Origin of the sequence: Xanthomonas sp. LF07-6 (genome assembly GCF_034105445.1) — a bacterium.
In the GTDB taxonomy this organism is placed as follows: Bacteria; Pseudomonadota; Gammaproteobacteria; order Xanthomonadales; family Xanthomonadaceae; genus Xanthomonas_A; species Xanthomonas_A sontii.
The window spans coordinates 573,383-630,660 of sequence record NZ_JAXGGI010000001.1 but is presented as its reverse complement, the minus strand read 5'-3'; the positions used below and the strand labels follow the sequence as shown (position 1 = coordinate 630,660).

The 57,278-nt window shown below is 69.9% G+C and carries 47 protein-coding genes and 1 tRNA gene (2 of these 48 running past the window's edge); 34 read left to right on the top strand and 14 right to left on the bottom strand.

Features of this window, described 5'->3' with window-relative positions:
* The 3 genes from ileS to ispH all read left to right on the top strand — a co-directional run.
* On the top strand, positions 1 to 2,511 hold the 3' portion of the coding sequence (gene ileS, locus SLW56_RS02550; RefSeq protein ID WP_320694311.1) for an isoleucine--tRNA ligase. Its footprint begins 321 nt before the window's first position; 2,511 of the gene's 2,832 nt are visible here — the last part of the coding sequence; the start codon falls outside the window, past its left edge; its stop codon occupies positions 2,509 to 2,511.
* A gap of 109 nt (positions 2,512 to 2,620) precedes the next feature.
* Positions 2,621 to 3,124 carry a signal peptidase II gene (gene lspA / locus SLW56_RS02545; RefSeq protein ID WP_320694310.1) on the top strand — a complete coding sequence of 168 codons (504 nt, stop codon included), beginning with the start codon at positions 2,621 to 2,623 and terminating at the stop codon, positions 3,122 to 3,124.
* Between the two features lie 57 nt (positions 3,125 to 3,181).
* The gene (ispH, locus tag SLW56_RS02540; protein ID WP_152236221.1) at positions 3,182 to 4,132 is read left to right on the top strand and encodes a 4-hydroxy-3-methylbut-2-enyl diphosphate reductase; all 951 of its coding nucleotides are present in this window, start codon (positions 3,182 to 3,184) and stop codon (positions 4,130 to 4,132) included.
* Positions 4,133 to 4,317: 185 nt separating this feature from the next.
* Here the strand turns inward: ispH and SLW56_RS02535 are convergent, their stop codons facing one another.
* Entirely contained in the window at positions 4,318 to 5,019 is a 702-nt protein-coding gene (locus tag SLW56_RS02535) for a hypothetical protein (protein WP_320694309.1), read from the bottom strand.
* Complete coding sequence (locus SLW56_RS02530; RefSeq protein WP_320694308.1) at positions 5,016 to 5,972, bottom strand: hypothetical protein; 957 nt, start codon at positions 5,970 to 5,972, stop codon at positions 5,016 to 5,018. The genes SLW56_RS02535 and SLW56_RS02530 overlap by 4 nt, the downstream gene beginning before the upstream one ends.
* Positions 5,973 to 6,092: 120 nt before the next feature.
* On the opposite strand from SLW56_RS02530, the gene SLW56_RS02525 reads away from it, so the two are divergent.
* The 5 genes from SLW56_RS02525 to cyoD all read left to right on the top strand — a co-directional run bounded on the left by SLW56_RS02525 (position 6,093) and on the right by cyoD (position 10,395).
* Positions 6,093 to 6,168, top strand: a tRNA-Thr gene (locus SLW56_RS02525).
* 317 nt (positions 6,169 to 6,485) lie between these two features.
* Positions 6,486 to 7,427: a ubiquinol oxidase subunit II gene (gene cyoA, locus SLW56_RS02520; RefSeq protein ID WP_267084582.1), complete on the top strand. Its 942-nt coding sequence runs from the start codon at positions 6,486 to 6,488 to the stop codon at positions 7,425 to 7,427.
* Positions 7,427 to 9,427, top strand: a complete 2,001-nt coding sequence (gene cyoB, locus SLW56_RS02515; RefSeq protein WP_267087425.1) for a cytochrome o ubiquinol oxidase subunit I — start codon at positions 7,427 to 7,429, stop codon at positions 9,425 to 9,427. The genes cyoA and cyoB overlap by 1 nt, the downstream gene beginning before the upstream one ends.
* Positions 9,428 to 9,430: 3 nt before the next feature.
* Entirely contained in the window at positions 9,431 to 10,057 is a 627-nt protein-coding gene (cyoC, locus tag SLW56_RS02510) for a cytochrome o ubiquinol oxidase subunit III (RefSeq protein WP_017907389.1), read from the top strand.
* Complete coding sequence (gene cyoD, locus SLW56_RS02505) at positions 10,057 to 10,395, top strand: cytochrome o ubiquinol oxidase subunit IV (RefSeq protein WP_010341155.1); 339 nt, start codon at positions 10,057 to 10,059, stop codon at positions 10,393 to 10,395. The genes cyoC and cyoD overlap by 1 nt, the downstream gene beginning before the upstream one ends.
* Before the next feature lie 105 nt (positions 10,396 to 10,500).
* Here cyoD and SLW56_RS02500 read toward each other — a convergent pair whose 3' ends face one another.
* Positions 10,501 to 11,307, bottom strand: a complete 807-nt coding sequence (locus SLW56_RS02500; RefSeq protein WP_267093687.1) for a sigma-70 family RNA polymerase sigma factor — start codon at positions 11,305 to 11,307, stop codon at positions 10,501 to 10,503.
* A 55-nt stretch (positions 11,308 to 11,362) separates the two neighbouring features.
* Between SLW56_RS02500 and SLW56_RS02495 the strand changes: the two genes are divergently transcribed.
* The 4 genes from SLW56_RS02495 to radA all read left to right on the top strand — a co-directional run bounded on the left by SLW56_RS02495 (position 11,363) and on the right by radA (position 16,449).
* Positions 11,363 to 11,965 (top strand): ATP-dependent Clp protease proteolytic subunit, encoded by a 603-nt coding sequence (locus SLW56_RS02495; protein ID WP_267093688.1) that lies wholly within the window; start codon positions 11,363 to 11,365, stop codon positions 11,963 to 11,965.
* Between the two features lie 154 nt (positions 11,966 to 12,119).
* On the top strand, positions 12,120 to 13,988 hold the full coding sequence (locus tag SLW56_RS02490) for a tetratricopeptide repeat protein (protein WP_295909046.1): 1,869 nt from the start codon (positions 12,120 to 12,122) through the stop codon (positions 13,986 to 13,988).
* A gap of 233 nt (positions 13,989 to 14,221) precedes the next feature.
* A complete protein-coding gene (locus SLW56_RS02485; protein ID WP_320694307.1) occupies positions 14,222 to 14,758 on the top strand; it encodes an adenylate kinase in 537 nt (178 codons plus the stop codon).
* 305 nt (positions 14,759 to 15,063) lie between these two features.
* Positions 15,064 to 16,449, top strand: a complete 1,386-nt coding sequence (gene radA / locus SLW56_RS02480) for a DNA repair protein RadA (protein WP_320694306.1) — start codon at positions 15,064 to 15,066, stop codon at positions 16,447 to 16,449.
* 297 nt (positions 16,450 to 16,746) lie between these two features.
* Here radA and SLW56_RS02475 read toward each other — a convergent pair whose 3' ends face one another.
* From SLW56_RS02475 to SLW56_RS02450, 6 genes are all read right to left on the bottom strand, one after another.
* Entirely contained in the window at positions 16,747 to 18,051 is a 1,305-nt protein-coding gene (locus SLW56_RS02475; protein WP_320694305.1) for a jacalin-like lectin, read from the bottom strand.
* Between the two features lie 109 nt (positions 18,052 to 18,160).
* Complete coding sequence (locus SLW56_RS02470; RefSeq protein WP_295842960.1) at positions 18,161 to 19,462, bottom strand: histidine-type phosphatase; 1,302 nt, start codon at positions 19,460 to 19,462, stop codon at positions 18,161 to 18,163.
* 129 nt (positions 19,463 to 19,591) lie between these two features.
* Entirely contained in the window at positions 19,592 to 22,489 is a 2,898-nt protein-coding gene (locus tag SLW56_RS02465; protein WP_320694304.1) for a TonB-dependent receptor, read from the bottom strand.
* A gap of 268 nt (positions 22,490 to 22,757) precedes the next feature.
* Positions 22,758 to 23,756, bottom strand: a complete 999-nt coding sequence (locus SLW56_RS02460; RefSeq protein WP_320694395.1) for a FecR domain-containing protein — start codon at positions 23,754 to 23,756, stop codon at positions 22,758 to 22,760.
* A 65-nt stretch (positions 23,757 to 23,821) separates the two neighbouring features.
* Positions 23,822 to 24,346, bottom strand: coding sequence for a sigma-70 family RNA polymerase sigma factor (locus tag SLW56_RS02455; protein WP_026143437.1), 525 nt, complete (start codon positions 24,344 to 24,346; stop codon positions 23,822 to 23,824).
* Positions 24,347 to 24,668: 322 nt separating this feature from the next.
* On the bottom strand, positions 24,669 to 26,393 hold the full coding sequence (locus tag SLW56_RS02450) for an IlvD/Edd family dehydratase (protein ID WP_320694303.1): 1,725 nt from the start codon (positions 26,391 to 26,393) through the stop codon (positions 24,669 to 24,671).
* A 174-nt stretch (positions 26,394 to 26,567) separates the two neighbouring features.
* Here SLW56_RS02450 and SLW56_RS02445 point away from each other — a divergent pair, with 174 nt between their 5' ends.
* Positions 26,568 to 27,365, top strand: a complete 798-nt coding sequence (locus tag SLW56_RS02445; protein WP_152236233.1) for an SDR family oxidoreductase — start codon at positions 26,568 to 26,570, stop codon at positions 27,363 to 27,365.
* 160 nt (positions 27,366 to 27,525) lie between these two features.
* Here the strand turns inward: SLW56_RS02445 and SLW56_RS02440 are convergent, their stop codons facing one another.
* Positions 27,526 to 28,509: a LysR substrate-binding domain-containing protein gene (locus tag SLW56_RS02440; RefSeq protein ID WP_017915375.1), complete on the bottom strand. Its 984-nt coding sequence runs from the start codon at positions 28,507 to 28,509 to the stop codon at positions 27,526 to 27,528.
* Positions 28,510 to 28,661: 152 nt separating this feature from the next.
* Between SLW56_RS02440 and araD1 the strand changes: the two genes are divergently transcribed.
* The 8 genes from araD1 (at position 28,662) to SLW56_RS02400 (ending at position 37,292) form a co-directional block, all read left to right on the top strand.
* Positions 28,662 to 29,669, top strand: coding sequence for an AraD1 family protein (gene araD1 / locus SLW56_RS02435; RefSeq protein WP_320694302.1), 1,008 nt, complete (start codon positions 28,662 to 28,664; stop codon positions 29,667 to 29,669).
* A gap of 18 nt (positions 29,670 to 29,687) precedes the next feature.
* Positions 29,688 to 31,127: an aldehyde dehydrogenase family protein gene (locus SLW56_RS02430; RefSeq protein ID WP_320694301.1), complete on the top strand. Its 1,440-nt coding sequence runs from the start codon at positions 29,688 to 29,690 to the stop codon at positions 31,125 to 31,127.
* Between the two features lie 97 nt (positions 31,128 to 31,224).
* Complete coding sequence (locus SLW56_RS02425) at positions 31,225 to 32,217, top strand: ABC transporter substrate-binding protein (protein WP_320694300.1); 993 nt, start codon at positions 31,225 to 31,227, stop codon at positions 32,215 to 32,217.
* Positions 32,218 to 32,227: 10 nt separating this feature from the next.
* Complete coding sequence (locus SLW56_RS02420) at positions 32,228 to 33,739, top strand: sugar ABC transporter ATP-binding protein (RefSeq protein ID WP_295908370.1); 1,512 nt, start codon at positions 32,228 to 32,230, stop codon at positions 33,737 to 33,739.
* Entirely contained in the window at positions 33,736 to 34,791 is a 1,056-nt protein-coding gene (locus SLW56_RS02415) for an ABC transporter permease (protein ID WP_295908372.1), read from the top strand. Before SLW56_RS02420 ends, SLW56_RS02415 begins: the two co-directional genes overlap by 4 nt.
* Positions 34,788 to 35,813 (top strand): galactofuranose ABC transporter, permease protein YjfF, encoded by a 1,026-nt coding sequence (yjfF, locus tag SLW56_RS02410; protein WP_295908374.1) that lies wholly within the window; start codon positions 34,788 to 34,790, stop codon positions 35,811 to 35,813. Before SLW56_RS02415 ends, yjfF begins: the two co-directional genes overlap by 4 nt.
* Positions 35,814 to 35,859: 46 nt before the next feature.
* Positions 35,860 to 36,480, top strand: a complete 621-nt coding sequence (locus SLW56_RS02405) for a glutathione S-transferase (RefSeq protein WP_295908380.1) — start codon at positions 35,860 to 35,862, stop codon at positions 36,478 to 36,480.
* A 92-nt stretch (positions 36,481 to 36,572) separates the two neighbouring features.
* Complete coding sequence (locus SLW56_RS02400; protein WP_320694299.1) at positions 36,573 to 37,292, top strand: hypothetical protein; 720 nt, start codon at positions 36,573 to 36,575, stop codon at positions 37,290 to 37,292.
* A gap of 63 nt (positions 37,293 to 37,355) precedes the next feature.
* Here the strand turns inward: SLW56_RS02400 and SLW56_RS02395 are convergent, their stop codons facing one another.
* Positions 37,356 to 38,621 (bottom strand): cation:proton antiporter, encoded by a 1,266-nt coding sequence (locus tag SLW56_RS02395; protein WP_320694298.1) that lies wholly within the window; start codon positions 38,619 to 38,621, stop codon positions 37,356 to 37,358.
* A gap of 176 nt (positions 38,622 to 38,797) precedes the next feature.
* On the opposite strand from SLW56_RS02395, the gene SLW56_RS02390 reads away from it, so the two are divergent.
* The 4 genes from SLW56_RS02390 to SLW56_RS02375 all read left to right on the top strand — a co-directional run bounded on the left by SLW56_RS02390 (position 38,798) and on the right by SLW56_RS02375 (position 44,561).
* On the top strand, positions 38,798 to 39,928 hold the full coding sequence (locus SLW56_RS02390) for a membrane dipeptidase (protein ID WP_320694297.1): 1,131 nt from the start codon (positions 38,798 to 38,800) through the stop codon (positions 39,926 to 39,928).
* 148 nt (positions 39,929 to 40,076) lie between these two features.
* Positions 40,077 to 41,339, top strand: a complete 1,263-nt coding sequence (locus tag SLW56_RS02385) for a glycosyl hydrolase family 28-related protein (protein WP_267084566.1) — start codon at positions 40,077 to 40,079, stop codon at positions 41,337 to 41,339.
* Between the two features lie 558 nt (positions 41,340 to 41,897).
* Positions 41,898 to 43,961 (top strand): elongation factor G, encoded by a 2,064-nt coding sequence (gene fusA / locus SLW56_RS02380; RefSeq protein WP_320694296.1) that lies wholly within the window; start codon positions 41,898 to 41,900, stop codon positions 43,959 to 43,961.
* Positions 43,962 to 44,090: 129 nt separating this feature from the next.
* Positions 44,091 to 44,561, top strand: coding sequence for a hypothetical protein (locus tag SLW56_RS02375; RefSeq protein ID WP_152236242.1), 471 nt, complete (start codon positions 44,091 to 44,093; stop codon positions 44,559 to 44,561).
* A 139-nt stretch (positions 44,562 to 44,700) separates the two neighbouring features.
* Here the strand turns inward: SLW56_RS02375 and SLW56_RS02370 are convergent, their stop codons facing one another.
* On the bottom strand, positions 44,701 to 46,290 hold the full coding sequence (locus SLW56_RS02370) for an alpha-L-arabinofuranosidase C-terminal domain-containing protein (protein ID WP_320694295.1): 1,590 nt from the start codon (positions 46,288 to 46,290) through the stop codon (positions 44,701 to 44,703).
* A 378-nt stretch (positions 46,291 to 46,668) separates the two neighbouring features.
* On the opposite strand from SLW56_RS02370, the gene SLW56_RS02365 reads away from it, so the two are divergent.
* Positions 46,669 to 47,733 carry an aldose epimerase family protein gene (locus tag SLW56_RS02365; RefSeq protein WP_320694294.1) on the top strand — a complete coding sequence of 355 codons (1,065 nt, stop codon included), beginning with the start codon at positions 46,669 to 46,671 and terminating at the stop codon, positions 47,731 to 47,733.
* 96 nt (positions 47,734 to 47,829) lie between these two features.
* Here SLW56_RS02365 and ccsA read toward each other — a convergent pair whose 3' ends face one another.
* The gene (gene ccsA, locus SLW56_RS02360; RefSeq protein WP_017913516.1) at positions 47,830 to 48,624 is read right to left on the bottom strand and encodes a cytochrome c biogenesis protein CcsA; all 795 of its coding nucleotides are present in this window, start codon (positions 48,622 to 48,624) and stop codon (positions 47,830 to 47,832) included.
* Between the two features lie 105 nt (positions 48,625 to 48,729).
* On the opposite strand from ccsA, the gene ffh reads away from it, so the two are divergent.
* From ffh to rplS, 8 genes are all read left to right on the top strand, one after another.
* Entirely contained in the window at positions 48,730 to 50,109 is a 1,380-nt protein-coding gene (gene ffh / locus SLW56_RS02355) for a signal recognition particle protein (RefSeq protein ID WP_017913515.1), read from the top strand.
* Positions 50,110 to 50,131: 22 nt separating this feature from the next.
* Positions 50,132 to 51,406 carry a hypothetical protein gene (locus tag SLW56_RS02350; protein ID WP_320694293.1) on the top strand — a complete coding sequence of 425 codons (1,275 nt, stop codon included), beginning with the start codon at positions 50,132 to 50,134 and terminating at the stop codon, positions 51,404 to 51,406.
* A gap of 79 nt (positions 51,407 to 51,485) precedes the next feature.
* On the top strand, positions 51,486 to 52,550 hold the full coding sequence (locus SLW56_RS02345) for a nitronate monooxygenase (protein ID WP_320694394.1): 1,065 nt from the start codon (positions 51,486 to 51,488) through the stop codon (positions 52,548 to 52,550).
* Positions 52,547 to 53,347: an aminotransferase class IV family protein gene (locus tag SLW56_RS02340; protein ID WP_320694292.1), complete on the top strand. Its 801-nt coding sequence runs from the start codon at positions 52,547 to 52,549 to the stop codon at positions 53,345 to 53,347. Before SLW56_RS02345 ends, SLW56_RS02340 begins: the two co-directional genes overlap by 4 nt.
* A gap of 174 nt (positions 53,348 to 53,521) precedes the next feature.
* Entirely contained in the window at positions 53,522 to 53,782 is a 261-nt protein-coding gene (gene rpsP / locus SLW56_RS02335; protein ID WP_010342240.1) for a 30S ribosomal protein S16, read from the top strand.
* Between the two features lie 43 nt (positions 53,783 to 53,825).
* Positions 53,826 to 54,338 (top strand): ribosome maturation factor RimM, encoded by a 513-nt coding sequence (rimM, locus tag SLW56_RS02330; RefSeq protein ID WP_267084558.1) that lies wholly within the window; start codon positions 53,826 to 53,828, stop codon positions 54,336 to 54,338.
* A 73-nt stretch (positions 54,339 to 54,411) separates the two neighbouring features.
* The gene (trmD, locus tag SLW56_RS02325; RefSeq protein WP_152180425.1) at positions 54,412 to 55,194 is read left to right on the top strand and encodes a tRNA (guanosine(37)-N1)-methyltransferase TrmD; all 783 of its coding nucleotides are present in this window, start codon (positions 54,412 to 54,414) and stop codon (positions 55,192 to 55,194) included.
* A gap of 131 nt (positions 55,195 to 55,325) precedes the next feature.
* The gene (gene rplS, locus SLW56_RS02320; protein WP_010342237.1) at positions 55,326 to 55,742 is read left to right on the top strand and encodes a 50S ribosomal protein L19; all 417 of its coding nucleotides are present in this window, start codon (positions 55,326 to 55,328) and stop codon (positions 55,740 to 55,742) included.
* Between the two features lie 301 nt (positions 55,743 to 56,043).
* On the opposite strand, the gene SLW56_RS02315 is transcribed toward rplS, so the two are convergent.
* Positions 56,044 to 57,278 carry the 3' portion of an MATE family efflux transporter gene (locus tag SLW56_RS02315; protein ID WP_295908418.1) on the bottom strand. The gene runs 226 nt beyond the window's last position, so 1,235 of the gene's 1,461 nt are visible here — the last part of the coding sequence; the start codon falls outside the window, past its right edge; it ends in the stop codon at positions 56,044 to 56,046.

The following is a 57,278-nucleotide window of genomic DNA, read 5'->3' as shown; positions in this document are numbered from 1 at the left end:
GAGAAGAAGTTCGGCAAGGTCGGAGTGAAGCTGGATGCGGTGGAGTTCCGGCAGAAGTGCCGCGAATACGCCAACGCGCAGATCGACATCCAGCGCCGTGACTTCAAGCGCCTGGGCGTGATCGGCGACTGGGAAAACCCGTACCGCACGCTGGACTTCCATTTCGAGGCCAACGAGATCCGCGCGCTGGCGCGGATCGTCGAGAACGGCCACCTGACCCGCGGCGTGAAGCCGGTGCACTGGTGCTTCGACTGCGGTTCGGCGCTGGCCGAGGCCGAGATCGAGTACGCCGACAAGCAGTCGCCGACGGTGGATGTGGCCTACACGGCCCGCGACGGCGCGGCGCTGGCCGCCGCGTTCGGTGCGACCCTGCCGGACGGTGCCGAAGTGGCCGTGCCGATCTGGACCACCACGCCGTGGACGCTGCCGGCCTCGCTGGCGGTGTCGCTGGGGCCGGAACTGGTCTATGCGCTGGTCGAAGGTCCGGCCCGCGACGGTCGCCGTCGCTGGCTGGTGCTGGCCGACGCGCTGGCCGAGCGCGCGCTGCAGCGCTACGGGGTGGATGAGGTGGTGGTGCACGGCCGCGTCGCCGGCGCGGCGCTGGAGCACCAGGTGCTGGCGCATCCCTTCTACGACGAGCGCGACGTGCCGGTGATCCTCGGCACCCACGTGTCCGACACCGACGGTACCGGCGCGGTGCACACCGCCCCCGGCCACGGCCAGGAGGACTACGTGGCGGTCAAGCCGTACGGGCTGCTGGAGCGCTACAGCGCGGCGCAGATCAACCCGGTCGATGCGCGCGGCGTGTACCTGCCGTCGACCCCGGCGGTCGATGGCACGGAACTGGCCGGGCTGCACATCTGGAAGGCCAACGACGTCATCGCCGACCTGCTGGCCGCGCGCGGGCTGCTGCTGGCGCGCGCCAGCATGGTCCACAGCTACCCGCATTGCTGGCGCCACAAGACCCCGATCGCGTTCCGCGCCACGCCGCAGTGGTTCATCTCGATGGAGCAGGCCAACCTGCGCGCCGAGGCGCTGCAGGCCATCGAGGGCGTGCACTGGTACCCGGCCTGGGGCCAGGCGCGCATCGCCGGCATGGTCGCCGGGCGCCCGGACTGGACGATCTCGCGCCAGCGCACCTGGGGCGTGCCGATCGCGCTGTTCGTGCACCGCGAGACGGGCGAGCCGCACCCGCGCAGCACCGAACTGATGCGCCAGGTCGCCGACCGCGTCGAGGAGGGCGGGGTGGACGTGTGGTACGCGCTCGACGCCGCCGAGCTGCTCGGCGACGAGGCGGCCGACTACGAGAAGATCACCGACATCCTCGACGTCTGGTTCGATTCCGGCGTCACCCACGAGGCGGTGCTGACCGAACGCGGCCTGCCCAAGCCGGCCGACCTGTACCTGGAAGGCTCCGACCAGCACCGCGGCTGGTTCCAGTCCTCGCTGCTGACCGGTGTGGCGCTGGACCACGCCGCGCCGTACCGGCAGTGCCTGACCCACGGCTTCACCGTGGACGAGCACGGCCGCAAGATGTCCAAGTCGCTGGGCAACGGCATCGAGCCGCAGGACATCATGAAGACGCTGGGCGCGGACATCCTGCGCCTGTGGATCGCCTCGGCCGACTACAGCAACGAGATGTCGCTGTCGCAGGAGATCCTCAAGCGCAACGCCGACGCCTATCGGCGCCTGCGCAACACCGCGCGCTTCCTGCTCGGCAACCTGCACGGCTTCAACCCGGCCGTGCACCTGCGGCCGCTGCCGGAACTGGTGGCGCTGGACCGCTGGATCGTGCACCGCGCCTACGAGGTGCAGGAGCAGATCAAGGCCGCCTACGCGCGCTACGACTTCGCCGCCATCGTGCAGGCGCTGCTGAACTTCTGCAGCGTGGACCTGGGGTCGTTGTACCTGGACGTGACCAAGGACCGGCTGTACACGATGGCCGAGGACTCGCTCGGCCGGCGCTCGGCGCAGACCGCGATGTTCCATGTGGCCGAGGCCTTCGTGCGCTGGATCGCGCCGATCCTGAGCTTCACCGCCGACGAACTGTGGGGCTACCTGCCGGGCGCGCACCTGGGCAACGTGCTGTTCGCCACCTGGTACGAAGGCCTGGCGCCGTTGCCGGACGACGCGGCGCTGAGCGCGTCCGACTTCGAGCAGTTGCTGGCGCTGCGCGAGCAGGTGGCCAAGGTGCTGGAGCCGATGCGCGGCAACGGCGTGATCGGCGCGGCGCTGGAGGCGGAGATCACCGTCGCCGCCGACGCCGCCACCGCGGCGAAGCTGCAGCCGCTGCAGGAAGAGCTGCGCTTCCTGTTCATCAGCGGCGACGTGGTGGTGCGCGAGGCCAGCACCGACGAGATCTTCGTCAGCGCCCAGGCCACCGAGAAGCCCAAGTGCGTGCGTTGCTGGCACTACCGCGCCGACGTCGGCGCCGACCCGGCGCACCCGGAACTGTGCGGCCGCTGCGTCAGCAACATCGAAGGACCGGGCGAGGAGCGCCGCTGGTTCTGAGTGCCGTCCCCGGCCACGCGGCTTGCGCGTCGCCGGGGCCGACGGCGGCGCCGTGGCTGCGGCGCCGGCCATCCTTCCTTTCCTTCTTCGCCCAAGGCGGACTTCCCGCATGACCGCACGACCCAACCCCTCCGCCCTGATCTGGCTGCTGCTGTCGGCCACGGTGATCGGCCTGGACCAGTGGAGCAAGGCCTGGGTGCTGTCCAGCCTGCCCGAGTTCACCGCGGTGCCGGTGATCCCCGGCTTCTGGAACTGGTACCGGACCTACAACACCGGCGCGGCATTCAGTTTCCTGAGCCAGGCCGGCGGCTGGCAGCTGTGGTTCTTCACCGCGCTGGCGGTGGGCATCAGCGCCCTGCTGGCCTGGTGGCTGGCGCGCACCCCGCGCGGCGAGTGGCGCAGCGCGCTGCCGTACGCGCTGGTGATCGGCGGGGCGATCGGCAACGTGATCGACCGGCTGATGCACGGCCACGTGGTCGATTTCATCCAGTGGTACGTGGGCGAGCACTACTGGCCCTCGTTCAACATCGCCGACTCGGCGATCGTCGCCGGCGCCATCGGCATCGCCCTGTTCGGCGTGTTCGACGGCAAGGCGAAGCGAAAAGCGGGATAATCGGTGCCACTCTCCCTGTCGAAGCGCCTGGCCCCCTGCGGCCGGCGGATCTAGCTAATGGATGTCCTGCTCGCCAACCCCCGCGGCTTCTGCGCCGGCGTCGATCGCGCGATCGAGATCGTCAAGCGCGCCATCGAAACCCTGGGCGCGCCGATCTACGTGCGCCACGAGGTGGTGCACAACCGCTTCGTGGTCGACGACCTCAAGCAGCGCGGCGCGATCTTCGTCGAGGAACTGGACGAGGTGCCCGACGGCAACACGGTGATCTTCAGCGCCCACGGCGTGGCCCAGGCGGTGCGCCAGGAGGCCGAGCGGCGCGGGCTGAAGGTGTTCGATGCGACCTGCCCGCTGGTGACCAAGGTGCATTTCGAGGTGGCCCGGCACTGCCGCGCCGGCCGCGACGTGGTGCTGATCGGCCACGCCGGCCACCCGGAGGTGGAAGGCACAATGGGGCAGTGGGACCGCGAGTGCGGCGCCGGCCGCATCTACCTGGTCGAGGACATCGAGCAGGTCGCCACGCTGGACGTGCAGCAGCCGGAGAACCTGGCCTACACCACCCAGACCACGCTGTCGGTGGACGACACCCGCGGCATCATCGAGGCGCTGCGCGCGCGCTACCCGGCGATGCAGGGGCCGAAGAACGACGATATCTGCTACGCCACCCAGAACCGCCAGGACGCGGTGCGCGACCTGGCCAGGGAGTGCGACCTGGTGCTGGTGGTCGGTTCGCCGAACAGTTCCAATTCCAACCGGCTCAGCGAGCTGGCGCGGCGCGACGGGGTGGAGTCCTACCTGATCGACGGCGCCGACGAGATCGACCCGGCCTGGATCGCCGGCAAGCGCCGCATCGGTCTGACCGCCGGCGCCTCGGCGCCGCAGGTGCTGGTGGACGGGGTCATCGCGCGGCTGCGCGAACTCGGCGCCGATGGCGTGTCGGAACTGGCGGGCGAACCGGAGTCGATGGTGTTCGCCCTGCCGAAGGAATTGCGGCTGCGTCTGGTCGACTGACGGTCGCGTTCGGTCGCGTGTTCGTACGCTGGATGGGCGTATTTGTCGTGGCGCGCGTAGGAGCGGCTTTCAGCCGCGACGGGCGATCCCGGTAAAGCCTGTCGCGGCTGATCCTCGAAAAGGGGACAAGAGTCGCTCCTGCGAGATGACGTGATGTGGTGCTGTCGCGTGGCAAGCGCCACGGCTTACTGGCGCTGCATGCCGCGTGGCCGTCCCTGCGCATCGAATTCGATGCCCACGCTGACGCGATCGCCTTCCACGCCATCGGGCATCCAGCGCAGGCGGCCGCGCCGGCCCACCAGCACGTACACGTGATCCACCTTCTTCGGCTCGGCCTGTAGCGCCTCGCCCTGTTCCTGCAAGGCCGTGGCCACCCGGTAGGCGCCCTCGAAATCGATGTCCTGCAGCGCGGCGGTGTCGGTGGCTGGCTTGAGGAACGGCCCGAACATGCGCGGATTCACTGGCGCATCCTTGTGCCATGCCTCGTCGTGGAAGCTGTATTCGTCCACGTGGTCCGGCTGTGCGGGGTCCAGCAGTTCGAGTCCGATCCGGTCATCGTAGAAATGCACGGCATGGAACACGCGCAGGTCGTGGCCCTGCAGGGCGGGCAGGTCCGCCAGCGCCTGCCGCGCCGCGCGCAGCCGCTGCGGGTCGAACAGCAGGTTGCCGCGTGGTGCCGGCGTCGGCGCCGGCGCGGTGTCGGCAGCACGGGCAGTCGGGGTCGGCACCGCCAGCGATTGCGGCTTGGAGGGGGCCTGCAGGGCAGCCCCTGGGCCGGCCGCCTGCAGGGTGGCGCGGACGGTGTCCCAGGCGCCGCCGGCGAAGGCGAGGCCGCCGAGCAGCAGCACCACGCCGGCGAAGACCACGGGGGTGGGTGGCGTCTTCATGGCAGCTCCAGGTCGGCGCGGGCGGGGTGTTGCGGGTCGTACAGCACCGACACGGTGTCGCGCGGCAACTGCCCGACGTCGAGCAGCGACACGAACCGCCGCATCGTCGCCTCGTGCGGGTTGCCCGACGCGTCCGCGAACGCCACGCGGAACTCCACCTGCGGCTGCTCGTTGAGGGTGGTGCCGGTTTGGCGCACGTCCAGCACCCGCGCACGCGCGCGCAGGCCGCGGTACTTCAGGGTCTCGTCGGTGGCGTTGCTGCGGATCACGCGCAGGATCACGCGCAGCGCCAGCACATAGCCGTTGAGCACCAGCGCACTCATCAGCAGCGGGTGGTTGAAGGACAGGAAGGTCCAGCCCATGCCGCGGTTCTGCAGGCGCCAGGCCGCCACGTAGGCCGCGCCGACCAGGACCGCCAGCAGCACGGCGCCGGCCGCACGTCGCCACAGGCTGGCGCGGTCCAGCGCCGGCTCGGCGTCCTCCAGCACCAGGTTCGGGGTGGCGCCCGGCGCGGTGCTCAGCCGCAGCGGCACGGTGCGTCCGCTCTCGAAGCGGCGTTGCGCCGGCTTGCGGTCCACGATCAAGACGGTGTCGCGGATGGATGTGCCGGACAGGTTGTCGAAGGCCAGGGTCAGCGACAGCTGCGGCCAGCCCTTGACCTCGACCCCGGTCGGGGCGGCGCGTTCGATCAGTGCCTCGCGGCGCACGCCGTGGGTGAGCAGGTGGCGCACGCGGTGCAGGGCGCGCCCGGGCATGAGCAGCAGCGTGTCCAGGTAGGCGTAGAGCAGGTGCAGCCACAGGCCCAGCGACAGCGCCAGCAGGGTCAGCGCCCATGCGGGCGTGCTGGGCTGGGCCAGCACGCGTGGCCAGTCGCTGGCGAAATACAGGATGCAGGGGAAGGGGATGGCGAAGAACAGCAGAAACGCGAGCCAGAACCAGGCGAACAACTTCACGATGAGCAGGGTGAGGGGGACGACGGGGGCGGCAGGGTAACCCATCGATTGCGGCGCGCGCGCGAAGGCCCGGGCAGCGATTGACCCCGGCCCGGGCCGACGCCTAGAATTGCCAGTTCCGCCGGAATAGCTCAGTCGGTAGAGCGGCGCATTCGTAATGCGTAGGTCGCAGGTTCGACTCCTGTTTCCGGCACCAGACGTACCCAGAAGGCAGCCGCGAGGCTGCCTTCCTGGTGTCTGCGCTCCCGTTTTTCTGCGACGCAGGTCCGTGCGCGCGGCGGCCTGCGACGCCGTGTCGCAGGCGGGTGCGGCAATGTGTCGCACATAAAAACGCGGCCTGGCGCCCGCCCGGGCTTGTCAATGACTTCCGGAGTTGCCGCACGGCAGCATAAAATGCGTCGTTGATCGCGCATGCCGGCCCGGATGCCGCGGCGGACGCGGGACAGCCCTCTCTACGGCGCTCCGCCTCCCGCTCCCGCGCGGTTCGCATCCCCTACGCAATTGGATCGTTCGATGATTCCGTTGAAACAACTCCGGCGCTCGCTGCGCTCCGGTCTGTTGCTGCTGGCCGCGCTGCTGCTGGCCGGCTGCAACTCGGCCATCCTCAACCCCAAGGGTCAGATCGGCCACGACGAGAAGACGCTGCTGATCACCTCGGTGGTGCTGATGCTGCTGGTGGTGATCCCGGTCATCGTGATGACCCTGGCCTTCGCCTGGCGCTACCGCGCGTCCAACACCAAGGCGCGCTACGAGCCGAACTGGTCGCACTCCACCGCGATCGAGGTGGTGGTGTGGTCGATCCCGTGCATGATCATCCTGGTCCTGGCGGTGCTGACCTGGCGCTCCTCGCATGCGCTGGATCCGTACAAGCCGCTGGATTCCAAGGTCAAGCCGATCACCATCGAGGCGGTGGCGCTGGACTGGAAGTGGATGTTCATCTACCCGGAGCAGGGCATCGCCACGGTCAACGAGATCGCGTTCCCGGTCGACACGCCGCTGAACTTCAAGATCACCTCCGACACGGTGATGAACTCGTTCTTCATCCCGCACCTGGGCACGCAGATCTACGCGATGGCCGGCATGGAGACCAAGCTGCACCTGATCGCCAACGAGCCGGGCGAGATGTTCGGCCTGTCGGCCAACTACAGCGGCCACGGCTTCTCGAAGATGGGCTTCGCCGCGCATGCCACCGACCGCGCCGGTTTCGACGCGTGGGTGGCCAAGGTCAAGGCCTCGCAGAAGACCCTGAACCAGGCCGAGTTCCAGGTGCTGGCGGCCAACCGCAACGACAAGGCCGCCTACCCGGTGACGTACTACGCCTCGGTGCAGGACGGCCTGTTCAAGTCGTTGATCGACAAATACATGATGGGCAAGGGCCACAAGATGGAAGGCCACGACGCTCATCCGGCATCGGCTGCTGAGCCGGTCGCCATGTGCACTTCTGGAGACAAGTGATGCTAGGCAAACTCACGCTCGAGGCGGTTCCGTACCACGAGCCGATCATCATGGCGGCCCTTGGCGGCGCCGGCCTGCTCGGCCTGCTGGTGGTGGCCGCGGTCACCAAGTACAAGCTGTGGGGCTACCTCTGGAAGGAGTGGTTCACCTCGGTCGACCACAAGCGCATCGGCGTCATGTACATCGTGGTGGCGCTGATCATGCTGCTGCGCGGCTTCGCCGACGCGGCGATGATGCGCACCCAGCAGGCGATCGCGCACGGCGGCAACGAAGGCATCTTCCCGCCGCACCACTACGATCAGATCTTCACCGCGCACGGCGTGATCATGATCTTCTTCATGGCCATGCCGTTCATGACCGGCCTGCTGAACCTGATCGTGCCGCTGCAGATCGGCGCGCGCGACGTGGCGTTCCCGTTCCTGAACTCGCTGAGCTTCTGGCTGTTCGTGGCCGGCGCGGCGCTGGTCAACATCTCCCTGGGCGTGGGCGAGTTCGCGCAGACCGGCTGGCTGGCCTACCCGCCGCTGTCCGGGCTGGAATACAGTCCAGGCGTCGGTGTCGACTACTACATCTGGGCGTTGCAGATCTCGGGCCTGGGCACATTGCTCACCGGCATCAACTTCTTCGTGACGATCATGCGCATGCGCGCGCCGGGCATGACCCTGATGCGCATGCCGATCTTCACCTGGACCGCGCTGATCACCAACATCCTGATCATCGCCGCGTTCCCGATCCTGACCGTGGCGCTGGCGCTGCTGGGTGCGGACCGCTACCTGGGCACGCACTTCTTCACCAACGACGGTGGCGGCAACGCCATGATGTACGTCAACCTGATCTGGATCTGGGGCCACCCGGAGGTCTACATCCTGATCCTGCCGGCGTTCGGCATCTTCTCCGAGCTGATCGCCACCTTCAGCCGCAAGCGCCTGTTCGGCTACACCTCGATGGTGTACGCGACCTCGTGCATCGGCGTGCTGTCGTTCATCGTGTGGCTGCACCACTTCTTCACCATGGGCTCGGGCGCCAACGTCAATGCCTTCTTCGGCATCACGACGATGATCATCTCGATCCCGACCGGCGTGAAGATCTTCAACTGGCTGTTCACCATGTTCCGCGGCCGCGTGCACATGACCGCACCGGTGCTGTGGACCATCGGCTTCATCATCACCTTCGTCATCGGCGGCATGACCGGCGTGATGCTGGCGATCCCGGCGGTGGACTTCGTGCTGCACAACAGCCTGTTCCTGATCGCGCACTTCCATAACGTGATCATCGGCGGCGTGGTGTTCGGCTACCTGGCGGGCCTGACCTACTGGTTCCCGAAGGCGTTCGGCTTCAAGCTCAACGAGAAGCTGGGCAAGGCCTCGTTCTGGTGCTGGATCATCGGCTTCTTCGTCGCCTTCATGCCGCTGTACGTGCTCGGCTTCATGGGCATGACCCGGCGCATGAACAGCTACAACCACCCGGAGTGGGCGCCGTGGCTGATGGTGGCAGCGGTGGGTGCGGCGATCATCGGTACCGGCATCTTCCTGAACCTGGTGCAGATCGGCTACAGCATCTGGAAGCGCAAGGAGAACATGGACCTGACCGGCGACCCGTGGGATGGCCGCACCCTGGAGTGGGCGACCTCCTCGCCGCCGCCGTTCTACAACTTCGCCGTGCTGCCGCACATCGACGACCGCGACCAGTTCTGGGAAGACAAGCTCAAGGGCAAGGGCTGGCCGCGTCCGGCCAAGTACGAACCGATCCACATGCCGCGCAATACGGCGGCGGGCTTCTGGATCGGCGCCTTCAGCATCGTCCTGGGCTTCGGTCTGACCTGGCACATCTGGTGGATGGCGGTGATCGGCCTGGTCGGCATGATCGGCAGCTTCATCGCGCGCACCTTCGATGACGACATCGATTACTGGGTCCCGGCGGAGGAAGTGGAGCGCATCGAGAACGCGCGCTTCGCGCTGCTGGAACAGCAACACGCGGCCAACGCCGCAAAGGCGGTCTGAACCATGGCTTCCACGACGCTCGATTCCCACGCCGCCCACGCGGGCGGCCACGACCACGACCACGAACACCACGACGCGGGCGGCAACACCGTCTTCGGGTTCTGGGTCTACCTGATGAGCGACTGCCTCATCTTCGCCGGCCTGTTCGCCACCTATGCGGTGCTGGCCGGCGCGACGGTGGACGGCCCGACCGCCAAGGAACTGTTCGACCTGAAGTTCGTGCTGGTGGAAACCTTCCTGCTGCTGTTCAGCAGCCTGGGCTTCGGCCTGGCGATGATCTCGGCGAACAAGCGCAGCATGGGCGGCCTGTACGGCTGGCTGGCAGTCACCGCGGCGCTGGGCCTGGGCTTCCTGGGCATGGAGCTCTACGAGTTCCACCACCTGATCGAAGAGGGCGCCGGCCCCGGCCGCAGTGCGTTCCTGTCGGCCTTCTTCACCCTGGTCGGCACCCATGGTCTGCACGTGGCCTCGGGCCTGCTGTGGATGACCGTGCTGGTGATCCAGATCGCGAAGAACGGCCTGACCCCGCGCAACATGACCCGCCTGGCGTGCCTGAGCCTGTTCTGGCACTTCCTGGACGTGATCTGGATCGGCGTGTTCACCATCGTCTACCTGCTGGGAGCGCTGTAATGGCCAACCATCATTCCTCCGACACGCACGCCGAGCACGGCCACGGCGGCGGCCTGAAGTCCTACTTGGTCGGCTTCGTGCTGGCGGTGATCCTGACCGTGATCCCGTTCGGCATGGTGATGAGCGGGGCGTTCCCGCGCGGCGTCACCGTCATCGTCATCGCGGTGCTGGCCGCGGTGCAGATGCTGGTGCACCTGATCTACTTCCTGCACATGGACCGGTCGGCCGAACAGCGCTCCAACGTGCACGTGGGCCTGTTCTCGCTGCTGATCATCGGCATCGTGGTGGTCGGCTCGCTGTGGGTGATGCACAACCTCAACGTCAACATGATGCACTGAGCGGGCACCCCTGCCGCGCAACGCAACGGGCCGCCAGGCGACTGGCGGCCCGTTGCGTTTGGGGCGTGCAATCGCGCTGGCGATGTCCGCAGGAATGCGCCGGGATCACGCCAGGCAGGGCGGCTCGGCGAGTTCGCACAACGGTAGCCAGGTCAATACGCCTTCGCCGTTGCGGATCAGCAGCCCCAGCTGCCCGTGTTGCTGCAGCGGCTGGGCATAGACCGGCGCGGCGCTGGGCGCGGCGTGCGCGGAGGCCGACCAGGCGCTGGCCAGCAGGGTCTGCGGCCGCGCCGCACGCAACGTGGCGACCAGTCCGGCCGGATCGCCGTGCCGCAGGGCGTGGCGGCACAGCGCCAGCAGGCAGGCGTCGTCGTCGTGCGGGTGCGCGCGCGTCGGTGCAGTGGCGTCCTCGATCGCTGTACGCGCGCGCTGCAGCAGGCGCCGCAGGTACTGGCGCGAGGCGCTTTCGCTGCGCGCTGACAATGCCGCCAGGTCGGCATGGCTGAAGTCGAAGGCCTCGGCGAGCAGTAGCATCGCCACGTCGCCGGCCGGCAGCGTGCGCACCAGCGCCGCCAGCGCGTGCGCCACTGCCGCGCTGTGGAGGGCGTGGCGTTCCGGCCCGTCCGGGTCGTCGGTGACGGACACTGCGTGTTCCTGTGCGATGCGCTCCAGCAGGACCCGGTAGCGGCTGCGGCGGCGCAGGCGGTCGATGCACAGATGGCGCAGCACGGTGGTCAGCCAGGCGTCGCGGCCGCTGGCCGGCAGCGGTCCCTGTGCGGCGCGCAGATAGGCTTCCTGCACCAGGTCCTCGGCGTCCTGGCCCTGGCCAAGCCAGCGATGCGCCAGGGCCAGCAACTGGCGGCGCAGCGCCTCGCCGTCGGCCGGCGTGGGCGTGTCGGTCGGAGATGTCACGTCGTGGCCCCGTCGTTCGTTGGGAGTGACACCCACCATACATGGAGATAGGCCGATGCTGCGTTCCGACGAAACGTCCCCCGCCGCGCCCTCCGCGCAGTCGCCGTCCGTCGCCTTCCTCGAGGAAAAGGCGTTCCGCGCGCGGACCCTGCTGCTGTTTGGCACCATCACCGACGCCAGCGCCTACCAGACGGTACGCCATCTGCTGGCGCTGGATGCCGAGTCCGATGCGCCGATCGCGATGATCGTGTCCTCGCCGGGCGGGCATCTGGAATCCGGCGACGCCATCCACGATGCGCTGCGCTTCATTTCTGCACCGGTCGACATGATCGGCTCGGGTTGGGTCGGCAGCGCGGCCACGCACGTGTTCCTGGGCGTGCCGCGCGAGCGCCGGGTGTGCCTGCCGCAGACCCGGTTCCTGATCCATCAGCCCAGCGGCGGCGCCGGCGGCCCGGCCAGCGACATCGCCATCCAGGCCAGCGAGATCCTCAAGGCGCGCGCCCGCATCGCCAAGGTCATTGCCCGCGAGACCGGCCAGCCGCTGGAGCGCGTGGAGGCCGACATCGAGCGCGACTGCTGGATGTCGGCGCAGGAGGCGATGGACTACGGCCTGGTGTCGCGCATCGTCGAGCGGCGCAGCCAACTGGCCGGGCGCTGAGGGCTCCGGCCAATGCGGCAGGCGCCGTGCGCGGCGATCGCCGCGGGCATGACCTATGGCATGGCACGCGGCGGCGGCGCAGGCATAGCATGGGAGTTTGCCTGTCCGCTGTCGTTCGCCCTCTGGAGACCCCATGAACAAGTCCACCGCCTGGATGGCGCCGTTGCTGCTGGCCGCCACTGTCGCGTTCCAGGCCACGGCGCAGACCGCACCGCCGCGCGACGTGCCCTTCGCCGGTACGTTGAAGATCGATGTCGATGCCACCGATCTGGCGCACCGTATCTTCCGCGTGCGAAGCACCATCCCGGCCACGCCGGGGCCGATGACCCTGCTGTATCCGCAGTGGATCCCCGGCAACCATTCGCCGACCGGTCCGATCGACAAGCTCGCCGGGCTGGTGATCAAGGCCAACGGCAAGGTGTTGCCGTGGACGCGCGACCAGTTCGACGTCTATGCGTTCAAGATCGACGTGCCCGCCGGCGTCAGCGAGATCGTCGCCGAGTACCAGTTCCTGTCCTCGCAGGGCGACGGCCAGGGCCGGGTGATGATGACCCCGGAGATGCTCAACCTGCAGTGGAACACCACCGCGCTGTATCCGGCCGGGGTGTACGCGCGCAACATCAAGGCGCAGGCCAGCGTGACCCTGCCGGCCGGCTGGAGCTACGCCACCGCGCTGGAAACCGCCACGCGCAGCGGCGATACGGTGACGTTCAAGCCGATCGATTTCGACGACCTGGTCGATTCGCCGATGTTCGCCGGCAAGTACTACAAGCGCATCATGCTGGACGACAAGGGCAAGGCGCCGGTGGCGCTGAACGTGTTCGCCGACAAGCCCAAGTCGCTGGAGGCCAAGCCCGACCAGATCAAGGCGCACGTGGCCCTGGTGCAGCAGATGGACAAGCTGTACGGCGCGCGTCACTTCGACCACTACGAGTTCCTGCTGGCGTTGACCGACAAGCTCGGTGGCATCGGCCTGGAGCATCATCGCTCCAGCGAGAACAGTGGCCCGCTCGACTACTTCACCGAGTGGGACAAGAGCTGGGAGATGCGCGACCTGCTCGCGCACGAGTTCAACCACTCCTGGAACGGCAAGTACCGGCGCGGCGCCGACCTGGCCACGCCCAACTTCAACGTGCCGATGGGCGACAGTCTGCTGTGGCTGTACGAGGGCCAGACCCAGTTCTGGGGCGAGGTGATCGCCGCGCGCGCAGGGCTGTGGACCCAGGACCAGGCCCGCGACATGCTGGCCAACGTCGCCGCGGTCTACCAGCGCGGCCGTCCCGGTCTGGCCTGGCGCGCGCTGCAGGACACCACCAACGACCCGACCATGTCGATGCGCCGGCCGCGCGCCTACCGCAGCTACCAGCTGAGCGAGGACTATTATTCCGGCGGGCAGATGGTCTGGCTGGAGGTCAACGCCAAGCTGCGCGAGCTCAGCGGCGGCAAGCGCTCGCTGGACGATTTCGCCAAGGCGTTCTTCGGCATGCACGACGGCGCCTGGGACGTGAACACCTACACCTTCGACGACATCGTCGCCACGCTCGATGGGATCGCCAAGTACGACTGGGCGAGCCTGCTGCGCAGCCGTCTCGATGCGCACGGGTCGCTGGTCGGCGGGATCGAGGCCAGCGGCTGGAAGCTGGTCTATACCGATCAGCCGAACGCGGCCAGCAAGACCTCCGAGGCGCGCAACAAGAACCTGGACCTGAGCTACTCGCTGGGCCTGAGCCTGGACGAGCAGGGCCGGGTGCAATCCGTGCTGTGGGACAGCCCGACGTTCAATGCCGGCCTCATCGCCGGCAACCGCGTGGTCGCAGTCGGCGGCCGCGAGTACAGCGCCGAGGCGCTCAAGGACGCGGTCACCGCGGCCAAGGGCGGCAGCACGCCGATCGAGCTGCTGGTCAAGCGCGGCGACCGCTACGACACCGTGCGCATCGCCTACTACGGCGGCCTGCAGTATCCGCACCTGGAGCGCATCGCCGGCACGCCGGATCGCCTGAGCGAGTTGTACAAGGCGCGTTGAGGGCGGCGAGCGCGATCGCCGCCCAGCGCTTCGTTGTGCCGGCGCCTCGGTGCGCGGTGCGGCGACGGCGTCGTCGTGCTGGCGCGTGTCGCTTGCGGCGGTTGCGCGCGCGATGCTCATTGTTTGGTCGCCACCGATGGCGCAGTCCATGTGAAGCCGTTCCTGCAGCGAGCGCAGCACCGTGCGGGAGCGGCCGAGGTGGCCGATCTTCTTTGCGGGGACGAGGTCAGGCGGTGAAAATCAATGTGGTCGGCACCAGCGCAAGCGGGAAAAGCACACTCGCCAGGCTGATCGCCAAGGAACTTGCGATTCCCTATGTCGAAATGGACAGACTCTACTGGCGCCCGGACTGGCAGGGGACCCCGGACGATGTGTTCCTGAAAGAACTGGAGCGTGCGTTAGCCGCCTCTGCCGACTGGGTGCTGGATGGCAACTACAACCGGACGCGCCCCGTGAAATGGCGCGACGTGGACCTGGTGGTGTGGGTGGACTATGGATTTTTGCGCACGCTGTTCCAGGATGTCGCCAGAGCGTTCAAACGGGCCTGGCACAAACAGGAGCTGTGGCCCGGTACGGGAAATCGCGAGAGTTTTCGCCGCGCCTTCTTTAGCCGGGAGTCCATCATCATCTGGATGCTCAAGACCTGGCGCAGCAACCGCGCGCGCTACCAGGCCGATCTGCACAACCCGCAGTACGCGCATATTCGCTTCGTGCGCATTAGGCGACGGGAGCAGGCGGAACACCTGCTTGCTGCCTTGAAGGCGCGCTGACGGCCTCCCTGCCGCGACAAGCGAAGAGGACATCGTCCCGGGCAGAATCGGTCTGACCCGACGTCGGCGCCACAGGCTGCCTCCTGCTGCCGCCTGGCGGCCGTGCGCGGGCGACTTGGGTCACCAGTCGCGGGGAAACGCAGCAGCGCCGCCGTACATCGGCGTCGCTGCCGACTGCGCGACGTCTTCCCGGCGCCGCGTTACACGCTGGGGAAGCGACTGCGATGCGGTGCCTGGCGCCGCGTCGCGGACCTTGAGACCGCCAGCCACTATGCTGATGCATTGTCTGAGCGGACCAGAAGCAGATGGCGAAAGCGAAAACGGCCTATGTCTGCGGCGAGTGCGGCGCCGAATACAACAAGTGGCAGGGCCAGTGCACCGAATGCGGTGCCTGGAACGCGCTGAGCGAGATCGTGCTGGAGAGCGCGGCCACGGCCAAGGCGCCTGCCGTGGCGCGGCGCAGCGGCTGGGCCGGCAAGGCCGAGACGCCGAAGATCACCGCGCTCAAGGACGTGGAGCACCGCGACCAGGCGCGCGTGTCCACCGGCATCGGCGAGTTCGACCGGGTGCTGGGCGGCGGCCTGGTCGAGGGCGCGGTGGTGCTGATCGGCGGCGACCCCGGCATCGGCAAGTCGACCCTGCTGCTGCAGGCGCTGGCGAAGATGGCCGGCACGCTGCCGGTGCTGTACGTGACCGGCGAGGAATCGCTGGGCCAGGTCGCCGGGCGCGCGGTACGCCTGGACCTGCCGCTGGACGGCCTCAACGCGCTGGCCGAGACCGGCATCGAGCACATCCTGCAGCATGCCAGCGCGGCGCGGCCCAAGCTGATCGTCGCCGACTCGGTGCAGACCCTGTGGACCGAGGCGCTGACCGCCGCGCCGGGTTCGGTCAGCCAGGTGCGCGAGAGCGCGGCACGCCTGGTGCGCTACGCCAAGGAGACCGGCACGGCGGTGTTCCTGGTCGGCCACGTCACCAAGGAGGGCGGCATCGCCGGCCCGCGCGTGCTCGAGCACATGGTCGATGCGGTGCTGTACTTCGAGGGCGAGAGCGGCAGCCGCTTCCGCCTGCTGCGCGCGTTCAAGAACCGCTTCGGCGCGGTCAACGAACTGGGCGTGTTCGCGATGGGCGAGAAGGGGCTGAAGGAAGTCTCCAACCCGTCGGCGATCTTCCTGTCCGGCGGCAGCGCGCACCAGCCCGGCAGTTGCGTGATGGTCACCCGCGAAGGCACCCGGCCACTCATGGTGGAAGTGCAGGCGCTGGTGGATGCCTCGCCGCTGTCCAATCCGCGGCGCGTGGCGGTGGGCCTGGAACAGAACCGGCTGGCGATGCTGCTGGCGGTGCTGCACCGCCATGGCGGCATCGTGGTCGGCGACCAGGACGTGTTCGTCAACGTGGTCGGCGGCATCCGCTTGCAGGAGACCGCGGCCGACCTGCCGGTGCTGCTGGCGGTGCTGTCGTCGCTGCGCGATCGGCCGTTGGCGGAAAAGACCATCGCCTTCGGCGAGGTCGGCCTGTCCGGCGAGATCCGCCCGGTGCCCAATGGCGAGGACCGGCTGCGCGAGGCCGCCACGCACGGCTTCAAGCGCGCCATCGTGCCCAAGGCCAATGCGCCCAAGACCGGTACGGTCAAGGGCATGGAGGTGATCGCGGTGGAGCGCCTGGCGCAGGCGCTGGAAGCGGCGAGCGAATAGGCTGCGGCGTCGGCGGGCAGCGGCGCGTCGTCCCCGTGTACTGCGTCGCTTCGAATCGCGATGCGGTGGTGCGCGCGCGAGTGCGGCCCACATAGACGCGTGGCCGCATCGCGCGGCCTGGTGTGGAGATTGCCGATCCGCACCGTCAGCCACGTGCATCCGCTCGCTGCATGTCGATGCGCGCGACCGGCCGCAGGTCGCAGCCGGCGCCTCTTCTTCGGTAAGGCGAACGGCGCGCGTCGCCACGCGCGCCGTTGCCCTTGCGGTGCCGCAGGCGCGATGGCGCCCGCGGGTCCGTCAATCCTTGCGGTAGACCACGCCGAGCTTGTCGATCTCGTCGCCGTCGCGGCCGGTGAAGCCGGCGATGTGCCAGCCGCTGGGCGCGGTGAGCGTGTAGGTCTCGGCGGTCGGCGTGCCGGCGCTGAGGCTGCGGCCCTGGTTGGTGCGCAGGCTCAGCGAGAACAGCCGGGTGTGGCCGTTGTACTGGCCCACGCTCAGCGTGGCCGAGGTCAGCCGCTCGTTGCTGCCCAGGCGCAGCGTGACCGGGTCGCCGCCGCTGCCGCCGTGGGCCAGGGTGCTGCCGTTGTCCAGGCCCAGCGCGATGCCGTCCAGGCGCGAGGCGCCGCGCAGGGTCACGCTGGCGATGGTGCGCTGCTCGGCGCCCTTGGCGATGTCGTTGAACGGGGTGCCGTGCGGGCCGCCGAACTGGTCGCTGGTGCGCACGGTGGTCCCGACCGCCCAGCCGAACTGCGCGGCCAGCGGGTAGTGATCGGACAGCGGCTTGCCGTCGCTGTCGTAGAAGTTGCCGTCGTCGAGCTTGTAGCGGTTGGCGACCAGGGTCAGCTGCGGCGCGTCGCGGTACAGGATCTTGTCCACCACCTCGCAGTCGTTGGTCGGCGGGGTGCCGCACAGCAGCGGCGCGGCGCCGGCCGCCGGGGCGCTGCCCTTGACCAGTTCCACCCAGGTATCGGTCAGGCCGTTGCCGGAAATCAACGCGCGGATGTTGTCGTCGGCGCGGGTGTAGCGGGTGTTGGAGTCCATCATCACCAGCACCGCGTTGCCGGCCGACCAGGTCTGGATGAACTGCGAAAGCTGGCTGATGTTGGCGCGCCGCGCGGCCAGGTCGGCGCTTTCGGTGCCGGCGTTGGGGTGCGCGTTGTACACGTCCAGCAGCACGCCGTCGTCCAGGCGCACGCGCATGTAGCTGAAGCCCTTGGGGGTGAGGCAGTCGGTGCCGTTGCACTTGTCCCACTTGATGCGGGTGAAGTCGTCGAAACGGTAGTTGCTCAGCGTGTTGAGGCCGTCGCCGATCGCCGCGCCGCCGCTGGTGGGCGTGCGGTAGGGGTGCTTGTCGCCCGCGTACAAGGTGGCGTGGTAGTTGAAATCTTCCTGCACGTTGATCAGGCCGTAGGGCGCCAGCTTCGGTGCGATCTGGGCGGTGTTGGCGGCCGGGTTGCTGCTGGAAATGCCCTGCGGCAGGCCGGCGACGTTGTAGGTGAGCACGTCAAGCACGCCGACGTCCGATTGCGCGTGGACCACGCCGGCGCAGGCCAGGCTCAATCCGATGCCGTAGCTCACGAGGGTGCGTAGATGCTGGATCATGAATCGCCTCTTGCGGGTTGGGAGGAACAGCGGGTGGCGCGAGCGCCAGGGGCGGTGCCGGAAGGCACCGATGCCGCCGCGCGACCGGCCGGGGCCGGCGCACGTGGCGTCATGGGGTCAGGAACTGCGGATCGAGCGCGGCCTCGACCGCGGCGGCGAAGGCGGGCAGCGGGCAGTCGTAGGCGGCGTCGGCGCGGCTGCACTGCGGGATGAACACGGGCGACTCCAGCGGCGGCGCCTGCACGGTCAGCGCGCGGCGTTCGCGCAGTTGCGCCAGGCTCTGCGCGGTGTAGCGCAGGCGGATCACCCGTTCGCCGTCGGCGCGGCGCCAGCGCTCGAACACCAGCGCGCCGCCGGGCACGGTCTGGTCGGGCTGGTAGCCAGGCAGTTGCCAGTGCAGGTCGAGCATGCCGGCCAGCAGGGTCAAGGTGCCGTCGTGGCCGGACAGCACCACCAGCCGCGCCGCGCCGCCGATCGGTTCGGCCCGCGTGGCCTGGCCGCTGCCGTCCAGCAGCGTCGCCAGCAGCCGCGCCGCCAGCGGCGAGGCGGCCATGCGCGCCACCGCCGGCGCGCGCAGGCGCAGCGCGAACTCGGCCTGGTGCGGGGCGAAGGCGCGCAGCAGGCTGGCCTCGTCGACGCCGCGCCAGCCCAGCGCGGCGAAGTCCTGGCCGTCGGCCCAGGCCATCAGCAGGCTTTCGCTGAGGCCGGAAGCGGCCGCGGCCGGGCCTTCGATGCCGGGGATCGCGTCCTCGGCATCGCCCAGCCGCGCCGGCACCGCATCCAGGCGCAGCTTGCCGCTGCCGGCGTCGGCCGGGCAGGGCCGTTGCGCGCACTGCAGCAGCAGTTGCTGCAGGCTGTCGATGGCATCCGCCTGGGCCGCGTTCCAGGCCTGCGCATCGCCGCCGATGCGGCCGGCGATGGCCGCGCGCATCCGCGCCACCGCGGCGGGAGTGCGCAGGGCGGGCGCGCCGTCGAACAGCGGATCCGAGGCATCGTCGGCGACGCTGTGCACCGGATTGGCGCAGCCCGGGGTCAGCGTGCTTGCCAGCGCCTGCGCCGAGGCGAGGGTGCGCTGGGTGCGGTTGGCCCAGTAATACGCGGTCGCGCAGCCGTCGCCGGCGAACAGCCCCAGCGGTGCATAGCGAGCGCGGTAGTAGGCGCCGAACAAGCGTTCCAGTGCCGCGCCGTTCGCCGTGAGATACCCGGCGGGCACCGCGAAGCGCGGCCAGGGGCGCGCCGAGTAACGCTCCAGTTGCTCCGCGCTGGACATCGCCGCGCGCACGCCGTGGCGCTTGAGGATGACGACTTTTTCCAGCGTGTCCGTCGCGGCCGCTTGCGCGCGTGCGGCGGTGCAGGCCAGTGGCGCGAAGGCGAACAGGACGAGGGTGGCGAGGCGCGGCAGCGATGGCATCGGCAAGCTCCAGGCAGAGGCGGTGCGCCGCGCGCGGCGGTGGGCGGCGCACGGTGCGATGGCCGGCGCCCGCGGCGATGCAGGCCGCGGGGCGGGCTGGCTGCCGCGCTTGGGCGGCAGCGCGGCGGATCAGAAACGTGCGCGCAAGCCCACCGACCAGGTGCGGCCGTAGTCGGTGTAGCCGCCGAACAGGCGGTCGCCGACGTACTGGCGCTGCACCGCACCGGTGAGATTGATCGCGTTGACGAACACCGACAGGGTGTCGTTGACCTTCCAGGCCACGTTCGCGTCGAGGCTGCCGAACTTGTCGCTGTTGAGCGTGGCGACGTTGGCGGTGCCGACCGCGTTGACGATGTCGTCGCTCCAGCCATAGCTCACCCGCGCCATCAGCGGTCCCTTCTCGTAGAACAGCACCGCGTTGTAGGTGTTTTTGGCCACGCCTTCGAGGCTGTCGGTGAAGGTGCGGCTGCCGTCGCGATAGGTGGCCTCGCTGTCGGTCCAGGTGTAGTTGAGCTGCATGCCCAGCCCGTCCAGCGGCGCCGGCAGGCCGGCGAAGACCTGCTGGTAGGCCACTTCCACGCCCTTGACGCTGGCCTGGCTGCCGTTGGTCTTGGACGAGAGCAGGTAGGTCTGGCCCTGGTACTGCAGGTTCGACATCTGGGTCTGGATGAAGCGCGAGATGTCCTTGTAGAACACGCCGCCGGTCAGCGCCGAGGTACCGTCGATGTACCACTCGAAGGTCAGGTCGTACTGCCACGCCTCGAACGGACGCAGCGACGGATTGCCGCCGCTGGCGGTGAGGATCTCGCCGCTGGAATTGAAGGTGAGCTTGGACGACAGGTCGGTGAGGTCGGGACGGGTGATGACCTTGGCCGCGGAACTGCGCAGCACCATGTCCTCGCGCACGTCCCAGGCCGCGTTGAACGAGGGCAGTGCGTTGCTGTAGCTGCGTTCGAAGTGCACCGGTTGCGCGCTGCCGTTGACGTCGGCATGGCCGTCGGTGGTCTGCTCGGTGCGCACCAGGCGCACGCCTAGGTTGCCGCGCAGCGCGCGGCCGGCCAGGTCGCCGCCGAAGTCGGCCATCGCATAGGCCGAGCCGATCTTCTCCTTCACCTCGTAGGAGTTCTGCAGGTCGGCGCTGTTCGGCGTGTTGACCAGGTCCGCGGCGGTCGGCCAGGTGCCGAAGAAGCGCGATTCGATCGGCGCCAGCCACTGCCGGGGCAGGTTGCCGTTGGCGTCGGTCAGCATGTCGTCCACCGGCAGCGCGGTGAAGTTGCCGGCCGGGAAGCGCACCCCGGCGATGCTGGTCAGCAGCAGGTCGGCGCGATCGTAGGTGCGCGAGCGCTGCCGGTACTTGGTGCCGAACTTGAGCTCGCGAAAGAAGCCGTCGCCGAGCGCGCGCTTGGCGTCGAGCTGCAGCGCGTCCTCCTTGTCGCGCGCATCGATCTCGCGCCACTCCAGGCGGCGGCCGGCTACGCTGGCCGGGTTGGTCGGGTCGAAGCCGTTGGTGAAGCGCCAGTCGGGCACGTCGTCGCCATCGGCCTGCGGCATGTCCACGCGCATCGACAGGGTGGTGCCGCTGCGCAGGCGCGTGCGGCGGATCGGATCGGAGTCGTAGCTGTGCGCCTGCGAGTGGAACGCCACCGCGCCCAGCGTCCACGCATCGCCGCTCCAGGTGCTGGACAGGCGCGCGCTGCGGTTGTCGTCGGTGATGCCGGAGGTCTCGCGCGAGATCTGCACCTGGCCGTTGCGGTAGTCGAAGCCGGCGACGCCGCCATGCGCCACGCGCAGGTTGCTGAGCTTGGCCAGGCTGTCGAAGCCCACGCCCAGGCTGTATTCGTCGTAGTGCACGGTCTGCTTGGCGTAGAGCAGGTCCAGGTTGGTTTCCCAGGCCGCGCTCGGTTTCCACTGCAGCGAGGCGGCGATGCCGGTGCGTTCGCGCTGCTCCAGTTCCAACGTCGGGCGCAGGCCGGTGGGGACGTAGTTGGCGCCGGGCACGCCCGGCACGCCGTTGCGGTAGTAGTCCCAGCTCACTTCGTTGACCCGGTCCTGGCGCAGGCTGCGCTGCGCGTAGGCGCCGGACAGCAGCAGGCCGAAGGTGCCGTCGGCGTTGACCCAGTTGAACAGGCCGGACACGCGCGGGTCGTTGGCATGGGTGCGCTGCGCCTGGCTCGACTCCAGCGACACGTTGGTAAGCGTTTTCCCCAGTTCCAGCGGGCGGAACGTGCGCACGTTGACGATGCCGCCGATCGCGCCTTCGTCCAGGTCGGCGGTGGGGCTCTTGATCACTTCCAGGCCGGCGACCAGTTCCGCCGGCAGGGTGTCGTAGCGGAACTGGCGGCCGGTCTGGCCGGAGGTGCGCACGTTCTCGTTGACCGCCATGGTCTGGCCGTTGAGCGTGGTCACCTGGAAGTTGGGCCCCAGGCCGCGCACGCGCACGTACACGCCTTCGCCGCGGTCGCGCACGATCGACACGCCGGGCACGCGCTGCAGCGCTTCGGCCACGTTCTGCGCCGGCAGCTTGCCGATGTCCTCGGCGGCGATCACGTCGACCACGCTGTCGGCGTAGCGCTTCTCACGCAGCGCGGCGCTGAGGCTGCCGGCGTAGCTGCCGAGCACCTGGATGCTGTCCAGTTGCTTGACCGGCGCATCCGCCGACGCCACCGGTGCCGGCGTCGGTGCGGCCGCCATCGCCGCCGGTGCAGTGGCCGCTGTTTCCGCCGGCGCGCTCGCTGCCTCGATCGTCACCGTGGTCGGGGTGAGGAAACGGTAGCGCAGGCCGGTGCCGTCGAGCAGTTGCTGCAGCGCCTGTTCCGGCGCCGCACCAGCGCGGCTGCCATGGGTCTGCGGGTTGCCGGTGCTGCCGGCGGCATAGACGAACTGCAGGCCGGTCTGCCGCGACAGCGCATTGAGCGCGCGCGCCAGCGGCTGCGCGGGAATCGCCTCGACCGCGATGGGCGCGGTCTGCGCGCCGGCGACGCCGGCGTGCAGGGCGAGGGCGATGGAAAGGAACAGGGTGCGGCGCATCGTCGGGTCCTGTGAGAGCGGGGGTGGTGTGGTGCGCGCGGCATCGCCCATGGGCGTTTGCCTGCGCTGTCCCCGGACTACGAGGCGCGACGACGAAGATCGGGCACCGTTTTTCGATGAATTTTCTGTGACACGTGCGTGGGGGTGCTGGCTTCGCGTGCGCGCACGGATGCGTGCGTGCACGATGCATGTGACGCGCTGATGGCGTGCCGGCCGTCTGGTTTGAAGGATGCGTGCGTCGCGCAGTGCGCGCGACGCAGTTGCCGCGCTACTGCAGGCGCGCCTGTGTCGGCGTGCGGCTGCGCACGTGGATGCCGTCGGCGCTGGTGCGCACCTGCAATGTCGGTTGCGCATCCAGGAAGGCGCGCAACGCGGCGACGTCGTCGCCACGCAGGTTGCCGGTCAGTCGCATCGCCCCGGCGTCGGCGTCGTCGATCAGCAGACGGGTGCGGTTGAGCCGGTTGAAATCCTCGGCGACATTGGCCAGCGGTTCGTCGCGGAACACGATGCGGTGTTGCCACCACGCGTGCATCGCCGCGACGTCCTCGTTGCCCAGTTCGACCCGGCCATCGGCGGTGTCGATGCGCGCGCTCTGGCCGGCGCCGAGATCGGCCAGCATGGGCTGTTGCGGCCGATCCTGGCGCCACACGTGCACGCGCCCGGCCGAGACCTCGATGCGCGCCTGGTCGGGGTGCAGGGCGATGTCGAAGGTGGTGCCGATATCTTCCACGCGCAGGCCCCCGGCCTGCACCTGCAGCGGGCGCCGGTCGGCGGCGACCACGAAACTGGCCTGGCCCTGCCGCAATTGCAGCTTTCGGCTCCAGGGGGTCAGCGTGGCGCGTATCTGGGTCTGCGCATTGAGCCGCACCGTGCTGCCGTCGGCCAGTTGCACGCTGCGTTGTTCGCCGAGCGCGGTGCGGTAGGTCTGGCTGCGCGGCCAGGCCCAGCCGACCAGCACCGCCACCGCGCACACCGCGGCGGCTGCGGTCAGACGCCAGCGCGGCGCGGCGTGGGCGCGCGCCGCACGCGTTGGCGCTGCCGCTGTCGCGCGCCGCGGCACGGGCAGGGCGATGACGTTGCCGCTCGCCGTGCCATCGGCGGTGTCGTCGCTGGCGAGCAAGGCGTCCACGTCCAGGTCCATGCCGCGCAGCGCCTCGCCGAGTTCGCCGGCCACGCGCTGCATGGCCAGATACTCGCGCAGATGCTGCGGCGAGGCGGTCAGCCAGTCCAGCAACTGCTGTTCCTGTTTCGCGTCCAGCGGCTGCATGCGTTGCACCGCATGCCAGTGCGCGGCATCGGCGATGGCACTGCGCGAAGAGAACGTGCTGTCGTTCACCAGCGGTCTCCGCTGTCGGCCAGCGCGCGGCGGCAGGCCGACAGCCCGCGCACCACGTGCTTCTTGACCATGTGCGGCGACACGCCCATGCGTTCGGCGATCTGCTTGTAGCTCAGCCCGTCGCGGTACTGCATCACCAGCACCGCGCGGGTGCGCGCGGGCAGCTCGGCGAGCAGGGCCTGCAGGTGCTGCTGGCGCTGCCGCCGGTGTGCGCTGTCTTCCACGTCGTCTCCCGCCGCCAGCAATTGCGAGAACTGCTCCATCTCGTCGATGCGCAGCGGCGCCTGGCGGCGACGCGCGGCCTGTTCGCGCGCCAGGTTCTGCGCGACGGTGTACAGATAGGCTTCGGGATTGGCGATGGCCTCGCCCTGCTGCCGATGCGCGCGCAGCAACCGCAGATAGGTTTCCTGCACCATGTCCTCGGCGTCTTCGCGTGCGCCGCGGCGCACGAAGAAGCCGCGCAGCACCGGGCCGTGTTCCGCGAACATGCGCGCCCATGCGCGTTTGGGGTGTGCCGCCACCGAGCCTGCCTTGTCCCTGGGGTGCGGCGCAGGCTAGAAGCTGCAGATGACGGCGCGGTGACGTGGGCGCGGTGCGTGTGGAAGAAGGCGGCGTTCGCCGCTTCCTGTGGGAGTCGACTGTCATGCAGCCGCGACGCGCGACGTGGTGTGCGTTCCGATGGCGCAATGCGTCGGGACTGAAGTCCCTCCCACAGTGCACCTGGCGGGCTCGCCGCAAGCCCCTGTGGGAGCGGCTTCAGCCGCGATGAGGCGTTGCCGGTGGCGCGTGTCGCGGCTGAAGCCGCTCCGACGAAATCGCGGTGGATGCATCCCGCCGCGACCGCTAATGCGAATCGCGCGCCACCGCGTCGCCGCTGCCGCCCACCAGGAAATCCAGGTCGGCGCCCAGGTGCGCCTGTTGCACGTGCTCCACGTAGAGCTTGCTCCAGCCGCGCGGCGGCGCCGGCGGCGGGGTCCATTCGCTGCGCCGGCGCAGCAGTTCCTCGTCGCTGACTTCCAGGTGCAACGCGCGGCCGGGGACGTCGAGTTCGATGATGTCGCCGTCGCGCACCAGCGCCAGGGTGCCGCCGGCGGCGGCCTCCGGCGAGGCGTGCAGCACCACGGTGCCGTAGGCGGTGCCGCTCATGCGCGCATCGGAGATGCGCACCATGTCGGTGATGCCGGCGCGCAGCAGCTTCGGCGGCAACGGCATGTTGCCGACCTCGGCCATGCCCGGGTAGCCGCGCGGGCCGCAGTGCTTGAGCACCATGATGCAGTCGGCGTCGATGTCCAGCGCCTCGTCGTCGATGCGCGCCTTGAAGTCCTCGATGCTCTCGAACACCACCGCGCGCCCGCGGTGCCGCAACAGGTGCGGCGAGGCGGCCGACGGCTTGATCACCGCGCCGTCCGGCGCCAGGTTGCCGCGCAGCACGGCGATGCCGGCCTCCGCGCGCACCGGCGCGTCCAGCGGATGGATCACCTCGCGGTTCCAGCACGGCGCCTGCGCCACGTTCTCGCCCAGCGTGCGGCCGTTGACGGTGCGCGCGTCCAGCGCCAGTTCGCTGCCGAGTTCGCGCATCACCGCCGGCAGCCCGCCGGCATAGTAGAAGTCTTCCATCAGGTACTGGCCGGACGGTTTGAGATTGACCAGGCACGGCAGCCGCGAACCCAGCCGGTCCCAGTCGTCCAACTGCAGCGGCACGCCCACGCGGCCGGCCAGGGCGAGCAGGTGCAGCACCGCGTTGGTGGAGCCGCCGATCGCCGCATTGACCTTGATCGCATTGGCGAAGGCGTCGGCGGTGAGGATCTGCGACATGCGCAGATCCTCTTCCACCATCTGCACGATGCGCCGCCCGCTGAGCCGCGCCAGCCGCGCGCGGCGCGCATCCACTGCCGGGATCGCCGCGTTCTCCGGCAGCGACATGCCCAGCGCCTCGACCATGCTGGCCATGGTCGAGGCGGTGCCCATGGTCATGCAGCTGCCCTTGGAGCGCTGCATGCAGGCCTCGGCCTCGACGAAGTCGTCCTGGCTCAGGGTGCCGGCGCGGACCATCTCCGACATCTCGATCACGCCGGTGCCCGAGCCCAGCGGCTGCCCGCGCCAGTTGCCCGACAGCGACGGCCCGCTGGACACGCCGATGGTCGGCAGGTCCACGCTGGCCGCGCCCATCAGCAAGGACGGGGTGGTCTTGTCGCAGCCCATCAGCAGCACCACGCCGTCCAGCGGATTGGCGCGGATCGATTCCTCCACGTCCATGCTGGCGAGGTTGCGGAACAGCATCGCGGTGGGGCGCATCTGCGTCTCGCCCAGCGACATCACCGGGAACTCCAGCGGGAACCCGCCGGCCTCGTACACGCCCTTTTTGACGTGTTCGGCCAGTTCGCGCAGGTGGCCGTTGCACGGGGTCAGTTCCGACCAGGTGTTGCAGATGCCGATCACCGGGCGGCCATCGAACATGTCGTGCGGATGGCCGGCGCTCTTGAGCCAGCTGCGGTAGTAGAAGCCCTGCTTGCCTTCGCGCCCGAACCACGCCTGGCTGCGGCGCGGCGGTTTGCTGGGTGAGCCCATGTCGGCGGATTCCTCGAGTCCAGGACGCCGGGATCCGCCTTGTGCGCAAGCCGCCCCCGGATGCTTTACGCCGGGGATGCTAGCGGGCATATTGATACGTGAAAAATAGCAAATATCTCCGAATGGATATTTGTTTTCATATATCGAAATCCTATCCACCTAGAGCGAAACGGCATGGACAACTCGGCAAGCGCAGCGCCTTCCTCCCTCGGCAACGCAACCTATGGCAGCCTGCACGGGCGCCGCGTCTTCATCACCGGCGGTGGCTCCGGCATCGGCGCCGCGCTGGTCGAAGCCTTCGCCGCGCAGGGCGCGCAGGTGGCCTTCGTCGACGTCGCGGCCGAGGCCAGCGCCGCGCTGGCCGAGCGGCTGGCCGCGGCCGGCCTGACCGCGCCGTGGTGGCGTCGCTGCGACGTCACCGACGTGGCCGCGCTGCAGGCGGCGATCGGCGAGGCGGCGACCGAGCTGGGCGACTTCCACGTGCTGCTCAACAACGTCGGCAGCGACGACCGCCATGCGCTGGAGGCGGTGACCCCGGAGTACTGGGAGCGCTGCGTGTCGATCAACCAGCGTGCGGCGTTCTTCGCCATCCAGGCGGTGGTGCCGGGCATGCAGCGGCTGGGCGGCGGTTCCATCGTCAACCTCGGCTCCACCGGCTGGCAGAGCAAGACCGGCGGCTACCCGGTGTACGCCACCGCCAAGTCCTCGGTGAACGGCCTGACCCGCGGCCTGGCCCGCGACCTGGGCGCGGCGCGGATCCGCATCAACGTGCTGACCCCGGGCTGGGTGATGACCGAACGCCAGGTCACCCTGTGGCTGGACGAGGCCGGCGAGCGCGAACTGGCACGCAATCAGTGCCTGCCGGACAAGGTGATGCCGGAGGACATCGCGCGCATGGCGCTGTTCCTGGCCTCGGACGAGGCGCGCGCGATCACCGCGCAGGAGTTCGTGGTGGACGGCGGCTGGACCTGAGTGCGGTCGCGCGGCTGGGCGTCGCGGGGGCACCGGTTCGGGCAGGGCAACAGCGGAGGCGGTATCCGGCTTCGCTCGTCGGGGCTGAAGCCCCTCCCACAAACAGCCGGGCGCTGCTGCTGGGCGGCGCGTTGTGGGAGGGACTTCAGTCCCGACGCGATCAGCCGTCCGCAGGCAGCGACGGCGGGGTCGCCGTCACGGCGACGCCGTAGACCGTCGCCGCCGCCTCCTGCAGCGCCTGCAGCACGATCCGCGCGCCGGGCGACAGCAGCCAGTCGCGGCGGGTGATCAGGCCGAAGGCGTCCATGCGGCAGGACAGCGCCACCGGCACGATCGCCACGCTGCCGTGGTCGGCGAAATGCCGGGCCACGTCCTCCGGTACCACCGCCAGCGCGTCGCCATGCCGCAGCAACTGCGGCAGCACCACCAGCGCCGAGGTCTCGATCACCCGCTTGGGCGCCTCCAGCCCGGCGTTCTGGAACATCAGTTCGAAGCGGTGGCGCAACACGCTGCCGTCCGGCGGCACGATCCAAGGTGCCTCGGCCAGCACCGCCAGCGTCGGCGCCGGCGCCGCCAGCAGCGGATGGCCGGGGCGGGCGATGGCGCAGACCTTTTCCTCGGCCAGTGCCTGGTAGTGCAGGTGGCGCTTGTCGTGCCGCGCGAACAGACGCGCCACCACGATGTCCAGTTTGTTCTGTGCCAGTTGCTCCAGCAGCACGTCGCTGCCGTCCACGCGCAGGCTCACCCGCAGCAGCGGATGCTGCGCGCCGACCTGGGCCAGCGCCGACGGCAGCAGGCTCATCGCCGGCCCGGCGATCGCGCCGACGGCCACGCTGCCGGCATAGCCGGCCTTCAGCGCCTCGATCTCGGCGCCGGCCTCGCCCAGGCTGGCCAGGGCGATGCGCGCGTGGCGGATCATCGCCTCGCCGTACCAGGTGGCGCGCATGCCGCGCGGCAGGCGCTCGAACAGCGGCACCGCCAGCATGTCCTCCAGGTCCTTGAGCAGCTTGGAGGCGGCCGGCTGCGACATGTTCAAGGTCTCGGCAGCGCGGTGGATGTTGCCTTCCTCCTCGATCGCCAGCAGCAGCATCAATTGCCGGGTCTTCAGGCGGGCGCGGACGAACCAGGGCGGGGCGGCAGGCATGGCGCTCACAGCGATACGAATGTTCGTATACGTTAAGCCAAAACCGATATTTGTTGCATATAGGTCGTCCGGCCAGAATAGGTCGGGCGCATCGCGCCGCGCGTGTCCCGCGCCGCCCGCTGCGCGTCCGCATTCCGACAGGCGACCGATGCATGCGATTGATCCAGTTGCTCGATGACGCCGGCACGCCCGGCGTCGGTGTGGTGGAAGACGACGGCCGCCAGGTGCGGCTGCTGCGCGAGGTGGCGTCCACCTATGCGCTGGCCAACGCGGCGCTGGCCGCCGGCGCCAGACTGGAGGCGCAGGCGCAGCAGCTGCGCGGCGAGCGCGTGCTCGACTACGCCGCGCTGCTGGCCGCCGGCCGGGTGCTGCCGCCGCTGACCCATCCGGACCCGGCGCATTGCCGCGTCACCGGCACCGGCCTGACCCACCTGGGCAGCGCCGCCACCCGCGATGCCATGCACCAGAACCTGCAGCAGCAGGCGGCACAGGGCACGCTCACCGATTCGATGAAGATCTTCCAGCTCGGCGTGGACGGCGGCATCCCCCGCGACGGCCAGCCCGGCGCGCAGCCGGAATGGTTCTACAAGGGCGACGGCAGCAGCCTGGTCGCGCCGGGCGCGCCGCTGCCGTCGCCGGATTTCGCCCTGGACGGCGGCGAGGAGCCGGAACTGGTCGGGCTGTACGTGATCGGCGTCGACGGCGTGCCGTACCGGCTCGGCTTCGCGCTGGGCAACGAGTTCTCCGACCACGTCACCGAGCGCCAGAACTACCTGTACCTGGCCCATTCCAAGCTGCGTGCCTGCGCGGTCGGCCCGGAGCTGCGCTGCGGCCCGTTGCCGCGCGACCTGCGCGGGCACAGCCGCATCCGCCGCGGCGATGCGGTGATCTGGGAGAAGCCCTTCGTCACCGGCGAGGCCAACATGTGCCATTCGCTGGCCAATCTCGAATACCACCATTTCAAGTACGCCGCGCACCGCGTGCCCGGCGACGTGCACCTGCATTTCTTCGGTACCGCCACGCTGAGTTTTGCCGATGGCGTGCAGGCGCAGCCCGGCGACCGCTTCGAGATCGAACTGGCCGAGTTCGGCGCGGCGCTGGTCAATCCCTTGCAGCGCGTCGACAGCGGATTCGCCCTGGGCGGCGTGCGCGCGCTGTAGAACCGCACGGAGGTAGGCATGACCCGACGTTTCCAGAGCTACATCGACGGCCGCTGGGTGGCCGGCGACGATCTCGCCCCCGACGAGAATCCGTCCGACCTGTCGGCACCGGTCGGCGAAGCCGGCAGCCTCGACGCGGCCGCGGTGCGCGAGGCGATCGCCGCCGCCAACGTGGCGCAGTCGGCGTGGGCCGCGAGCACCCCGCAGCAGCGCGCCGACGCGCTGGACGCGGTCGGCAGCGAGATCCTGGCGCGCAAGCAGGAACTGGGCGCGCTGCTGGCCTCGGAAGAGGGCAAGACCTTGCCGGAGAGCATCGGCGAGGCGGCGCGCGCCGGGCAGATCTTCAAGTTCTTCGCCGGCGAGGCCCTGCGCATTCCCGGCGAGACGCTGGCCTCCACCCGGCCCGGGGTCAACGTCGAGATCACCCGCGAGCCGGTCGGCACGGTCGGCATCATCGCGCCGTGGAATTTTCCGCTGGCGATCCCGGCGTGGAAGATCGCGCCGGCGCTGGCCTACGGCAACACCGTGGTGTTCAAGCCGGCGGAGATCGTGCCCGGCTGTGCCTGGGCGCTGGCCGAGATCCTCAGCCGCGCCGGCCTGCCCGACGGCGCGTTCAACCTGGTGCTCGGCAGCGGCAGCACGGTCGGCCAGGCGCTGGTCGGCGAGCGCGGCATCGATGCGCTGAGCTTCACCGGCTCGGTGCCCACCGGCAACCGGCTGCTCAAGCAGGCCGCCGAGCGCGGGCTGAAGATCCAGTTGGAGATGGGCGGCAAGAATCCGCTGGTGGTGCTGGCCGATGCCGACCTGGACCTGGCGGCGGAGATCGCGGTCAACGGCGCCTACTTCTCCACCGGCCAGCGCTGCACTGCGTCGAGCCGGCTGATCGTCGAACGCGCGGTGCACGACGACTTCGTCGCGCGCGTGCGCACGCGCCTGGCCGCACTGAAGATCGGCCATGCGATGGAGCCGGGCGTGGACATCGGGCCGGTCGCCAGCGCCAGCCAGTTCGAACAGGACCGCGACTACCTGCGCATCGCCCGCGAGGAAGGCGCCGAACTGCTCTACGGCGGCGAGGCGCTGGAGTGCGCGCACCGCGGCTACTACCTGCGCCCGGCGCTGGTGGCCGCGCAGCCGCAGCACCGCATCGCCCGCGAGGAGGTGTTCGGCCCGGTCGCCGCGGTGCTGGTGGCCGACGACTACGAACACGCGCTGGCCCTGGCCAACGACACCGAGTTCGGCCTGTGCGCCGGCATCGCCACGCGCTCGCTGAAGCACGCCACGCATTTCAAGCGGCACGCGCAGGCGGGCATGGTGATGGTCAACCTGCCCACCGCCGGCGTCGACCCGCATGTCCCGTTCGGCGGACGCAAGGCCTCCAGCTACGGCCCGCGCGAGCAGGGCCGGTATGCGGTGGAGTTCTACACCACGGTCAAGACGGCTTACACATCCGCACCATGAACTGATCGAATCAGCGCACGCCTGCCTGGGAGGGTGGGCGGCGCGTCGCGGCCTCCGGGCCCGTCCGCCGCCAGCGTGCCATCAACGAGGAGGGGCTATGCACAAGCACACGTCGGGAATGCGGGCGCTGGGAATCGCGGCACTGCTGGGGATGGCGCTGGCCGCCTGTTCCGGCGGCGGCAAGGACGCTGGCAAGGCGCCCGGGCAACTCACCGTCGGTTTCAGCCAGGTCGGCGCCGAGAGCGAATGGCGCACCGCCAACACCGCTTCGATCAAGCAGGCCGTGGCCGATGCCGGCATGACGCTGAAGTTCTCCGACGCGCAGCAGAAGCAGGAGAACCAGATCAAGGCGCTGCGCTCGTTCATCGCCCAGCGCGTGGACGTGATCGCGTTTTCGCCGGTGGTGGAGTCGGGCTGGGAGACGGTGCTGCGCGAGGCCAAGGCCGCGAAGATCCCGGTGGTGCTGACCGACCGCGCGGTGAAGGTGTCCGACGACAGCCTGTACGTGACCCTGATCGGTTCGGATTTCGTCGAGGAAGGGCGCAAGGCGGCGCGCTGGCTGGTCGAGCGTTCGCCGCTGAAGGACGGCGACAAGCCGGTGCGCATCGTCGAACTGCAGGGCACGGTCGGCTCGGCGCCGGCGATCGATCGCATGAAGGGCTTCAAGGAGATCCTGGCGGCGCATCCGCGCTTCCAGATCGTGCGCTCGCAGAGCGGCGACTTCACCCGCGCCAAGGGCAAGGAAGTGATGGAGGCATTCCTGAAGTCGGAGGGGCGCAACATCGACGTGCTCTACGCGCACAACGACGACATGGCGATCGGCGCGATCCAGGCGATCGAGGAAGCCGGCCTGAAGCCGGGCAAGGACATCCTGGTGATCTCGGTGGACGGGGTGAAGGGCGCGTTCGAGGCGATGCAGGCCGGCAAGCTCAACGTCACCGTCGAGTGCAATCCGCTGCTGGGCCCGCAACTGGTGCAGGCCATCCGCGGCCTCAAGGCCGGCAAGCCGCTGCCCAAGCGCATCGTGGTGGAGGAGTCGGTGTACACCCAGGACCAGGCCGCGGCCGAACTGCCCAAGCGCAAGTACTGAGGCCGCGCGCATGCATCCGCTGGTGCTGGAGGCGCAGGGACTGAGCAAGGCCTATGCCGGCGTGGCCGCGCTGGAGGACGTGGCGCTGCGTTTGCGCGGCGGCGAGATCCACGCGTTGATGGGCCAGAACGGCGCCGGCAAGTCGACCCTGATCAAGCTGCTCACCGGCGTGACCGCCGCCGACGCCGGGCGCATCGTGCTGGATGGCGCGGTGGTCTCGCCGGCGTCGCCGCAGCAGGCGCAACGGCTCGGCATCAGCACCGTGTACCAGGAAGTGAACCTGTGCCCGAACCTGTCGGTGGCCGAGAACCTGTTCGCCGGCCGCTACCCGCTGCGCGGCTGGCTGCGGCGCATCGACTGGCGCCGGGTCGAGCGCGAGGCCGAGGCCGGCCTGCAGCGTTTGGGCATCGCCATCGACGTGCGGCGCGCGCTTGGCAGCTATCCGGTGGCGGTGCAGCAGATGGTGGCGATCGCGCGCGCGGTCGGCGTGTCGGCGCGGGTGCTGATCCTCGACGAACCCACCTCCAGCCTTGACGAAGGCGAGGTGGCCGAACTGTTCCGGGTGATGCGCGCGCTGCGCGATGGCGGCATGGCGATCCTGTTCGTCACCCACTTCCTGGACCAGGTGTACGCGGTGGCCGACCGCATCAGCGTGCTGCGCAACGGCCGCCTGGTCGGCGAGTACACGCCGGCGGAATTGCCGGCGCCGCAGCTGGTCGCGGCGATGGTCGGGCGCGCGCTCGACCCGGCCAGCGCCGCGGCAGCCGCGGTGCGCGCAGCCGCGCCCGAGGACGCTGCGCCGCTGCTGCAGGCGCAGGGTCTGGGCCGGCGCGGCCAGTTGCAGCCGGTCGACCTGCAACTGCGTCAAGGCCAGGTGCTGGGCCTGGCCGGCCTGCTCGGCGCCGGCCGCACCGAACTGGCGCGGTTGCTGTTCGGGCTGGACCGTGCCGATCGCGGCCGCGTGGCGATCGACGGCCGCGACGTGGCGCTGCGCGGCCCACCCGACGCGATCGCCCACGGCCTGGCGCTGTGCCCGGAAGAACGCAAGACCGAGGGTATCGTCGCCGAACTGTCGGTGCGCGAGAACATCGTGCTGGCCCTGCAGGCGCGCATGGGCCTGCGCCGGTTCCTGGCGCCGGCCGAGCAGCTGCGCATCGCGCAGGGCTACGTGGACGTGTTGGGCATCAAGACCGCCAGCCTGGAGACGCCGGTGGGGCTGCTGTCCGGCGGCAACCAGCAGAAGGTGGTGCTGGCGCGCTGGCTGGCGACGCGGCCGCGGCTGCTGATCCTGGACGAACCCACCCGCGGCATCGACATCGCCGCCAAGCAGGAGATCATGACCCGGATCCTGGCCCTGGCCCGCGAGGGCATGGCGGTGCTGTTCATCTCCGCCGAGGTCGCCGAGATCGCGCGCATCGCCGACCGCATCGCGGTGCTGCGCGAACGCCGCCTGGTCGGCGAACTGCCCGGCGGCTGCGGCGAGCGCGCGATCTTCGAGCTGATCGCTGGGAGCGCGGCATGAGCGCCGCCGCCACACCCGACGCCGCCGTGGCGCGCTGGCCGGAACGGCTGCGCACGCACCCGCTGTTCTGGCCGCTGGCGACGCTGGCCGTGCTGCTGCTCGGCAACGGCCTGTTCGATCCCGGCTTCCTGAGCCTGCAATGGCGCGACGGCCACCTGTACGGCAACCTGGTCGACATCGGCAACCGCGCCGCGCCGCTGGCGCTGGTGGCGATGGGCATGACCCTGGTGATCGCGGTGCGCGGCCTGGACATCTCGGTCGGCGCGGTGGTGGCGATCGCCGCGACGGTGGCGGCGTGGATGATCGGCGGCGGCGAACACAGCCGCTTCCCGCTGTGGGCGGTGCTGCTGGCACCGCTGCTGGTGGCGGCGCTGTGCGGGCTGTGGAACGGGTTGCTCGTGGTCAAGGTCGGCATGCAGCCGATCATCGCCACGCTGATCCTGATGGTGGCCGGGCGCGGCATCGCGCAGCTGATCGGCGACGGGCAGATCCTGACCATCTACTACCCGCCGTATTTCTACCTGGGCAACGGCTTCCTGCTCGGCCTGCCGTTCGCGCTGTTCGTGGTCGCGGCGGTGTTCGCCGCCTTGCAACTGCTGCTGGGGCGCACCGCGCTGGGGCTGTTCGTGCGCGCCATCGGCCACAACCCGCGCGCGGCGCGTGTGGCGGGCGTGCGTGCGCGGCTGATCGCGGTGCTGCTGTACGTGTTCTGCGCGTTCAGCGCCGGCCTGGCCGGGTTGCTGATCAGCTCCAACGTCAAGAGCGCCGACGCCAACAACGCCGGGCAACTGATGGAACTGGACGCGATCCTCGCGGTCACGCTCGGCGGCACGCTGCTCGATGGTGGCCGCTTCAGCCTGGCCGGCAGCGTGATCGGCGCGTTGATCATCCAGACTCTGACCGCGACCATCTACGCCTTCGGCGTGCCGGCGCAGGTCACCATGCTGATCAAGGCGCTGCTGGTGTTCGCGGTGATGCTGCTGCAATCGCCGCGCTTCCGCGCCAACCTGCGCGGCTGGATCCGGCGGCCGCCGCCGCAGGTGCGGCCATGAGCGCGGCGGCTCCACGCCTGGTTGGGTCCGGCCTGCGCAAGGCGGCGGGCATGCTGCAGGGCGCGCGCCTGCCGCTGGCGATCACCGTGGCGCTGTTCGTGGCCATGCTCGCGGCCGGCGGCGTGCTCTACGACGGCTTCCTGGCGCCGCAGGTGCTGGCCAATCTGCTGATCGACAACGCCTTCCTGTGCATTGCCGCGGTGGGCATGAGCCTGGTGATCCTCAGCGGCGGCATCGACCTGTCGGTGGGCGCGGTGCTGGCGTTCACCACCGTGCTGTCGGCATCGCTGGTCGAGCGCCACGGCTGGTCGCCGCTGGCGGCGATCCCGCTGGTGCTGCTGCTCGGCAGCGTCTTCGGTGCGTTCATGGGCCTGCTGATCCAGCGCTACCGCCTGCAGCCGTTCGTGGTGACCCTGGCCGGCATGTTCCTGGCGCGCGGCGCCAGTTACCTGATCAGCGTCGATTCGATCCCGATCACCGACCCGCTGTACACCGCGATCGCGCAGGCGCGGCTGCCGCTGGGCGGCGACGCGTCGCTGTCGATCGGTGCGTTGATCGCGCTGGCGATGGTGGCGCTGGGCATGTGGCTGACCCAATGCACCCGTTTCGGCCGCTGCGTGTACGCGCTCGGCGGCAGCGAGGCCTCTGCGCGGCTGATGGGCCTGCCGGTGGAGGCGACCCAGGTGCGCGTCTACGCCTTCAGCGGCTTCTGCTCGGCGCTGGCCGGGGTGGTGTGCACGTTCTACATGCTGTCCGGCTACAGCCTGCATGCGCAGGGCCTGGAGCTGGACGCCATCGCCGCGGTGGTGATCGGCGGCACGCTGCTGGCCGGCGGCAGCGGCTACGTGATCGGCACCCTGTTCGGCGTGCTGATCCTGGGCGCGATCCAGACCCTGATCGTGTTCGACGGCACGCTCAGCTCGTGGTGGACGCGCATCGTGATCGGTGGCCTGTTGCTGCTGTTCTGCCTGCTGCAGCGACTGCTGACCCGGCGCCTGCCGCAGGGTGCGGCGAGCGAGTGAGCGGCACGGCGGCGTAGAATTCGGCAACCGCAAGCGGAGCGCCGACATGCTGACCATCTGGGGCCGCCACAACTCGAGCAACGTGCGCAAGGTACTGTGGTGCGCGGAGGAGATCGGCCTGGCCTACACCTCCATCGAGGTCGGCGGCGCCTTCGGCGGCAACGATCAGCCAGCCTATCGCGCGCTCAATCCCAATGGCCTGGTGCCGGCGATCGAGGACGATGGCCTGGCGCTGTGGGAATCCAATGCCATCGTCCGCTACCTGGCCGCGCGCTACGCCCCGGGCACGCTGTACCCGCAGGACCCGGTGCTGCGCGCGCAGGGCGACAAGTGGATGGACTGGACCACCTCGCGCTTCGCCGGCGCCTTCCGCGATCTGTTCTGGGGTGTGCTGCGTACCGCGCCGGAACAGCGCGATGCAGCCAGGATCGCCGCCGCGCTGGAACAATCGGCCGAGCTGTTGCACACCGCCGACGCCGCACTGTCACAACAGCCCTGGCTGTCGGGCGAGCACTTCGCCATGGGCGACATCCCGCTGGGCAGCTTCGCCTATGCCTGGTTCGAGATGCCGATCGAACGTCCGGCGCTGCCGCACCTGCACGCCTGGTACCAACGTCTGCAGCAGCGCCCGGCCTATCGCAAGGGCGTGATGACGGCGCTGACCTGAGTGCGGCGTTTCCGGCGGGGGACGGTGCCGTTGCGGCGGCGGCCATGCCCGTGAACCGCTCGCTCCCACTTGACGGCAAGGAGCCGCCACCCGTGATCGAACCTCCCAAGATCGTGCTCTGCATTCCCGGCCCATGGCCGGATCGCGCGGACCTGCTCGCGCGCATCGTCCAGGACAGCGGCGGCTACCTGTTCGCCGGGCACGTGCTGATGCACATGGACAGCGGCCAGGCATGCGAACTGCAGTACGAACCGCACGATGCGCGCATGGCCGGCGCGTTCGCCGCCGCCGGCCCGCACTGGCGCTGCTCGGCCGACATGGCGCGCATCGGGACGCATGCGTCCGTCGTCTACCTGATCGGTGCCGGCGGCTCGCGGGTGCGTGCGGAGACGATGATGCGCGCAGCCGCGGCGTTGCTGGACGCCGGCGGCCTGGGGGTGAAGGTGGAAAGCAGCGGCGTCGCCCACAGCCCCGCCGACTGGCGGCAACTGTGCGCGGACCTGGCGCTAGGCAGCGCCCATCGCGCCTATGTGCTGAACATCACCGGCGAGCAGGTGCATTCCTGCGGCATGCACCAGTTCGGCATGAAGGACGCGATCGTCGCGGCGCAGGCGGCATCCGACCCGGTCGGCCTGCTGCACACCTTCACCTGCTACCTGTTCAACGAGGCGCCCGACGTGCGCGAGGGCCATACCTTCTCGGTCGCGGCGGACGCGCCGCGCTATCGGCTCCAGGCCGAGCCTTGTACCCAGTTCCAGTCCGGCGACCTGTTCGCCAATCCCTATGGACTGTGGCGGCTGACGCCGCTCTGACGCCGCGTCGCTTCCTGCATCCGTGTGCGGTGTAGGCGACGCGCCGCCGAACGCCTGCGCGCCTCAGGGTCTCCCGCCCGCCACCGCCGGCAGCGCGTCGTCGCCCGCGCGGCGCATCACCCAGTTGAACAGCGGGGTGGCCATCAGCGTGGAGGTGATGGCCATCAGCACCAGGATCGAGAACAGGCCCTGTTCGATCACCCCGGCCTGCAGGCCGATATTGATGATGATCAGCTCCATCAGCCCGCGCGCGTTCATCAGCGCGCCGATCGCCATCGCATTGCGGTTGGTCTCGCCGCTGATCCGCGCCGCCGCCCAGCAGGCGATGCCCTTGCCCAGGAACGAAGCCAGCAGCACCGCGCCGGCGGCCAGCAGGATCTGCGGGTCCAGCAGCACGCTCAGCTCGGTCTTGAGCCCGGAGAAGGTGAAGAACATCGGCAGCAGGAACACCACCACGAACGGCTGCAATTGCTCGCGCAGCTTTTCGGTCAGTGCGCCCTTGGGCAGGCAGGCGCCGAGCAGGAAACCGCCGAACACCGCGTGGATGCCGATCGCGTCCATCGCCCAGGCGCTGACGCAGAACAGCATCAGCACCACCGCCAGCACCCCGGCGCTCAGCGGCTGCTCGGGGCGCACGTGGTCGGCCAGGCGGCGCAGCCAGTGGCGGCCGACCAGCAGCATGAACAGCGCGTAGCCCACGCCGCCGCCGATCGCCAGATAGGCGCTGCCCCAGCTGCCGCCGAAGCTGGCCAGCACCAGCGCGAGGATGCACCAGGCCGCGGCGTCGTCGACCGCGCCGGCGGTCAACGCCAGCGTGCCCAGCGGGCTGCCGGTGAGGCCGCGCTCGTGGATGATCCGCGCCAGCATCGGGAACGCGGTGATGGCGATGGCCGCGCCCAGGAACAGCGACGCCTCCAGCAGCTTGGCCTTGGCCGAGAACAGCCCGGGCACGTGCAGCAGCCATGGCGCCAGCACGAAGGCGAGCACGAACGGCACGGCGATGCCGGCCAGCGACACGCCCATCGCGCTGCGGTAGCGCGTGCGGAAGTGCTCGCCACGGAAATCGGTGCCGACCAGGAACATGTACAGGCCCACGCCGAACTGCGCGGCCACGTACAGCATGTCCAGGGTCGGCTTGGGGAACAGCGCCTGCTGCAGGTCCGGCAGCAGCGCGCCGAACAGCGACGGCCCCAGCGCCACGCCGGCGATCATCTCGCCGACCACCTGCGGCTGGCCCAGGCGCCTGGCCAGCAGGCCGACCAGGCGGCACACCAGCAGGATCACCGCCGCCTGCAGAAAGAAATACACCGACATCTGCGGGGTGGTCATGGGCGGCCGTCCTGGAAGTGTCGGCGGATGATAGGAGGCCGTGGCGATGAAATCCATGCGGCCGCGCCTCACATGGTGGGGCGGGGCGCGTTTGCGGTATGGTGCCTGGCGCGCGCATGGCGCAGGCCGTACACGCATGCGGCCCGACACCGCAGGACGCACCGGGGAGCGAAGCGATGAGCAAGGGATGGACGCGGCGGCAATGCCTGGGCGCCGCTGTCGCGGGCGCAGTGGCCGGCGTGCTGCCCGGGGTCGCCATCGCGGGCGCCGCCGCTGCCCGTGCGCACGATGCCGACGCGCTGTACCGGCGTGCGTTGGTGCTCGACGCCAACGCCCTGGCCTCGATCGGGCAGGTATTCGATGGCCCGGATGCACCGCAGCTGTTGCAGCAATTGCGCGACTCCGGCGTGTCGGCGCTGAAGACCACGCTGGGCGGTGCGGCCGGCGACTTCGAGACCGCCGTGCAGGACATCGCCGCCGCGCAGGCGCTGGTCGAGCGCTATCCCGAGCATTTCCTCAAGGTGCTGCAGCCGGCCGACCTGCGCCGCGCCAAGCGCGAGGGGCGCGTCGCGCTGATCTTCTCCTTCGAATCGGCAGCGATGCTGGAGGACAAGCCCGCGCGCATCGACCTGTTCCGCCAGCTCGGGGTGCGGGTCATGCAACTGACCTACAACCGCACCACGCCGTTCGGCGTGGGCTGCCTGGACGGCGACACGGGCGGCGTCACCGCGCTCGGCCGCGACGCCATCGCGCGCATGAACCGGCTCGGCGTGGCGCTGGATCTCAGCCATTGCAACCTGCAGACCACCCGCGACGGCATTGCGCTGTCGCAGCGTCCGCCCGTCATCACCCATGCCGGTTGCGCCGCGGTGTTCGTGCATCCGCGCAACAAGCAGGACGCCGAACTGCGCGCGCTGGCCGACAAGGGCGGAGTGATGGGCGTGTACATGCTGCCGTTCCTGACCGAGGACAGCCGCCAGCCGCAGCTGGCCGACTACATGCGTCATTTGCAGCACGCCCTGGACGTGTGTGGCGAGGACCATGTCGGCATCGGCACCGACTCGCTGTTCTTCCCGATCACCGAGCAGGACCGGCGCGCCTTCGAGGAAGACCTGGTGCAGCGCCGTCGCGACGGCATCGGCGCCCCGGGCGAGAACCGTCTGCCCTATCTGCCCGACGCCAACACCCCGCGCAAGCTCGAACGCGTCGCCGACGCGCTGCTGCGCCAGGGCTACAGTGCCCGGGTCGCCGAAAAGGTGCTGGGAGCGAATTTCGAACGGGTGTTCGGCGATATCTGGAGTGTGTGACGCCGGCTGTCGCTGACAGCACATCGCTGGCTCACGGTGCGATCGCGGTCGTTGTCGGGTGCCGGCTGAAACGTTTTTGGGATCACATGTGATGCCTCCGATGCGGCTTTCTCCACAACGCCCTTTTTCACCAAAACGAGAGATGGACATGCAACAGAACTCGAATGGACAGCGTCCCCCGGCCGGAATGTCGCGCCGCGATTTTTCCCGCTTTGTGGGGCTGGGCGGCATGGCTGGGGTGGCGGCGCTGGCTGGCGTTGACGTGGCCGGCGCCAACACGACGCAGGCGGCGGCAACAGCTTCCCCGATCGTCAATGTCAAGGATTTCGGCGCAGTCGGCGATGGCGCGACGAACGACCAGCCGGCGATTCAGGCAGCCCTGGACAGCGTAGGGACAGATGGCGGCTATGTGTTCTTTCCCGCGGGCTCCTATCGTGTCGACTTTCCACTATTCGTCAAAAGCAAGGTCAACAGCGCGGCGGGCTTCGTGGTGGCCGGCTCCGGACAGAACTGCGCCATTCGTGCCGGCGAGAACTTCCCGGCCAACGTGGCCCTGGTCTACGTGCTCGGCGGCAACGCCGCGCTGTTCGATCTGGGGCTGGATGGCATGAACCGCGCGCAGAATGGCGTGGAATACGCGTACTCCGCACCGGACCGTCCCGACGACCGCACCATCCTGATCCGCGGCGTGGCGTTCTCGCGGTTCCTGTCCAACGGCTTTCACTGCGTCGGCGGCGAGGGCTACCAGATCCGCGAGTGCTTCTTCAATTCCATCGGCGACTATGCGGTCTACAACCGCGACGGCGGCATCAACTCGTTCGTCGAGGGCAATTACATGCTTGGTTGCGGGGGCGTCTATCTGGGCTCCACGTCGGCGCAGCCGGAGGGCGTCAGGATCGTCAACAACTCGATTCTCGCCTCGGCCGGTGCAGGCATTGGCGTCTACGTCGACCACGGCCTGGAGATCAACATTTCGCACAACGTGATCGATCAGGTCAAGGTGGCCTCGGTGCAGATCACCAATAACAGTTCCTATGTCAAATGCATCGGCAACTGGCTGTCCGGACCGCCCGGCACGGTGGTGTGCTCGTTGAGCCAGGATGCAAACTCGATCACCTTCGCCGACAACACCTTCGAGGGCGGCGATTTCCAGTTGTCGGTGGTCTCCGACACCGTCGGCCGCATCCACGACATCACCGTCCACAACAACATCTTCAACAATACGCGCGACACCGCGATGTTCTTCAACAACATTTCAAGGGTCAGCATCATCGGCAACCATTGCCGCTCCAGTGGCAAGGAATCCTTGTTCTGGGGCGCAGGCCAGTACGGCGTGGCGATGGGCAACGTGCTCTGGAAGGGCCCCAACGCCGCGGCCGGGTTGGTCCAGAACACCAATATCGGTTGGTGAGGCGCACGTCATGTCGGTGCCGGCAGAGGCATCTGCCGCACCGGCGCGACGATCGGGGCGGTCCAATTGAAATGTCCCGCCCCGTGGCGCCGGACGCGCATGCATGGCCGTGCGCTTCTGTACCGCTGGCAGTGCCTCCAGCCATGTCAGCGTTGCATGCAGCGCTTCTGACCGTTCCAACAGCACTGCGCCGCCCGCATTGACCGGGCCCTCGCACAGGTTCAGACTTGCGGCCACATTTGCACCCGAACGTCCACGCCACCATGGCCCACGCACCGCTGCTGATATTGCCAAACGCCCTGCGCGTCAGCGCAGGCCGGGTGCGCCTGCCTGAAGGAGTGGTCGACGCCGTGCGCTAACGCCGGCCATCGCCGATTCGCCGCAGACAAGCACCCGATGGGTGCTTTTTTATTGCCTGTTTTTCGCTGTTCCACCGTTCCGACACGCCAAGGAGAACGTGCCATGCACTACGCCGCCGAACCCGAAACCTAGCCGCATGCCCGCCTCGCCAACCGGGGCATGCGGCGTCCCCCGTGTTGGCAATGCGGAGTCTTTCTCATGAACACGAACACCCTTTCCCGCTGGCGCAATCTCGGCATCATCGCCCACATCGACGCCGGCAAGACCACCCTCACCGAACGCCTGTTGTGGGCCGCCGGTGCGATCCATCGTCTGGGCGAAGTCCACGACGGTGCCGCCACCACCGATTTCTCGGACATCGAACGTGCGCGCGGCATCAGCATCGGTGCGGCTGCGGTGCAGGTGCAGTGGGCACCGGCCGGGCAGCCGGCGCATCGCCTGACCCTGATCGATACCCCCGGACATATCGATTTCGCGATCGAGGTGGAACGCTCGCTGCGCGTACTCGACGGCGCGGTCGCGGTGTTCTCCGCGGTCGACGGCGTGCAGCCGCAATCCGAAACCGTGTGGCGGCAAGCACGCCGCCACGGCGTGCCGATGCTCGCGTTCGTCAACAAGATGGACCGTGCCGGTGCCTCGTTCGACGGCGTGCTGGCGCAGTTGCGCAGCAAGTTCGACGCGACGGTCTGGGCGGTCGGCGTACCGGTGTCGGGCGACTCCGGCTTCGACGGCTGGAGTGACTTGGTCGACGGTCGCCTGCTGAGCTGGGACGACGAGGGGCACCTGCATGCGCGCGCCTGGCAGGCCGAAGAGGCGGCCGCGTTCGCGGACGCACGCGAGCAGTTGATCGCCGCGGTGGCCGAGCACGACGAGGCGCTGGCGCAGGCCTATCTCGAGGAACGCGCGATCGACGCCGAGCTGCTGCGCGCCGCCTTGCGCCGGGCCACCCTGGCCGGCGCCGGCGTGCCGGTGCTGGCCGGCTCGGCGTTCAAGCGCAAGGGCATCGAGCCGTTGCTGGACGCGATCGTCGACTGGCTGCCGTCGCCGCTGGACCGCCCGCCGGTCGCCGCCCGCGCCGACACGGACACCGATGCCGGCGCCGAGGACGGACCCGACACCTTGCTGGCGCCGGATCCGTCCGGTCCGCTGGCGGCGCTGGTGTTCAAGTTCGCGCATACCGCGCAGGGGCCGTTGGCGTTCGTGCGTGTGTATTCGGGCACCTTGCGCGTCGGCGACACGGTGTGGACGTCGCATGCACGGCGTCCGCGCCGGGTCGGGCGGCTGGCGGTGGTGCAGGCGCAGCGCACCCACGACGTGGCGCAGGCGCAGGCCGGCGAGATCGTCGCCGTGCTCGGCTGGAAGGACGCGGTCAGCGGCGAGACGCTCAGCGGCGTGCAGGCACGGTGGGTGCTGGAACGCATTCGCACGCAACCGCCCGTGCTCGCGTGGCGGCTCGGCGCGGCCAATGCGACCGAGCTGGTGCGGCTGGGCCAGGGCCTGGCGCGGTTGGCGCAGGAGGATCCGTCCTTCCGCGTCGACAGCGATCCGGAGACCGGTGAAGCGGTGATCTGGGGCATGGGCGAGCTGCATCTGGAGGTGATGGTCGAGCGCTTGCGCAGCGAGTGGCACGTGGACGTGCGCACCGGCGCGCCGCGCGTTGCCTACCAGGAAACGCCGCGTGCGGCCGCGCTGGGCGTGGCGGCGCGGCTGTCCAAGCAGAACGGCGGCCAGGGCCAGTTCGCGCAGGTGGTGCTGGATGTGCTGCCACGTGCGGACGGTGCGGTCACCTTCGTCGACCGCAGCCGTGGCGGGGTGGTGCCGAAGGCCTTCGTCGCCGCCACCGAGAAGGGTGCGCGTGCGGCGCTGGCGCAAGGCCCGCTCGGCCATCCGGTGGTCGGCGTGGAGGTGGTGCTGGTCGATGGCCAGGCGCATGCGGTGGATTCGTCGGACCTGGCGTTCCAGCGCGCGGCTTCGGACGCGGTGAAGGCGGCGCTGGCGCAGGCCGGCACGCTGCTGCTGGAGCCGGTGATGGCGGTGGCGATCGATGCGCCTGCGCACAGCGTCGGCGACGTGCTCGGCGATCTGCAGCGGCGCGAGGGACGCGTCGTGGCGATCGAAGAGCGCGGCTCCCGTGCCGACGTGGTCGCGCAGGCGCCACTGGCGCAACTGCAGGCCTACGCCACGGCGTTGCGTTCGCTGACCCAGGGACGGGCATCGGCGAGCATGACCTTCGACGGCTATGCGCCGGTCAAGGCCGCGTGAGGCGCGTTGCCATCTGGCAATGCGGCAGGAGAACGAGGAGCCGGTTCGCCGGCTCCTCTTTTTTTGTCCGTGCTTGCGTCGACGCCGCGATCCAGGCTTCATAGCCGGCCCCGATCGCCGGAGCCGCCCATGCATCGCCGTCTTGCCCTGCTGACCTTGTTCGCCCTGTCGCCGGTACTCGCCGCGGCGCAGCCGCCGGGATGCCAGACGCCGTTGCAGGTGGCCGAGGGTCTGTTCCGGGCGCGCGATGTCGATTGGCAGCCGCAGAACCTGGAGAAGCTGCTGACGCCGCCCTTCGCCCAGGCGCTCCAGGCCGACCGGCGCTGCGCCAGGCGCGATGGCAGGTGCCGGCTGGACTTCGCCCCATGGACCGATGCCCAGGACGGGCAACTGCAGGGCGCGCCGAGATTCACTCTGGTCTCCGGTGGTGCGCAGGCCACGGTGGTGGAGGTGCGGATGGATTACCGGCGCACGCTCGGCGGCGCCGGCTCGGTCAAGATCGAACTGCAGCGCCGCGGCAACGGCTGCTGGGCGGTCAGCGACCTGATCGCGCCGGATGGACAATCGCTGTTCGCGCTGCTGACCGACGCGCAAGACTAGGCGCGCAGCGCGGCACGCCGCATAGGAATTCAGATCCCTTTTTGGAATTGGCGAGGAGTGGCTGCGCTGCGCGGGCCGACCCTCACCCCAACCCCTCTCCCGGGGGGAGAGGGGCTAGGAGCGCGGCAAGGGCCTGGGGCTACTGCAGCTTCAGCATCACGATCGCCTTGGCCGGCAGCGCCACCTGCAGCGTGTCGCCCTGCACGCGCGCGCCGGCGAAGGCGGCCGGGCGTACCGCTTGAGGCTGCGCGAAGGTGTTGAGCGCGTCGATGGTCGGCGCGGTCAGGATCTGACCGTCGACGCCGCGCGTCTGCACGCCGTCGACCTGCACCGTAACGTCGGCGCTGCGGTTCGGGTCCAGATTGGTCAGCGCCACGTACACGTGCCCGTCCTTGGCCCGCACCGCCGAGCCGTGCACCGCCGGCACCGTATAGCCGGCATGCCGGTAGTCGGGCGTGCTGATCTGCAGCGGCAGCGCGGTCGCGTCCTGGTACGGCTTGTACAGCATGAAGACGTGGTAGGTCGGCGTCAGCAGCATCCTGTCGTCGTCGGTGAGGATCATCGCCTGCAGCACGTTGACCATCTGCGCGATGTTGGCCATGCGCACGCGGTCGGCATGCTGGACGAAGATGTCCAGGTTGAGCGACGCCACCAGCGCATCGCGCAAGGTGTTCTGCTGGTGCAGGAAACCCGGGTTCACGTCGGGCAGGCCCTTGTACCAAGTGCCCCATTCGTCGACCACCAGCGCGACCTTCCTGTCCGGGTCGTACTTGTCCATGATCGCGCTGTGCTTGCTGATCAACTCGTCCATCCGCAGCGTGCGCGACAGCGTTTCGATCCACGCCGCCTCGTCGAAGCTGGTGGAGGAGGCGCGCGGCGGCCAGCCGCCGGGCACGGTGTAGTAGTGCAGGCTCAGGCCGTCCATGAACTTGCTGGCCTCGCGCATCATCACCTCGGTCCAGTGGTAGTCGTCTTCGTTCGGGCCGGGCGCGATCTTGAGGATCTTCTGGTCGGCCGGCGCCTTGACGAAGGTCTGGTAACGGCGGAACACGTCGGCGGCGTACTCGGCGCGCATGTTGCCGCCGCAGCCCCACAGTTCGTTGCCGACGCCGAAGAACGGCACCTTCCACGGGGCCTGGCGGCCGTTGCGGCGGCGCTGTTCGGCCAGGGTCGATCGCGTGGGCGCGGTCATGTATTCCACCCACTGCGCCATCTCGTCCGGCGCCGCGTCGCCGACGTTGCCGGCCACGTACGCCTGCGTGCCGAGCAGTTCGGTGAGGTCCATGAACTCGTGGGTGCCGAAGCTGTTGGGTTCCTCCACGCCGCCCCAGTGGGTATTGACGCTGGTCGGGCGCTGGCTGCGCGGGCCGATGCCGTCGCGCCAGTGGTATTCGTCGGCGAAGCAGCCGCCGGGCCAGCGGATGTCCGGCACCTCCAGCGCCTTCAGCGCGGCGACCACGTCGTTGCGGTAGCCGCGGGTGTTGGGGATCTTCGAGTCCGGGCCGACCCAGACGCCGCCGTAGATGCCGTTGCCCAGATGCTCGGCGAACTGTCCGAACAGGTGGCGCGATACCGTGGCGCCAGGGCGGTCGGCACGCAGCGTGCCGCGCACCTCGACGTCGGCGGCCTGGGCCAGTGTTGCGGCCAGTGCCAGGCCGAGCGTCGCGGCGATCAGCGGCAGCCGCCGCCAGTGTGCCGCACGCTGCTGCAGGAAACGGGGCGAAGGCATCGGGAGCTCCTTGTCGGGTAGGGCGGCGCCGTCGCCAGCGTCGCGTTGGAGTGACGGCCGGCGCGCGGCCTTGGCCATGAAGCCCAGGCGCTGCCGCATTCCGGGGCGCACACCCCCCGGCACGATCGCTTCCGTGCCTGTCCCCGGTGTGCCCCGCTCCCGAGCATAGAAGACACGTGGAGGGCGAACCAATGCCCAAATGCGAGGCCGCCATATCGGAATTGCAATGCGCGGTACGGCGCCGCATGCGGTGTGTTCCCAGAACGTGCGCGGTATCGCACAGCGCGCTGTCGGCGCTCGCGCGGCGATGGCCGTGTCGCGCCATCGCTGGTTATGCTGCGGACCCCGCGCATGCGCACCGACTTCCAAGGCTCCTGCATGTCCTCGCTTTTCGGTCATCTTCCCGACGGTACCGCCATCCAGCGCATGATCCTGGACAGCGGCGACGGCCTGCGTGCCGAAGTGCTGACCTATGGCGGCCTGCTGCGCAGCCTGCGCCTGCACGGCGCGCACGGCGAGACCGAGCTGGTGCTGGGGCTGCCGACGCTGCAGGACTACCTGCAGGATCCGGCCTACCTGGGCGTGCTGGTCGGGCGCTTCGGCAACCGCATCGCCGGGTCGGCCTTCACCGTCGATGGTCGGCACTACGCCGTCACCGCCAACGAGGGCGCCAACCATCTGCACGGCGGCGCGCTGGGCTTCGGCCGCCGGGTGTGGACGGTGTCGGCGCAGACCGAGCGCATGCTGCAGTTGCGCTACGACTCGCCGGCCGGCGAGGAGGGCTACCCGGGCAACCTGTCGGTGGAGGCGACCTACCGCGTCGAAGACCGCTGCCTGAGCGTCGAGTTCGTGGCGCAGACCGATGCGCCGACCCCGCTCAATCTTACTCACCATCCCTATTTCAACCTGGCCGGCGATGCCGCGGTGCCCGCCGCGGCGCAGTGGCTGCGGGTGCCGGCCGATCGCTACCTGCCGGTGCGCGATGCGGCGCTGCTGCCGCGCGGCGAGATCGCCACGGTGGCCGGTACGCCGTTCGATTTCAGCCGGGCGCGTACCATCGCCGACAAGGACATCGCCGCCGATCCGCAGCTGTCGCTCAGCGCCGGCTACGACCACTGCCTGGTGCTGGCCGAAGGCCACGACTGCACCGCGCTGCTGTATTCGCCGCACAGCGGCGTGGCCATGCGCATCGTCAGTCCGATGCCGGCGGTGCAACTCTATGAAGGCCAGGGCCTGGACCGGCAGCATCCGGCGCTGGGCCGCGGCATCTGCCTGGAGCCGCAGGGCTATCCGGACGCGCCGAACCAGCCCGGCTTTCCCGATTGCATCCTGCGTCCCGGCCAGGTCTATCGGCACCGCATCGACTATCGCTTCGCCGAGGTCGGCCGCGGCGCCGACTGGGCGGCGGTGGAGGCGGCGTTGGCGGAGCAGGGCGGCGGTTGAGGCGTGGGACGTCGCAGGCGTGTCTGAAGCCGCGACCGGGCCTTTCCCGGTGTCACCCGTCGCGGCTGAAGCCGCTTCTACGGGAAGACCGGGCCGCTACTGCGCGTGCCCCAGCACCAGTTCGATCACGAACTTGCTGCCGAAGAACGACAGCAGCAGGAGCACCATTGCCGCCAGGGTCCAGTGCACCGCCTTGACCCCGCGCCAGCCGTAGCGCCAGCGGCCGAACAGCAGCGCGCCGAACACGATCCACGACAGCACGCTGAGCACGGTCTTGTGCACCAGCCGCTGCGCCAGGAAATCCTGCACGAACAGCACCCCGGTCAGCAGGGTCAGGGTCAGCAGGATGAAGCCGACCACGATGGTGCGGAACAGCAGCGTTTCCAGCGCGGTCAGCGGCGGCAACGCGCGCAGCCAGGGATGGAAGTCGCGGCGTCGCAGCGCGCGTTCCTGCAGCCACAGCATCACCGCCAGCAGGGCGGCGATGCCCAGCGTGGCGTAGGCCAGCAGCGCCAGCCAGGCGTGCAACTGCAGCCGCCAGTCCAGCACCGGCGCCGGCTCGTGGCCGTAGCCGTGGTAGGCCAGCAGCAGCGCCGCCGACAGCGGGAACACCACCACGCCCAGCGCGGCCATGCGCCCGCTGGCGCCGACCAGGGCGGTCATCAGCGCCATGCCCAGGCTGACCAGCGACAGCGCGGCGAAGAAGTGCATGTCCGGGCCGCCGGCGGTGTGCAGGGCCACCTGCACGTGATAGCCCGCGTGCAGCGCCACCGCCGGCAGCGCCGGCCACAGCCAGGCGCGGCTGCGGTCCACCCGGTCGCGCACCACCGCGGCGATCAGCAGGCCGGTGGCGGCCAGGTACAGCAGGGTGGCGAGGACGGTGATGAGCATCGCGCCAGTTTCGCATATCGGACCAGCCGCCGTGACGGCGCCGCCGGGGATCGCCGGCGCGCCCGGCTATAATCGACGGCCGTTTCCCGTCCGCGACCCGCCCGCATGTTCGAATCCCTCACCCAACGCCTCTCCGGCACCATGCAGCGCCTGCGCGGCCGCGGTCGCCTGACCGAGGAGAACATCCGCGAAGCCACCCGCGAAGTGCGCATCGCGCTGCTCGAGGCCGACGTCGCCCTGCCGGTGGTGCAGGCGCTGATCGAGCGCATCAAGGTCCGTGCGGTCGGCCAGGAAGTGCTCAAGAGCCTGACCCCGGGCCAGGCGCTGATCAAGGTCGTGCGCGACGAGCTGACCGCGGTGATGGGCTCGGCCGCCAGCGACCTCAACCTCAACGTGCCGGCGCCGGCGATCGTGCTGATGGCCGGCCTGCAGGGCGCGGGCAAGACCACCACGGTCGGCAAGCTGGCCAAGCACCTGAAGGAAAAGCGCAAGAAGAAGGTGATGGTGGTGTCGGCCGACGTGTACCGCCCGGCCGCGATCGAGCAGCTCAAGACCCTGGCCGAGCAGGTCGGGGTGCTGTTCTTCCCGTCCGAGGCCTCGCAGAAGCCGGTGGACATCGTCCGTGCCGCGATCGCCGACGCGCGCAAGTCCTTCGTCGACGTGCTGCTGGTGGATACCGCCGGCCGCCTGGCCATCGACGCGGCGATGATGGAGGAGATCAAGGCGCTGCACGCGGCGATCGCCCCGGTCGAGACCCTGTTCGTGGTCGACGCGATGACCGGCCAGGACGCGGCCAACACCGCCAAGGCGTTCAGCGAGGCGCTGCCGCTGACCGGCGTGGTGCTGACCAAGACCGACGGCGACGCCCGCGGCGGTGCCGCGCTGAGCGTGCGCTACATCACCGGCAAGCCGATCAAGTTCATCGGCGTCGGCGAGAAGCCGGACGGCCTGGACGTGTTCCACCCCGACCGCCTGGCCAGCCGCATCCTCGACATGGGCGACGTGCTGTCGCTGGTCGAGCAGGTCGAGCACCAGGTCGACAAGGACAAGGCGCAGAAGCTGGCCGAGAAGGTCGCCAAGGGCAAGAAGTTCGACCTCAACGACATGCGCGACCAGCTCGAGCAGATGCAGAACATGGGCGGCCTGTCCGGGCTGATGGACAAGCTGCCGGGCATGGGCCAGATCCCCGACCATCTGAAGCAGCAGGTCGCCGGCAACAAGGACGTGCCGCGGATGATCGCCATCATCGGCTCGATGACCAAGAAGGAGCGGCGCAACCCGGGCCTGCTCAACGGCTCGCGCCGCGCGCGCATCGCCCGCGGCTCCGGCACCCAGCCGGCCGACGTCAACAAGCTGATGAAGCAGTATCAGCAGATGGAAAAGATGATGAGCAAGATGGCCGGCGGCGGCATGAAGGGCCTGATGCGCGGCATGAAGGGCATGCTCGGCGGCATGGGCGGCCGCGGCGGCCTGCCGTTCCGCTGAGCCCGCGGCCACGGCGCGTGCGGTGAGCGTGTCCGTCGGCACGCGCGTGCTGCGCCTGGCCCTGGCGCTGGCCCTGGCGCTGCACTCGGCCTCCGGCTGGGCGGTGCTGCCGGCCACGCTGGTGTACTGGGTGCTGGTGGTGCTGGTCGCCGCAGCGATCGATCGCGCGATGGCGCGACGCACGGCCGGCAGTACCGCGGCGGCTTCCCTGGGCCCCGCCATTGGCGAGGCCGGCGTCACGCCTGCGCCGGCGCGGTTGCCGCCGCCAGCGCAGCCCGTCATCCCACCTGCGGCGATGCGTGCGCGGCCGTCCGGTCCGCGCCAATGGCGCCGCCATCTCGAGGACATCGTCCCGTTCCCGGAGGAGCGCTTCCCGCGCCAGGGCATCTGCACCACCTCCGAGCTGGTGCTGTCCGCCGGCGATGCGCTGGTGCTCGCCTTCCATCCCGCCGCTGACGGCCCCGCGCAGTGGCGCTGCGACCTGCTGGCACCGGGCGCGACCCAGGCGCAGTGGCTGGACGTGGCGGCCGATGCCGAGTGCGTCGTGCCGATCGTGCGCACCGGCGTGTACTCGATCGGTATCGGCCAGGCCGAGCTGCAGGTGCCCGGCACGGTGGCGCTGTGGCGGCGCGTGCCGGAACCGGAGCGGCTGGCGCTGCCGGTGCAGCCGCTGCGCGGCACGCCGCTGGCGTATGCGCAGCGCCCCGATGGCAGCCTCGCCGTTGCCGAGGCATCAGCGCGTGACGCGTGGCCGCTGGCGCAGTTGCCGCCGCGTTGCGTGGCGCGCGTGCCGGCCGCGGCCGCGTTGCTGTTCGCCGGCGCCGAGCGGGCCTGGGACGTGCATGGAGCGCCGGACACCGCGGTGGCGGATCCCGCGGATGACGTGGTCGTGCATCGTCACTTTCTGCAACTGAGCCAGGGCGACGTCCTGGTGCTGGAGGCGGTGTGGACATCCGGCCTGTTCGGTCAGCCACTGCCGGTGCCCGGCGGCAGCCGTCCGACCGACGGCGAACTGGGGCTGTTCGCGCTGTTGCACGGGCCGCAGCTGATGGCCTTGCGTCCGTCCGCGGCGACGCCGACGTGCGTGGAGGTGGTGTGTCCGGTCGATGGGCTGTATTGCCTGGAGCTGCGGCTGTCCGGTTCGGCGGCGTGGCGCGATCGTGCTGTCGAGACGTTCGTCGATCTGCGGCTGTGGGGTGCCTTCGTCCAGTGCCCGTCACGGTTGCGCGCTTTTTCCCTGCAGCAGGTGTGGGTCGGCGATCGGGACCGGCAATGTTTGCCGGTGCCGCTGCCGTGAGCGTCCTCGCATCTCTGGCACGGCGGCCGGAAGGCGGCGCGGCTACCATGGCCGTTCCTGGAACCGCGGAGCACGCATGATGCAGCGCCTGGCGCGCGTGGACGCCTTTCGGCAGCGCTTCGGCCTGCGCCTGCCGATCCTGCTCAGCCCGATGGCGGGTGCCTGCCCGGTGCCGCTGTCGGCCGCGGTCGCCGCGGCTGGCGGCATGGGGGCGATGGGCGCGGTGCTGTCGGCGCCGCAGGACATCGTGGCGTGGATGGATGCGTTCCGCGCCGCCGGCGGCGGGGCGGCACAGGTCAACCTGTGGGTGCCGGATCCGCCCCCCGCGCGCGATGCCGCCGCCGAGGCCGAGGTGCGCGCCTTTCTCGCGGCCTGGGGACCGCCGGTCGACGCCGCCGCCGGCGATGCGGCGCCCGCCGATTTCGATGCCCAGTTCGAGGCCCTGCTCGCGGCGCGGCCGGCAGTGGCCTCGTCGATCATGGGCCTGTTCCGGCCGGACCAGGTGCAGCGCCTGCAGCGGGCCGGGATCGCCTGGTTCGCCTGCGCCACCACCCTGGACGAGGCGCTGGCCGCGCAGGCCGCCGGTGCCGATGCGGTGGTCGCCCAGGGGGCGGAGGCCGGCGGCCATCGCGGCGCCTTCGAGGCCGGCAGCGCCGAGCGGCAGTTGACCGGGCTGTTCGCGCTGCTGCCGCGGCTGGCCGACCAGTTGCAGATCCCGGTGATCGCCGCCGGCGGCATCGGCGACGGCCGTGGCATCGCCGCCGCTTTGACCCTGGGCGCGAGCGCGGTGCAGATCGGCACCGCCCTGCTGCGCACCCCGGAGGCGGCGCTGGCACCGGCCTGGGCTGATGCGCTGGCCCAGGCCGAACCCGAGCGGACCACGTTGACCCGCGCCTTCTCCGGCCGCCTGGGCCGCGCGCTGGCCACCGACTACGTGCGCGCCGCCGCTGCCGCGGAGGCGCCGCCGCCGCGGCCGTACCCGGTGCAGCGTGGCCTGACTGCGCCGATGCGCCAGGCCGCACAGCGCGCCGGCCGCCTGGCGGCGATGCAGGCCTGGGCCGGGCAGTCGGCCTGGATGGCACCGGCCGAGCCGGCGGCAGAACTGCTGGCGCGCTGGTGGGCGCAGGCGCAGGCCCTGCGGTGAGCGCGCAGGTCTTCCATCGCGGGCAGCCGGCGGATGCCGACCTGCTGGCCGCCGCCGCGCTGGTGAACTACGGGCACTTCAGCACCATGCAGGTGCGCAATGGCGCCGTGCGCGGGTTCGAGCTGCATCTGCAGCGGCTGCAACAGGCGAATGCGGCGCTGTTCGGCAGCGCCTTGGCGGCCGAACGCGTGCGCGGCGAGCTGCGCGCGGCGCTGGCCGCGTTCGGCAGGGGCGACGCGTCGCTGCGCGTCACCGTGTGCTCGCCGGCATTCACGCTGCGCCGGGCCGACGCCGACTGCGCGGTGGAACTGCTGGTGTCGCTGGCGGAACCGGCGCAGGCCGACCCGGTGCCGTTGCGCCTGCGCAGCAGCGTGTTCGCACGCGAGACGGCGCAGCTCAAACACGTCGGCACCTTCGGCGCGTTCCACCAGCGCCGCCTGGCGCTGCAGGCCGGCAGCGACGATGCGCTGTTCGTCGACGCGCAGGGGCAGGTGGCCGAAGGGCCGACCTGGAACCTGGGACTGTGGGATGGCGCCTGCCTGCACTGGCCGCAGGCACCAGCGCTGCGCGGCACCCAGGAACGGCTGCTGCAGGCCGGGCTCGTCGCGCTGGGCGTGGCGCAGGAGGTGCGGCCGCTGTCGCTCCACGAACTCGGGCCGGAGGTGGCCGCCTTCACCTGCAATGCCCGCGGCCAGCAGGCGGTGGCGGCAGTGGACGGTCGCACGCTGCGCCCGGCCGCGGATCTATTGGCCATGCTGGAGGCGGCGTTGCACACCCAGCCCTGGCAGGCGATCTGAGCACTCCGTGGACGGCCATCGTGGCATGGCTGCCGCTCCTGGCGAATCCCCAATCTCGAATCCCCAATCCCGCGGCCGCAGGCCACTGCCCAGACTTGGCAGAGCCGGGGCCGGCCGCTATAATCGTCGGTTAACCGCGCCATCCTGGCGACTGGGCAACACCGGAAACTCACCATGGTCAAGATCCGCCTTACCCGTGGCGGCGCCAAGAAGCGCCCCTTCTACCACATCATCGTCACCGACGTGCGCAGCGCGCGCGACGGCCGCAACATCGAACGCGTCGGTTACTACAACCCGGTCGCCCAGGGCGCCGAGCCGCGCGTGGTGCTGGACCTGGCCCGCGTCGACCATTGGGTGTCCAATGGCGCGCAGCTGACCGACAAGGTGCGCAACCTGTACAAGGAAGCCACCAAGAACCAGGCCGCCGCGGCCTGATTCCGCGGGCCGCGCCCAGCGCGCGGCCCTCGCGTTTGCCCCAATGAAAGACAGCCAGCGCCGCATCCTGCTCGGTCGGGTCCTCGGCGCGTTCGGCATCCGTGGCGAGGCCAAGCTCGAGTCCTGGACCGAGCCGCGCCTCGCCATTTTCCGTTATCAGCCCTGGATCGTGCGCAAGCCCGACGGCAGCGAGAGCAGCCTCAGCGGCGTGCGCGGCCGCGAGTCCGGCAAGTACCTGATCGCCACGCTGCCCGAGGTCACCGACCGCGACGCGGTCGAGGCCCTGCGCGGCACCGAGATCTACGTGGTGCGCAGCAGCCTGCCGCCGCCGCGCCCGGACGAGTACTACTGGGTGGACCTGGAGGGCCTGGACGTGCGCACCGTCGACGGCGTGGCGCTGGGGCAGGTGTCGCACCTGTTCTCCACCGGCGCCAACGACGTGCTGGTGGTGCGCGGCGACCGCGAACGGCTGGTGCCGTTCGTGCAGCCGGACTACATCAAGTCGGTGGATTTCGAGGCCAACCTGGTCGTGGTCGACTGGGACCCCGAGTTCTGAGCGAAGCGGCCATGCGGCCGCTTTGGCGTTTGCCTTTCCCATTCCCCATTCCCGGCTCCCCATTCCCAGCCTCATGCGCATCGACGTCATCAGCCTGTTCCCCGAGTTCGTCGCCCAGTGCGCCGGGTTCGGCGTGGTCGGGCGTGCGCAGGAGCGGGCGTTGCTGGATCTGCACGGCTGGAACCCGCGCGACTACGCCAGCGGCGGCTACCGCAAGGTCGACGACCGGCCGTTCGGTGGCGGCCCGGGCATGGTGATGATGATCGAGCCGCTGCAGGCCTGCCTGCAGGCGGTGCGCGCGGCCGATCCGCAGCCGGCGCCGCTGATCTACCTGAGCCCGCAAGGCCGGCCGCTGACCCAGGCCAAGGCCCGCGAACTGGCCGCGCTGCCGCGGCTGCTGCTGCTGTGCGGGCGCTACGAGGGCGTGGACGAGCGTTTTGTCGCCGCCGCGGTGGACGAGGAAATCTCGATCGGCGACTACGTGCTGTCCGGCGGCGAACTGGCCGCGGCGGTGCTGGTGGACGCGGTCACCCGGCTGCAGGAGGGGGCGCTGAACGACGCCGAATCCGCGGCCCAGGACAGTTTCGAGGGCCCGGACGGCCTGCTCGACTGCCCGCACTACACCCATCCGCGCGAACACGCGCTGGGTGAGGTGCCGGCGGTGCTGCGTTCCGGCAACCACGCCGCGATCGCGCGCTGGCGGCGCATGCAGGCGCTGGGGCGGACCTGGCTGCGGCGTCCGGAACTGCTGGACGAGACGGCGCTGAGCGCGGCCGACCGGCGCCTGCTGCAGGAATTCCGCCAGGAGCGGGAGGCGGCGCAGGCCGCCGAACAGGAAAATCCATCCAAGCCCTAGCCATTGCCGCCGGGCTGGGTTAAAATGCCCGGCTTTCCGGCCAGTGCGTTCCGTGCTTGGCCCATCCGATATCGCGCAATCGCCGTGCGGCGACTGCCGGACCACCTCACCAGACACAAGCGGTGCCCACCATGAGCAAGCTCAACAAGACCATCCTGGCCGACTTCGAAGCCGCCCAGATCCAGCGCAAGCTGCCGGAGTTCAACCAGGGCGACACCGTCGTCGTCAACGTCAAGGTGAAGGAAGGCAACCGCGAGCGCGTGCAGGCCTACGAAGGCGTGGTGATCGGCACCAAGAACGCCGGCCTGAACTCCTCGTTCACCGTGCGCAAGATCTCGCACGGCTACGGCGTCGAGCGCGTGTTCCAGACCCACAGCGCCACCATCGACTCGGTCGAAGTGAAGCGCCGCGGCAAGGTCCGCGCCGGCAAGCTGTACTACCTGCGTGGCCTGGAAGGCAAGGCTGCCCGCATCAAGGAAGACCTGGCCGCCGCTGCGCAGGCCAAGGTCGCGCGCCAGGCTGCTGCCGCCGCCGCCAAGGCCGAGTAATCTTCCAGCGACCCTCGGTCGCTGCCGCAACGGCCGCCTTCGGGCGGCCGTTTGCGTTTGTGGCAGCGTGTGTTGCACATCGTGGAGGCGGCGCCATCAGGCCCGCGTTGTGGGGTCTGGCCGTTGTAGGGATAGCGTCAGTCGCTTCCCCACAAGGGCAGGGCTGGCGCCCTTGTGGGAGGGACTTCAGTCCCGACGCGTGACGGTGTCGGACGGCTTTGGGCTTCGATCGCTGCGGCTGCATGACAGTCGACTCCCGCACAGGCAAGGGCGCCTGTGGATCGCGACGCGAGCGCAGCGCTCAGCGCGCCGGATCCTGCGCCACCGCCACGTCGGCGACCGGTGCCGGCGGCTGCACCGGCACTTCCGCCGGATGCGCCACGGTCTCCGGCCGCGACGGCGCCAGCATCCGCGCGGTGCGCCAGTTGCCCCAGCGGTAATACGCGAGCGACAGCAGCATCGCGCAGGTGGCGCTGGTCGGAAAGCTCCACCATACCGCATCCACGCCCAGCTGCGGCTGCAGCAACTGCGCGAACGGCACGCGGACGCCCCAGAGCGACAGCGCCAGGATCAGCAGCGGCGGGACCACCGCACCGGTGGCGCGGACCACGCCGGAGATGACGAAGGTGACGCCGAAGAACAGGAACGACCACACCGCGATGTGGTTGAGGTGGCGCGCGATCTCCAGCGCCGCGCTGTGCGGCGGCAGGAACAGCGCCAGGGTCCAGCGGTCGAACAGGATCAGCGGCGCGATCAGCGCGCCGGTCAGCAGGAAGTTGAACAGCACGCCCTTGCGCGCGGTCGCCGCGACCCGGTCCCAGCGCTGCGCGCCGACGTTCTGCGCGGCCATCGACGAGCAGGCCGCGCCGATCGCCATCGCCGGCATCTGCAGGTAGGCCCACAGTTGCAGCGCCGCGCCGTAGGCCGCGGAGGTGGCGGTGCCATAGCCGTTGACCAGCGAGATCATCACGATCATCGCCAGCGAGATCAGCACCATCTGCAGGCCCATCGGCACGCCCTTGACGATCAGCGCGCGCAGGATCGGCAGGTCGAGCCGGAACAGCCGCGCGTCGCGGCGGCCCAGCCACAGCACGTGGCGCTTGTGCCGCAGGTACAGCAGCAACCCGGTCAGCGACACCGCCTGCGCGATCAGCGTGGCCCAGGCCGCCCCGGCGATGCCCAGCTTGGGGAACGGCCCCAGCCCGAACAGCAGCAGCGGGTTGAAGCCGATGTCCAACGCCACCGACAGCAGCAGGAAGCGGAACGGCGTGCGCGAATCGCCGGTGCCGCGCAGCGCCGCCGACAGGAACGCGAAGGTGTACAGCAGCGGCATCGCCAGGAAGATCACCCGCAGATAGGCCTCGGCCAGCGGCAGCGACGCCGCCGGCGTGCCCATCGCCGCCAGCAGGTGCCGCGCCAGCCACCAGCCGCTGGCGGCGATCAGCACCGAGATGCCGATGAAGAAGGTGGCGCTGGTGCCCATCACCCGCCGCGCCTGGGCCACGTCGCTGCGGCCCATCGCCTGGCCGATCAGGA

Bases quoted from the DNA above. Each gene is read 5' to 3' on its own strand.
- rpsP (WP_010342240.1), top strand. From the start codon at position 53,522: ATGGTCAAGATCCGCCTTACCCGTGGCGGCGCCAAGAAGCGCCCCTTC.
- SLW56_RS02430 (WP_320694301.1), top strand. From the start codon at position 29,688: ATGACCCGACGTTTCCAGAGCTACATCGACGGCCGCTGGGTGGCCGGC.
- SLW56_RS02385 (WP_267084566.1), top strand. From the start codon at position 40,077: ATGCAACAGAACTCGAATGGACAGCGTCCCCCGGCCGGAATGTCGCGC.
- SLW56_RS02465 (WP_320694304.1), bottom strand. From the start codon at position 22,489: ATGCGCCGCACCCTGTTCCTTTCCATCGCCCTCGCCCTGCACGCCGGC.
- rimM (WP_267084558.1), top strand. From the start codon at position 53,826: ATGAAAGACAGCCAGCGCCGCATCCTGCTCGGTCGGGTCCTCGGCGCG.
- cyoB (WP_267087425.1), top strand. From the start codon at position 7,427: ATGCTAGGCAAACTCACGCTCGAGGCGGTTCCGTACCACGAGCCGATC.
- ispH (WP_152236221.1), top strand. From the start codon at position 3,182: ATGGATGTCCTGCTCGCCAACCCCCGCGGCTTCTGCGCCGGCGTCGAT.
- SLW56_RS02460 (WP_320694395.1), bottom strand. From the start codon at position 23,756: ATGCAGCCGCTGGACGCGAAACAGGAACAGCAGTTGCTGGACTGGCTG.
- SLW56_RS02405 (WP_295908380.1), top strand. From the start codon at position 35,860: ATGCTGACCATCTGGGGCCGCCACAACTCGAGCAACGTGCGCAAGGTA.
- araD1 (WP_320694302.1), top strand. From the start codon at position 28,662: ATGCGATTGATCCAGTTGCTCGATGACGCCGGCACGCCCGGCGTCGGT.
- SLW56_RS02495 (WP_267093688.1), top strand. From the start codon at position 11,363: ATGCTGCGTTCCGACGAAACGTCCCCCGCCGCGCCCTCCGCGCAGTCG.
- SLW56_RS02450 (WP_320694303.1), bottom strand. From the start codon at position 26,393: ATGGGCTCACCCAGCAAACCGCCGCGCCGCAGCCAGGCGTGGTTCGGG.
- SLW56_RS02390 (WP_320694297.1), top strand. From the start codon at position 38,798: ATGAGCAAGGGATGGACGCGGCGGCAATGCCTGGGCGCCGCTGTCGCG.
- ccsA (WP_017913516.1), bottom strand. From the start codon at position 48,624: ATGCTCATCACCGTCCTCGCCACCCTGCTGTACCTGGCCGCCACCGGC.
- cyoD (WP_010341155.1), top strand. From the start codon at position 10,057: ATGGCCAACCATCATTCCTCCGACACGCACGCCGAGCACGGCCACGGC.
- SLW56_RS02535 (WP_320694309.1), bottom strand. From the start codon at position 5,019: ATGAAGACGCCACCCACCCCCGTGGTCTTCGCCGGCGTGGTGCTGCTG.
- cyoA (WP_267084582.1), top strand. From the start codon at position 6,486: ATGATTCCGTTGAAACAACTCCGGCGCTCGCTGCGCTCCGGTCTGTTG.
- SLW56_RS02370 (WP_320694295.1), bottom strand. From the start codon at position 46,290: ATGCCTTCGCCCCGTTTCCTGCAGCAGCGTGCGGCACACTGGCGGCGG.
- SLW56_RS02475 (WP_320694305.1), bottom strand. From the start codon at position 18,051: ATGATCCAGCATCTACGCACCCTCGTGAGCTACGGCATCGGATTGAGC.
- SLW56_RS02345 (WP_320694394.1), top strand. From the start codon at position 51,486: ATGCAGCGCCTGGCGCGCGTGGACGCCTTTCGGCAGCGCTTCGGCCTG.
- yjfF (WP_295908374.1), top strand. From the start codon at position 34,788: ATGAGCGCGGCGGCTCCACGCCTGGTTGGGTCCGGCCTGCGCAAGGCG.
- SLW56_RS02365 (WP_320694294.1), top strand. From the start codon at position 46,669: ATGTCCTCGCTTTTCGGTCATCTTCCCGACGGTACCGCCATCCAGCGC.
- SLW56_RS02425 (WP_320694300.1), top strand. From the start codon at position 31,225: ATGCACAAGCACACGTCGGGAATGCGGGCGCTGGGAATCGCGGCACTG.
- ffh (WP_017913515.1), top strand. From the start codon at position 48,730: ATGTTCGAATCCCTCACCCAACGCCTCTCCGGCACCATGCAGCGCCTG.
- rplS (WP_010342237.1), top strand. From the start codon at position 55,326: ATGAGCAAGCTCAACAAGACCATCCTGGCCGACTTCGAAGCCGCCCAG.
- cyoC (WP_017907389.1), top strand. From the start codon at position 9,431: ATGGCTTCCACGACGCTCGATTCCCACGCCGCCCACGCGGGCGGCCAC.
- SLW56_RS02490 (WP_295909046.1), top strand. From the start codon at position 12,120: ATGGCGCCGTTGCTGCTGGCCGCCACTGTCGCGTTCCAGGCCACGGCG.
- SLW56_RS02470 (WP_295842960.1), bottom strand. From the start codon at position 19,462: ATGCCATCGCTGCCGCGCCTCGCCACCCTCGTCCTGTTCGCCTTCGCG.
- SLW56_RS02445 (WP_152236233.1), top strand. From the start codon at position 26,568: ATGGACAACTCGGCAAGCGCAGCGCCTTCCTCCCTCGGCAACGCAACC.
- SLW56_RS02440 (WP_017915375.1), bottom strand. From the start codon at position 28,509: ATGCCTGCCGCCCCGCCCTGGTTCGTCCGCGCCCGCCTGAAGACCCGG.
- radA (WP_320694306.1), top strand. From the start codon at position 15,064: ATGGCGAAAGCGAAAACGGCCTATGTCTGCGGCGAGTGCGGCGCCGAA.
- fusA (WP_320694296.1), top strand. From the start codon at position 41,898: ATGAACACGAACACCCTTTCCCGCTGGCGCAATCTCGGCATCATCGCC.
- SLW56_RS02395 (WP_320694298.1), bottom strand. From the start codon at position 38,621: ATGACCACCCCGCAGATGTCGGTGTATTTCTTTCTGCAGGCGGCGGTG.
- SLW56_RS02375 (WP_152236242.1), top strand. From the start codon at position 44,091: ATGCATCGCCGTCTTGCCCTGCTGACCTTGTTCGCCCTGTCGCCGGTA.
- SLW56_RS02415 (WP_295908372.1), top strand. From the start codon at position 33,736: ATGAGCGCCGCCGCCACACCCGACGCCGCCGTGGCGCGCTGGCCGGAA.
- lspA (WP_320694310.1), top strand. From the start codon at position 2,621: ATGACCGCACGACCCAACCCCTCCGCCCTGATCTGGCTGCTGCTGTCG.
- SLW56_RS02420 (WP_295908370.1), top strand. From the start codon at position 32,228: ATGCATCCGCTGGTGCTGGAGGCGCAGGGACTGAGCAAGGCCTATGCC.
- trmD (WP_152180425.1), top strand. From the start codon at position 54,412: ATGCGCATCGACGTCATCAGCCTGTTCCCCGAGTTCGTCGCCCAGTGC.